Raw genomic sequence first — 57,032 nt, 5'->3', positions numbered from 1 at the left:
AAATCATAGCTGTTTAACGTGTACGATAAATACCCTATGATGAGTAAAATGATGAACAGGAAGGCTCCTCTAAATAGAAATTTTGATGGAGATAAGAATTTCCGGTTATGGATCAGATGCATAATGAAAATGAGTCCAACGATGATCCATAATACCTCGGATATGATGGTGAGTGGAGCATCTGAAAGCTTTTCCACTTCATTATAGCTTTCAATGACTTTATTGATTGTTGGCATGCTTACTTTCCTCCTGAATGTCAGAGCAACATTAATTGTTCCTTTTATTCAACTCTACTATCGTTTTAAGACGACTTGATCATTGTAACAGTAAATTAACTGTTTTATCCATGTGGAGTGAATGTTTAGTAAAATAGATAGGTGATTGCTTTAGGTTTTTATCAAACTTATATAATTGGATCAAATTATGAGAAACTAGGTGACGATACATGCTTCAATATACGATTTGTTTTATTAAAAGAAATCAAGATCTTCTCCTATTAAATCGACGCAAAGCCCCAACAATGGGTCTCTGGAACGGCGTTGGTGGGAAGCTAGAACAGAATGAAACGCCGTCTGAGTGTATAATAAGAGAAACTTTTGAAGAGACAGGGATTGAATTAGAGAGCGTTACCTATGCAGGGAATGCTCTTTTTTATAGTGAGCAGGGCAACTCAGGTATGTACATTTTTATCGCGGATTTACCAGAAGGAATGGTTCTTACTACTCCTATAAATATGGTAGAAGGAATACTAGACTGGAAACGAATAGATTGGATTCTAGATGAAGATAACCAGGGTGTAGTAAGCAATCTGCAGAAGTTTTTGCCCGAAGTACTTGGAGGAAACTATTTACAGGAGCACAGGTTTATCTATCACCATCATCAAATGCAATCTTATTCGGTCTCTCCAATAGTAGAGAGTGAAGTTAAAACAGTTCACAAATGAATCAGTGTCATTGGAAAACAAAAAAAGAGAGGCAAACTTAAATAGAAGTTTGCCTCTCTTTTTATTATGTGAATCAATGCGAAGTTTGTGGTTGTCTCTTCTCAACCTTTTTCGCTTCTCGGTTGTTACGAATAAACATATAGAACGAAGCCGAGAAAATAACGATATACCCAATAATACTCCAGGCATCAGGTATTTGACCGAATAGCACAATGCTGATTAAAGCAGAGTAAACGACGGTCGAGTAGAAGAAAATTGAGATTTCTCGAGCGGGTGCAAATTTATAGGCTACGGTGAGCCCAAATTGTCCAAGCGTTGCGAATACGCCCGCTAATAATAGATAGATCAGCTGTTTTGTTTCCATTGTTTCATAGAAGATAATCACGAATGGCAATAATACTACGGTTGAGAAGAATGAGAAATAGAAAACAACCGTATAGAACTTTTCACGCTGTCCAAGAACCCTGAGTACTGTATAGGCACCTGCAGCAAAAATAGCAGAAAGCAGTCCGGAAATATACGGAACTGTCTCGACTGAGAACTGTGGCTTTATAATTAATAGCGTTCCGATGAAAGCGATGATGATCGCAATGATCTGGAACCGTTTCGCTTTTTCTTTTAAGAAAAGAGCGGAAAAAATAATTAATAAGAAAGGACTAAGCTTATTGAGCATGTCGGCATCAGAGAGGACAAGGTTGTCAATCGCGTAGAAATAGAAAATGATTCCTAGTGTTCCAAGCGCTGATCGCAGGAGCAAGAATTTCTGGTTCTCCTTTTTACCGAATAGTCTTTCTTTGTAGTACATCACAAAGCCAAATGAAATGATGGCAGAGACGGCATTTCGAAACATCGTTTTTTGAATTGTAGGCACGTCACCTGATAGCTTTACAAAAGCAGCCATCATCGCAAATCCAAATGATGATATTAGCAATAGGATAATTCCTTTATTTCGATCACTCATCAAATTCCTCCAGTTTGTCAATCACTTCTATCACTTTACTGCAAAGGGATCCTCTTTTTCAACTACAGAGCTTAAAGTAGGAAATGTCACAAAATTGATTCATTCTTTCTTGAAGGGATTGTGGCATAGTAGAAGGGTGATCGAACCTTTCTTAAACCAGGTGATAAAAATGCTCGGTTAATAAGAGGGTATATATGGGTAATGTAGGTACTAGACATAAAGCAAAAGGAGAAACGTGATCATGTTTGTGTGGCGCAATATTTATCGAGGATTATTAATGGGCGTAAGTGATTTAATCCCTGGCGTAAGCGGTGGTACGATTGCCATGGTGCTTGGCATTTATAGAAGACTGATTAGCGGTATTAATGGATTGATGAGTAAGAATTGGAAAAAAGAACTTGGGTTTTTTATTCCCCTTTTAATAGGCGTAGGACTTGCTTTACTGCTCGTTAGTCAGCTTATGGAGAAACTGCTCGAGCATTATCCACAGCCTACGTTCTTTTTCTTTATTGGCTTAATTATTGGGGTTGTTCCTTTTTTATTAAAAAAAGTAGACTATAAGAAAACGTTCGAGCCTTTCCATTATGGATTGTTAATTGTAGCGGCGATTTTAATTGCTTCCACTTTGTTTCTAAAAGGGGATGGATCAGGAGAGGTGATGAAATCGTTAAGTATGGTTGATTACATCATTCTGTTTTTCTCTGGCTGGTTAGCTAGTACAGCGATGATTCTTCCTGGAGTAAGTGGCTCTTTTGTCTTATTACTGCTTGGGTCATATCAGACTGTTATCCACGGTCTTTCATCGTTTCAAATTCCCCTCTTACTAACGGTAGGAGCAGGCATTATTATTGGATTAAGCTTAACAGGTAAGGTCATTGCTCACTTACTTTCAAAATATACGGTTTCGACTTATGCCGTTATGATTGGTTTAGTGATCGGCTCAGTCGTTGTGTTGTATCCAGGCTTCGAGTCAGATGTTGGACTTGCGGTAGTTAGCCTCTTAACATTATTGGGTGGACTTGGCGCAGCTATGGTACTTGGAAAAATTGAACATAAGGAAGAATAACAAAAAACCGCAGGAAAGCCTGCGGTTTTTGTGTGTCTTATTGCTCTTCTTGCTTTGGTTTTGTATGAGGAAACACAAGATGTTTCATCATAAAGAAGCTTGAAGCAGAAGAGAGGAACATGGCGAGTCCCTTTGAAATATTACGCTCGATGTAGCGTGGCAGCGTGATCCATTCGAATATCAAGAGAGCGCCATAAAAGACAAGGTTGCTAATACCAAGTGCGATGATGGCCTGAACTAGAAATAACAGCACCTGTTTTTTGTCATGGATCGCTTTTGAAGGGAACGTGAGCTTGGCATTCCAGAAATAGCTGTTAATGATCGCCAGAACGTATGAAATTGTGTTGTACATAATAAGCTGGATTCGATCATCTGTTGGAAATAACAGCATGAGCAGGTTTAAAGCACCTATATCAACTAGTGCATTCATCACACCAATTACACTGAAACTCATCACCTGTTTAGAACCCTTGCCAATTCTCTGCTGCTTCATATACTCATCCTTCTATCTATTGAATCGCCTGCTGCTGTTCTTCTTGCTTTTGCTCAATGGCGGACTCATAGAAATCAAGTAGCTGTTGAGCTGGACCTCGCCAACCGTAATCTCTAGAATGCTCGTAAGCTTCTTTTGACATTTTTTCTAATAGCCCTTTTTCCTGAAGGCGATTAATGACTTCAGTGAGGTTACCGTTCGTTCCTGAACGATAGAGTAGACCTGCTGAACCATCCTCAACCTGTTCGTTCGTTGGACCAGATTCTGCGGCAATAACAGGAAGGCCACTTGCCATCGCTTCAAGTATGACAAGCCCGAGCGTTTCAGTCGTTGATGGAAACATAAACGCATCTGCAGAAGCATAAGCCCTTGCTAGCTCTTCTCCGTGTAGAAAACCAGTAAATGATACGTTATCAAGATGACCAAAGTTCTTTTCAAGTTCACCTCGATAAGGGCCATCCCCAACAATCGCCAGGTGAGCATCTGGCTTGTCTTCAAGCATCGGAACGAGCGAATCGATTTCTTTCTCGAATGCAAGTCTTCCGACAAAGAGGAGAAGGGTTTTATCTGGATTGTCGTTTGATAACCGTCGTCTCATGTCGCTGTCACGAAGTTCAGGATTAAACCGTTCAGTATCAACACCGCGTTTCCACAAATGCATGTTATAGAAGTTTTGTTCATTTAACTCTTCTAATATGGCTTGTGACGTACAGAGGTTAATATCCGCTTTGTTGTGCATTCTTCTGAAGTGCCACCAGAGAAGAGGTTCCGACCATGACATATTGTAGTGATCAGCGTATTTAGGAACGTGAGTATGATAAGAAGCAATAAGCGGAACGCCGAGTTTCTTACCATACTTGATACCAGAATAGCCCATAAAAGCCGGGTTAACGACATGAACAAGATCAGGATCAAACTCCTCTAAATAGGTTTTAATCACACGAGTTGGCATGCCGAATTTCCGATGTTTATATAGAAAGAATGTACGAGGCTGAACTCCATCAAAACGAATATTCCGATAGCTGCGCACTCCTAAATCTGGAGCAATGACCTGAATATCATGCCCTTGATCAATTAAATAATCGATCGATGCACGAAGTCTTGTCACCACGCCATCTGTTGAAGGAAGGAATGTCTCTGTTACGATGGATATTTTCATAAGAACACCTCAGTTAGTATTATGCATCGCTTTACTTCCGGGTCACGTTAGGAAGAACGTTTTCTTTCAGAACACGGTCTTTGTATTTGAGAGCTGTATCAAGCGTTCTCGAAATGTGTTCATCTGTTAAAAGAGAAGGCTCAAGACCAAGATCAATTAAGCTCGTGTTTACAGCGTGATAGTAGTGCTCTTCTTTCTCAACACGAGGATTCTCAAGGTGATCGATGTTAACTTTGAGTCCTTTAGCTTCAGCTACACGCTGAACTTTCTCAGCCAGTTCAAGTACAGAAAACTCTTCAGTAAACTGATTGAACACACGGAATTCTCCTTTGTCGGCCGGGTTTTCTGCTGCAATTTCTACACAGCGAATCGTGTCCTTAATGTTTAAGAAAGCGCGCGTTTGTTTACCAGATCCGTACACTGTTAAGTTATGGCCAATGGCTGCTTGAATGATGAAACGGTTAAGGGCTGTACCAAATACACCATCGTAATCAAGGCGATTGATTAAACCTTCATCAAGTTCATCTTCATCTGTATGAAGTCCATAAACAATTCCCTGATTTAAGTCTGTTGCACGAATGCCCCAAATTTTGCAGGCAAACTGAATGTTATGGCTATCATGTACTTTTGATAAATGATAGAACGATCCCGGCTGTTTCGGGAACGGAAGAACGTCTTCACGTCCTTTATGTTCTATTTTTATGTATCCTTCTTCGATATCTATGTTAGGCTGTCCATACTCACCCATTGTGCCCAATTTAATTAAGTGACAATCAGGTGTAACTTCTTTAATCGCATAGAGCACGTTCAAGTTACCAACAACGTTATTCGTTTGTGTAAATACCGCGTGCTCACGATCGATCATAGAATATGGTGCTGAGCGCTGTTCAGCAAAGTGAACAAATGCTTCGGGCTGTACTTGCTTGAAGATTTCTTTTAAGAAGTCATAGTGCATCAAATCACAATCATACGTTGTGATATGCTTACCTGATTTTTCTTCCCATAATTTCACACGTTCTTCAAGGGGTAAGATGGGGGTGAGTGAGTTCGATCGAAGCTCATCATCCCATTTACGGCGTACCATGTTATCAATGATCGTAACCTCATGGCCCTGTTTTGATAAGTAAAGTGCGGTTGGCCACCCACAGAAACCATCTCCGCCTGCTACAATAATTCTCATAGATTTTACCTCCATCACAATGGTCGATTTAGTTGTAGATATCCTTGCTTTATCAAATATTTACGATAGCATTCCTCAAGATGGCATTCAACTCGCAACAATCAATTTACGAAATCTTTAAACCAATCCGAAAATGTATCATTATTTCTTTCCCTAAAAAGAGTATCACTACACCTTTTAGTTTGCATGAAACGCTTCATAAAAACAATTAATTAATTTAGAAAATTCAAAACGGTCATTTTAGGAATATGGTAAAATAATAAAAAATGCTTTCAAACGAATTATCTCATCATAACGCCTACTGTTTTTTTCATTCATATTAGCAACTGTTATCTGGACATTTAAAGACATTGAAGAATAGGAGTGATTTTCCCTATGTAAACTGACTACCCTTTAGTTCATTTGTAAGACCAAAATAAAAAGGGGTAGTTATGATGAGACTACGTTCATTTCGTTTCTTGTGGATTGGCCAGGGGTTTGCCAACACGGGAGATGTTCTATATATTGTGGCGCTAATAGCTGTTCTTTATCAATCAACAGGTTCAGCACTTTATCTTTCCCTGCTACCATTTACTATTACGATCGCTCGATTTGTAAGTGGAATGTGTGCACCGCTAGTCTTGAACCGCTTTTCGTTAAAAGGATTACTAGTCGGATCACAAAGTATAAAGACAGTGTTGTTGGGGATGCTTGGCTTGTCTTTATGGCTTTTTGATCCTTCAATACTGATTATTTTAGTTCTTGTTTTTATCATCGCTTTTCTTGATGGGTGGGCCGCACCTGCTCGAAATGCCATGCTCCCTCAACTCGTTACGGAGGATGAGCTTGCGAAAGCGAATAGTTTTGTAGCGGTTGTTGATCAGTCCATTCAATTTGGCGGTTGGGCACTCGGTGGTATTCTTGTAGCAGCAACGTCAGGCTCCTTCGTTATATGGGTTACCTTTGTGATGTACGTGATTTCCACACTGATGATGGGGTTAATTGTTGTGAGGGATCACAGAGAAAGGAAGACGAAAATTCATATGATGAGCGGATGGAGGTTGATTTGGAAGCATCCTGTTCTGCGTATATTTCACATTATGATTTTTATTGAAGCGATAGCAAATGTCGTTTGGATTGCTGCTATCCTTTATATTTTTGTCGAAGAAGTTCTTATGAAATCAGAAGCGTGGTGGGGATATCTTAATGCGTGCTTTTTCATCGGCTTGATAGCAGGTGGAATGGCCGTATCCAAATACACGAATTGGTTTGAACGTTATATGAAAGAAACGCTTCTCGCCACGTGCTTCGCGATTAGTATTTTAACGTTTGTCTTTGGTTTAATAAGTGTTCCAGTGATTGCACTTATGTTAACTATGCTCTCAGGGATGGTGGAACAAATAAAATCAATTGCGATGGTGACATTCATCCAAAAGAAATGTCCGAAAGATTCACTTCCTGAAGTTTTTAGCGCTCAAAGCGCTCTGATATCCATTACGTTTGGTCTTGGCTCTTTGCTATACGGTTTTCTTGCCGAGACAATTAGTGTTCCATTTGTTTTTGCTTTATCAGGAGTTTTACTAGTAGCATCGGCTTTTTACTTATTGAAGAGCATGCACTACTTAACAGAATAATAAAGTAGAGCCCCTTTGCTAGCAAAGGGGCAGTTTAAGTTGGTTATTTATTTTTGTCCTTATTCCCCGTTACATTAATGGCGGGTGTATTGTTGCCAAGGTAACTTGTGGAATTGAGCTGGCTCTTCGCCGTAGAAGTCTTCATTGATCTTTTCATCAACATTGACAGGTGCTTGTCCTTTGTAAAATGAATCGTTTATCTTTTTGTTTGCTTGTGTTGTGTCACGCTTCATTTTTTACCTCCTGATTTCGTTAGGATCTTTCTAGCATGTGTAGTGAACGGAGGATTATGATTCATCTCGATGTAAAGTAAGCTTTACGTAAAGTGAGCTTTACCTTATAATGTAAATGAGAAGTGAGGAGGCTTTTTAGTTGAAAAATGTACTCCGTGAGAAAAGAACAGAACAAGGGTATTCCCAGGATCGCCTAGCCGATATACTTGGTGTATCAAGGCAAACGATTATTTCAATTGAGAAAGGAAAGTACAATCCATCTTTACCGCTCGCACTTGAAATGGCGAGGTTGTTTGGAACGATTGTGGAGGAGATTTTTTATTTGGATTCTGAGGGGGATTAGAAGTGGCAATGAATAAAACGTATATCGGATTTGGCGTCTTTTTTGCGTTGAATGCTTTATTACTGATTAGTGTTGGTCTTGGCACAGGAAATGAACCTATTCCTGCAAGTTATATGATGATGAGTATGTCTATTATGACCTTTTGCTTAAGCTATCTTCAGCCGCAGTTTAAGGCACGGGACGAGCGAAGTCGAATGATTCGAGAGAAAGGGATGTTTTATTCGTACTTTGCTGTACTAGGTTATATCATGGTGTTTCTTTTTCTTCTACAATTCAACATAGTGAATATTAGCTCAGTAACAGTGCTGAGTGCATTAGCCGCCATGCTGATTAGCACAGTCTTTGTTTCCATGGTGATCGTCGCTAAAAGACATTAATTTTTATCACGATGATTAAAGATGGCAAGAATCGGGAAACCCTTTTTGTGAGATCATAAAAAGGAGTTGGATTGACATGAGTAAATCATTACAAGCTTATTTTACAACAGAGAACGATGCAGAGAGTGCAAAAGCTGATTTGCAGGCTTATTCGGTAAGTCAATTGTCAGTTGAACATATTCCAGAAGATCAAAAGCTTAGTATCGATACACCAGTTCAGGGACAGGGAACTGCTACCCCGGCTGGAGCGAATAACGATTTGTTTTTCTCTAATGAAACGCCAACAGGCAAGCAAGAAGAAAATGCTGATCCATCTGAGGAAGCGGACAGAGAGTTTCGCTACGTGTTAGTTTTTAATACAGAAGAGCAAGACGACACGGATCTGCGTGAAGTTGTATCGAAGCATAATGGCGCAATGGAAAAATAGATAAATTGGAAAAAGCTGCGCAATGATGCGCAGCTTTTTTTGTGGGTGAAGCGGGGGGCACGCACTTGACCCCCGCTTCACTACCGGGTTATTCAACCACAGTATGAAACCTGAAAATGGTGGATAGGATGAAATAGAAGTGGAGGAAGAGAAAGACAGAACGCTTAATGTTCGCTATACTGTGATAGGAAGCGCATCGGAAGTGGCAAAATACATAAAGGTTTGCTTCAATAGGAGTGACACAAAACGTTACGAATTTATAGTCAGATTCCTTTGATTCAGGGGAGAAAAAAAGGTATACTGATACCTAGATGATAATGATTATAAAAAGATAGTTTGTTTAATTAATCACTGTATGAGAGGGGAACACATTCATGGCTAAAAAGACAATGGGATTACTTGTAATGGCGTATGGAACGCCTTATAAAGAAGAGGATATTGAACGTTATTACACACATATTAGAAGAGGTCGTAAGCCATCTGACGAGCAGTTAAAAGATCTTCAGGACCGTTACAAAGCAATCGGTGGAATATCACCACTTGCCAAAATTACGGAAGATCAGGCGAAAGGGCTTGAAGCTCACCTTAATGAAATTCAAGATGAAATTGAGTTTAAGCTTTATATCGGATTAAAACATATCGAGCCTTTTGTAGAAGATGCGGTACAGCAAATGCACAATGATGGTATTGAAGAAGCCGTTAGTATTGTTTTGGCGCCTCATTTCTCTACATTTAGTATCAAATCTTATAATGGACGAGCAAAAGAAGAAGCTGGAAAACTAGGTGGCCCAGTTATTCATTCTGTTGAGAGCTGGTATGACGAGCCTAAATTTATCTCTTATTGGGCGAAGCGTATTAAAGAGATATTTGAAGGAATGGCAGATCAAGAACGCGAGAAATCTGTCCTAATTGTTTCCGCGCACAGTTTACCTGAAAAAATCATTGCAAATGGAGACCCTTATCCAGACCAATTGAAAGAAACGGCAGATCTTATCGTAGCAGAGTCAGGTGTGAAGAACGTGGCGATTGGATGGCAAAGTGAAGGGAACACTCCAGATCCATGGATTGGCCCAGACGTACAGGATTTAACAAGAGATCTTTATGAAAAACAAGGTTTTACATCGTTTGTTTATGCTCCAGTAGGATTCGTAGCCGATCACTTGGAAGTATTATTTGATAATGACTATGAATGTAAAGTTGTAACAGATGAAATCGGTGCAAATTATTATCGACCAGAAATGCCAAACGCACAGGAAGAATTCATCGATATTCTTTCAACTGTCGTGTTAAAAGAATTAAATAAACAATAATGAAAAAAGCGCAGTCTTACAAGGCTGCGTTCTTTTTTGTGAGAAATTCCTAACTGCTCTTGAAGAAACAAATTGACAACTAGCGTAAAAGAAGATAAAGTAATGAGAAATTCATGCAACGTAAATAACAATAGGCTAGGAAGAGGAAGCAGTAGCGTGTTATGACGAGTAGTGTCAGAGAACCAGTGGTTGGTGTGAACTGGTACAGTCTAACCGTGAATTACCCCTCAGAGCCTTCTTGATGAACAGAGTGATCTAACTAGTCAGGAACGGGAAAACCGTTATCGTATTCGAGCCGGAAGAAGTTATTTCTTCAATCAGGGTGGTATCGCGTGTAAGCCACGTCCCTACTATATAGAGGGGACGTGGCTTTTCATATGAAATTTAATAATTAGGAGGTCGACAGGAATGAACTCAATCATGGATCAATTAACAGAAGAACAAAGAAAGGAAATGGAAAGGCAATATGCGGTTTATACACATGGAACGAGTCAAGTCATTCCTGGAGATGAACTTAAGCATAAAATAGCCACTTCGATTTTTAAGAATAAGCCACTTAAAGTGAAATTGGGTCTTGATCCTTCTGCGCCCGATGTCCATGTTGGTCACACCGTTGTGTTAAATAAGTTAAGGCAGTTTCAAGAAAATGGCCATATCATCCAACTCATTATTGGAGACTTTACAGGTAAAATTGGTGATCCTACTGGAAAATCAACAGCAAGAGTGCAGCTAACGGATGAAGAGGTGAAACGAAATGCTGGAACTTATCTTGAGCAGTTTGGTAAGGTTCTTGATCAAAGCAAAGTGGAGCTCCACTACAATGCGGCGTGGCTATCTGAACTAAAGTTTGAAGACGTTATTGAACTCGCTGGAAAAATAACGGTTGCTCGTTTACTTGAGCGCGATGATTTTGAAAATCGAATGAAGGCGAATAAGCCTGTCTCGCTTCATGAGTTCTTTTACCCTTTAATGCAGGGCTATGATTCTGTTCATCTTGAAAGTGATATTGAGCTCGGTGGAAATGATCAATATTTCAACGTTTTAATGGGGCGTCACCTTCAAGAGCAGTTCGGAAAAGAGAAGCAAGTCGTCTTAATGATGCCTCTTCTAGAAGGATTAGACGGGATTGAAAAAATGTCTAAATCCAAAGGGAATTACATTGGGATTACAGAGAAGCCATCAGAGATGTATGGAAAAGCGATGTCGATTCCTGATGAGCTGGTCGTCAAATATACCGAATTAATCACGGATCTATCTCTAGAGGAAAAGCTTACGGTTCGTAAAGAAATTGAACAAGAAGAAATCCATCCAAGAACAGCTAAAATGAATTTAGCTAAGACGATCGTTCGCATGTTTCATGGAGAAAATGCTTCTGAAAAAGCAGAAGTGGAGTTTCAACAAATCTTTCAGCAAAAGCAGCTTCCAACCGATATTGAGGAAGTCATATGGGATGGAGATCGGATGGTAACTGTGCCAACATTGATCGCTAAACTAGGCATGCTACCTTCAACAAGTGAAGCTAGACGAATGGTGAAGAATGGCGGTATTAAGCTAAATGAGGTAAAAGTAACAGAAGTGAATGAGGAAATTGAAGTAAAAAATGGATTGGTCATTCAAGTGGGCAAAAGGAAATTCAAGAAAATAAAACTAGCATAGTAAAAATTTTCCCCCTCGAATAGAGGGGGAGGATTTTATTATTCTGTAATGGTGACACTTTCTTCGGTATGTTCATGAAGACCTTCATCGTTCTCTACATGGATGGTAACGGTGTAGTCACCAGCTTCTTTAAAAGAAGTCGTTCCTTCATATTCGCCATCCTTCATTTCTTCAGCGTCAACCCACTCAGCTTTTTCTTCATCTACTTTCGAAATTTCAAAGCGAACGTCAGCACCAGTTAAGGCTTCTTCGTCTTTTTGAAGGTGTGCCATGAACGAAACATCTTCATTCGCTTTTATCTCTTCGGGCTTCATAAGATGGATGGATACGTCGCTTTCGTGTTCGTGCGCGTGTTCATCAGTTTCAGAAGCAGCTTCTTCTTCAGAACCGACCATCATTTCATTTTTCGGCATCGTATGTAGGTCACGAGCTGTCACGTGAGATTGAACGAAGTATTTACCAGCATCGTCGAGTTCCTTTTCAGCAGTATAAACGCCTTCGCCATCATGAGAAGCTTCGATCATTTCGCTATCTTCTTTGGAGCCTTCTTTCCATACTTCGAACATGACTTCGTCAGCATCGTCTACCTTTTCTTCTCCCTGAGTAACCGTTGCAGAAAAAGTAACCTTTTCACCTTTTTCTACTTTTTCAGGAGTATCTAGTGCAACATCAAGTGTTTCGACCTGAGTTTCCTCTGCCGTCGAGGCGTTAGACTCATTTGCATTATCCTGTCCGCACGCTGCTAGCACCATAGAAATGCTAAGGATAGATACCCACGATCCGATTTTTTTCATAACAATTTTTCCTTCCCTTCATTTCTTACGTCCATTTCTGAATAAACAGTATGGCCACTTCAGTAATCTTGTAAACCTTTATCCACACTTTAATAGTAAGAAAGTTATAACCTAATCTCAAGGCTAATTCATGAATAGTTGTGTCTAGCTGGCAACAAAAGAGATTGATAGAAGTTTTATACGATTGAATTTAAAAGAAACAATAAAAAACGCTCCTTATTGAAAGCAAGGATCGGAGAGATTAAACAAGAGCTTCTTTTGTTTCAAAATGAATCATCATCCATTTCTCGATATCTTGAAAGCCTATTCGCTTGTAAATGTTTCCTGCCTCTGGATTATCATAGAAAAGACATAGGACTTTTCCTTCCTTAAGGACGTCATAACAAAGTTTACTTGTACATTTTGAAGCATAGCCTTTTCGTTTATAATTTGCCAATGTACAAACACCAACGATCATCGCTGATTGAGAATTTTCTGCTGCGGTAGAAGCTGCTGACACAGGCTTCCCATCTTCCTCAATAAAGTATGTTCTTGATACTCCTTTTTCCTGATTTCGTCGCTTTTCTTCTACGGTCTCAGATGAGTCAAACTCACCAATTTGTTCATGAAGGGAATGGATGTGACTTAGGTCAAGCGATGAGGCGACTTGTACATTGGTGATGTTATCGAGGGCAAGTTCGTTAGTACTCTCACATTTCGCATAGAACAATTCACGACTTGAGCGAAAAGGATGGGAAACAAAGGGTTGTATTTGACTTGTGACCCGTTTAAGTCCTGACATCATAAAGAAATCGCTGTCTTCTGAAATCACTTTTGCAAAACCTTTTGCGTCAAAATCCTCAGGTGCAAACGGAATATAGTTTTTTTCATATTTTAATAAAACAGCTCGCAATGTACCATCCTCTAAGAAATCACCCCAAAGCTTCTGGAAAGGTTGATCATACCCATAAGCTTCAATATCTCCTAAAATGAACAAGTTCTCTGCAGCGTGTGGTGTTAATAAGGAGAGGCATTGAAGATGATCATTTTCAGTTAATCTTCTAATCAATTGATAGTTTCCCCCTTTCTAATTCTAACAACCAATTTTACATAAAATAACACAAAAGTAAATAGATTATGAAAATTTATGCTAATCTAAAAATATAGTGGGATTTAGAAAGGAAATGAGGCAATTGATAAAAGGGATTCTTTTTGATTTTGATGAGACGCTTTTGAATAGGAAAGACTCAGTGAATAGCTTTATTCATGACCAATATAAACGCTACCTCACATCTTTAGCAGACATAGAGGAAGAACAGTTTTGCTCACGTTTCATTACTTTAGATAACAATGGGTATACGTGGAAAGATCGCGTTTACGAACAGCTAGTAGATGAATATGAACTAACAATAACTTCAGAAGCGCTTCTAGAGGATTATATTTGTTCCTTTCACCTTCATTGTAAACCTTTCAATGGTTTGATCGATATGCTAGATCGCTTAAAAAGCAGTGGGTACTTACTTGGTTTAATCACCAATGGAAGAACAGCATTCCAGTATAGAAATATTAGTGCTCTGGGAATTGAAAACTATTTTGACGTTATTCTTATCTCTGAACAAGAGGGCGTGAAAAAACCAGAGAAAGTGATTTTCCAGCGTAGCCTTGAGCGGCTTGATTTAAAAGCTTCTCAAACCGTTTTTATAGGGGATCATAAGATAAATGATATAAAGGGTGCTAGTGACGCTGGAATGAAAACAATATGGAAGAAAGGGTTCAATACATCCGAAGAGTTAGGAGACGACTCGATCCAATCGTTATTAGAAATTCCACAAGTGTTGAATGAGTGGAAGCGATTAGGCATGTAGAAATTTAGCGTAATCTATCAACAAATTGATCTGTTGAGATCGGATCTGCAAACCATTGAAGTGTCTGGTTATGATGCTGGATGATTTTTTTAGCGTTTAGTAGAGACGTATCCCAAGTACTGTGAGCATCTTCAATTAAACTGATAGAAAATCCTTTACTATAGGCGCTCCTACATGTTGAATCTACACATACTTCTGTTTGAATACCAGTTATAAGAAGATGATTGATGTTTTTAGAATGGAGTTTTTCTTCCAGGCGAGTGAGATGAAAGGCATCTGGTGTTGTTTTGTAAATCACTTCATCTTCCTTTTCGATGGTGAAAAAGGGATGAAGCTCCCAATCAATCGTGTTCCGCTTTAGGTGATTTCCATTTGTTTCATGCTGGATATAGTAAACTGGTATGCGTTCTGATTTAGCGGAGGCTGTGATTTTTTTTAAGTTGTATAGTAGCCTGGCATCTTGGTAGACGGAAGACCCGCGATGAAACATTCCATTTTGGACATCAATGAGAAGCAGAGCAGTAGTGTTCAATCATATTCCCCCTTAAACAAACGAACAAATGTTCTTGTTCAATCATACCCCGTATTTGAACGAAAATCAACCGATATATGGAATGAAAGCATGCATTTGTAAAAGTAAGACGTTTAAAAGAGAGGAGAAACGGGGACATTTTAATTGTATGCAAATTAGAAGGAGCTGATATTCAATGAGTAATGTAATGTTTACTTCACAAGCAACTGCAGAAGGCGGACGTAATGGACAAGTTAAATCTTCGGACGGTTTAATTGACTTAAATCTTGTTATGCCAACAGAAAAATCAAGCGAAACTGGCTCAAACCCTGAGCAACTGTTTGCTGCTGCTTATGCGGCTTGTTATGATGGTGCATTAAATCTTGTGGCATCTAAGAAGAAGATGGATATTGATTCGAAAATCACAGCAGATGTTAGCTTATTGAAAGATGAAGCTGACAATGGCTTTAAAATCGGCGCAGCTTTAAATGTAGAAATTAAAGGTGTAAGCCAAGAAGATGCAGAAATGCTCGCAAAAGAAGCTCACAAAGTATGCCCTTACTCCAAGGCAACGCGAGGCAACATTGATGTAGAAATTAATGCAAAAGCTGTGTAACAGATGAAAGCCGTTCTCCAACAAAGGAGAACGGCTTTTTTTCTTGTCTAAAATCTGCTTTTTAACTATAAGAGACGTAAGTTATTTCTGGAATTCAATATCTTCTGGGAGTTCTGTTACATCAGCCCCGTTAAAGAACGTCTTTGATAGATCACGAATCGTTCCATCTTCAAGCATTTCTTCAATTACTTCATTCACTTCAGTAATAAGCTTTTCGTTTTCCTTATTCATCAAAAGACCGCCTTCACTTGGCATATATTGAATATCAGGGTGAATGGTAAGGTCAAGTTCAGGAAATGCCGCTAGAGCCAATCGCTGCAAGTAAACATCATTTAAAATGACATCGGTTCTTCCGTTGTCAACGTCGCGAAGGTATTGCTCATTTGTCGCATTATCATAGATTACTTCTTCAGCGCCTTTTTCCTTTGCGAGTTTCATGAAGTTCGTTGTAGCTGCACCGGCTGCTTTCTTTCCTTCTAAATCGTCGATTGAGTCTATACCAGATAGATCCTCCGCACGAACGATAGCCGTGCCGTAAGAATGTTTGTATGGCGTAGAAAGTGCAAATTTTTCTTTGCGCTCTTCTGTAATGCCGATATCATTAGCAGCCATACCGACTTTTCCTGTTTGAACAGCTGTCAGCATTCCGTCAAAACCCATTTCAACAAATTCCACTTCTAAATCCAAACGGTTGGCCAGTTCTTTCACAATTTCTACATCAAAGCCGGTTAAATCGTTTGTTTCTTGCTCATGATAAGAAGTTGGATAAAGTGTACCAGAAGTCGCTATTTTAATTGACTCAGCATCCTGGATCTCTTCCCAAGCAGTGTCTCTTTCTTCTTCAGAGCTATTATTGCTGCACGCTGCTAGAATTGATACAACTATCAAAACGAGCAACAGTAAAAAACGATTCGATCTCATGATCATGTCCCCCTTTTTTTAAATCAGAACATTACCATAGCAAAGCAGCTTCGGCTTAAGCAAGAGATTTGTCCTAAATATTTCTAATTATAAGACTGGTGAGAGGGACTACCGTATAGGTTTGGATGAGAAGAATGATTCGGGCGAGACGTAATACCCAGTTTAGTTTATAGAAGATGGGGTAACTGTACCGTAATTAATTTTTTATGGAAGTTATTTCATTAATTCACTAACGGAAGGGGATTAGCTGTGAAACATTCTGTGGGGACTTTTACGCATCGGTATTCCGTTGTGCATCATCAAACACAGGTCGCGATTCAACATTCGAGACGATTATCTAAGAAGAAGATAGATATTCGGAAGCTTTCTCAAATGACCGGCTTTTCTGAAGAACAAATTCTTGAATCGATGGAGTTCAGTGATCCAAGTGTAAAAGTTTCTCGTCCGACTCTTCCTAAGCAAACCCTTTATATGGATGTATAATAGAAGGTCACATAAGTGATGTTTGATTGAAATCGACTGCTAAAGTCGATTTTTTGTTTGTCTAAAATTTGGAGAAAAAAGGGTAAATCTGGTTAGTTTGAATTTTATAAGGGTAAATGATAATGTAGTCAGACTAGTGAAAAAATGATTGGGATATGTTGAATTTGATTTTGCTACCAATCTGAAAGGAGAGATCTATGAAAGAAAAGGAAAGTCAAAGAAAGAACCCGGTCTTTTGGGTATCGGGTATAGTCGTATTGTTACTTGTGATTTGGGGAGCTGTGGTACCTAAGTCATTTGCATCCGTAGCTAGCTCAGTTTACTCGTTTACAACGAATGCATTTGGCTGGTTTTACTTAATAGCGGTTATTTTCTTCGTGGTTTTTTGTTTCTATCTAGCTATTAGTAAATACGGTAAAATTCGCTTAGGTCCAGATGATGAGAAACCTCAATATCCATTCTTCACCTGGATTGGCATGCTGTTTAGTGCTGGTTTTGGGGTAGGTCTTGTTTTCTGGGGTGTCGCAGAGCCAATGACGCATTTCGCTAACCCACCAGCAGGTTTTGGTGTTGAAGGAGAGACAGAGCAGGCAGCAAAGCTTGCCATGCGCTATTCTTTTTTTCATTGGGGAATTCACCAGTGGTCGGTCTTTACGGTTGTCGGACTTGTGATGGCTTATTTCCAATATAGAAAAGGTCGCAAAAGCTTAATCAGTGAAACGATTTCAAGTAAGTCTAAATCAGGAAGTAAGGCATCGTGGAAGAAGATCATTAACATTCTTGCGGTCATTGCAACCGTGATGGGTGTAGCCACATCACTTGGATTTGGTATTCTGCAAATCAATGGTGGGCTGGATTATATGTACGGACTTCCGCAAAATGCGGTCGTTCAAATTAGCATTACTGCCATTCTTTTCGTCTTGTATATGGCATCTTCAACTACAGGATTAAACAAAGGCATCAAGTACTTAAGTAATTTAAATTTGGCTTTAGCTCTTATCTTAATGCTATTCGTTCTTTTTCTTGGACCAACTGTTTTTATACTTGAGAGCTTTACATTAGCATTAGGTGGGTATATTCAGAAGTTCATTGAAATGAGTTTCTTTATGACCCCTTATCAAGGTGGAACATGGGTGAAAGAATGGACCGTGTTTTATTGGGCATGGGTCATTGCGTGGTCGCCATTTATTGGAGCTTTCGTTGCTCGTGTCTCTAAAGGACGTTCCATTCGCGAAATGATTTTTGGGGTTCTGATTGTCCCACCGTTTATTGCTATGGTGTGGATAGCTGTATTCGGAGGAGCAGCTTTCCATCTCGATCTATTTCAAGGAACAGCGATTGCCGATGCTGTTAATGAGGATGTGACAAGTGCATTATTCGTAACGCTTGAACAATTTCCGTTAACTCAGGTGTTATCGACGCTATCTATCTTTTTGATTTGCGTCTTTCTTGTTACTTCTGCGGATTCGGCTACTTTTGTTCTCGGTATGATGACCTCTGACGGTGATTTGAATCCTTCTTTATTTTCAAAGCTTGTTTGGGGAACGCTTATTGCTGCTATTTCAGCAGTATTGATTATTAGTAGTGGTCTTCAGGGACTTCAAACAGCTTCGCTTGTTGCTGCGTTACCGTTTACAGTAATCTTGATTATCATGTGCGTTAATCTGTTTAAATCATTACGTAATGAAGCGAAAGAAGCAGAAGGAAAAAGAGAAAAAACGTTACTAAAAAAATTAGCCGAAGCTTCTAAAGAGAAGAAAGAAAATCGTCAAAAACAATCTTCTTAAACTCTGATTTCCTCAGAAATTAAAAAGTAACTATATCCCTATTGCCTATGTTTCTTGTAGACTAAAGGTGTATGTGCTTAGTTTCGAGGTAGACTTAGGCTCCTATGTCACGAACTTGTGAACGAAAGAGGATTGAGAATGTCGGATATTTTATGGATTTTGTATCTTGGAGTACTTGGAGCACCAGCGATAGGATTTTTGTTAAAAGGAAAGTATAAGACCGCTTCAATGAAGATAGACTTTCTCGTGTCAGCAACAACTTGGACAGGGTTATTTGGATATGTTACTGAAATCAGCATAGGCCCAGCGCTATTATGGAAATTTGTTTTTTTTCCTTGGTTTACTTTGGGATCTTCTATTTGTCCTCTACTTTGATCAAAGTGATGAAGCGATTGAGGGAATGAGTGAGAAAACAGTAAAGATGACAACCGTTATCTTTTCGATCATAATGCTTATTCCACTCTATTATGGACTATTTCGCTATGCATTTTAAAATGCTGTGCTAAAACCAGAAACAGTTACTAAAGGTATTAGAAAAGGCGCATCATCCTATTACGGATGATGCGCCTTTCTTTCTTAACCTAGTGCTACGTCAAGGACCATCATGACTGAAAAACCGATCATTAATGAGATGGATGCGATCTGCACATTCCCCTTTTCTTGTGAGCCAGGGATGATTTCTTTTGCTACTACGAAAATCATTGCTCCAGCAGCAAAGCTTAGTGCATACGGTAGTAAAGGTTGAATGTAGATAACCGCTAAGGCACCCACTACGGCAGAAATTGGCTCAACAATTCCTGATAGCTGCCCGTAGAAAAAGCTTTTGGCTCTGGACATACCGTCACCTCGAAGTGGAACAGCAACGGCGGTTCCTTCAGGGATATTTTGTATCCCGATACCGATTGCAAGCGCAATGGCACCAGCAAGTGTGGAGGTTGAAAATTCTGCAGCAACAGCTCCGAATGCTACACCAATAGCTAGACCTTCTGGAATATTGTGCATTGTAATGGAGAAAACAAGCATCGCTGTGCGGTGTTTTGCTTTTTTATCTTTAATTTCTTTAAAGTACAAATCCTCATTAATGTGAGGCAAGATGCGATCTACGAGAAGAAGGAAAAACCCTCCTAATAGAAAACCAACAACTGCAGGAATATAGCCTGGTACTCCTTGTTGTTCAGCCATTTCAATTCCGGGACTGAGCAGGGACCAAAAACTTGCAGCGATCATAACTCCGCCTGCGAATGCGAGCATACCATCAAAGACTTTCTGATTGACGGTTCTAGTAAAGAATACAAAAGATGCCCCAAGTGCTGTGGCGCCCCATGTAAACAACGTAAATAAGAATGCCTGTGTTACAGGGCTTAATCCAACAATCCAATCACCCATGAGTAAACTCTCCTTCTAAGAATCTATCTATTATTTCCTATCGTCATATTTTTTGCCTTCAGGAAAAATCTATACCCTCAAGTCTAATGCGACTGGTGTCGACTGTCAACATTAGTGAATTGCATAGAGCATTTTATAATGGCATGAAAAAAGCCCGGCATTTGCCAAGCTTTGGATTTATTATTTTGTGACTGTTACCGATTGACTCAGCATTGCGAGCATATCATCCTTTATATGCGTCCACATGTCATGATCAGTCGTAAAACGTTCAGTCGTTTCGCTTATAAAAGAAAGAAAGGCCTTTTTAAAGTTCGGATCTCCTTTTGGAGGAAGGGCCTGTTTGGCTTGGTCCACATATGCTTGAACTTCAGGAGCACGTGGTCCCCATCTTCCAACTTCATTACCCTCTGAATCAATTAAAACGATGATTGGAATAGATCTCGCTGTTCCATTCGTTAAATAGAGATCCATCAATTCAAGATAGTTATCGCGGATAAAATATTTGCATTCTATTAAGGCCTCATTAGCCATTCTCATGAAAATAGGAAGGTTTACCATCGCATCACCGCACCAGTCAGCCGTTATCACAAGGGCACTTAGTTTCTCAGATTGAAGAGAATGAAGAAATTCAAGATTGGATTTTTCGAGCTCGAAATGATTGTAGATGGTTAATAAATCATCTTTATGCTCGTCCATACTATGAATGTATTGTTGCATCGTCATACCCTGGTCAAACCAATTTGTTAGATTCATTGAGAGCCCTCCTTTATTCCTACACAGTTATTATACTACGAAAGAGACACGAATTCCTTTTTACAGAGGAGCATTCTTTCAAAGAAGCATATCAATAGTGACATAACCTATGCTGTGATACAATTGAGTCACATTAAAGGATGTGATAAGAGTGAATGCCGTCGAAGCTATTCAAAATACAAAACAGATCTATCATTTAAAAGAAGCGTTAATAAATCGATCAAAACGAGATTATTTGCTTTTTATTCTCAGTATTAATACCGGTATTCGTTTAACACCTCTTTTACATCTCACTCTTCATGATGTTATGAACAATGAGTCTTTCAAAGATTATCTTGAATCCTCTATCACAGAAACTACAGATATTTACCTCAATACAGAAGTAAAGCGCGCGCTTACACGCTACATGGATAATCGACCTCAAAAGACAAACTATTATCTTTTTCATACGAAAAAAGACCCGACACACCCCATTACAAGACAGCAGGTTCATCGAATCTTATCCCAAGCTGGGAAAGAGGCGGGATTAGATCAACCGATTAGCTTCCATAGTTTAAGGAAAACATTTGGTTATCATGCCTTTCAACAGGGAGTTGCTGTGTCATTAATTCAGAAGATATATGGTCATGCAACTAGAAGTGAAACATTAAAATATATTGGTATAAATTCTGCTCAGATTCCGAAACTGAAAATTGATGTTCATTTATAGAAGGGAGGGAAATCGATGGAGACGAATATAGTCATTTTATTTAGCGCCATCTTTTTAATTGGCGGAGTTTTCATGGCGAAGTTTTCTTCTCGCTTAGGCGTACCGGCACTCGTATTATTTATTATCGTTGGAATGATATTTGGTAGCGACGGACTGGGGTATATTTATTTTGATAACGCGTCACTCACGCAGTCACTTGGGATATTAGCACTCGTACTCATTCTATTTGATGGTGGTTTGCAAACCGAATGGCGTCGTACAAAGGCTGTTCTTCCTATTTCATTATCATTGGCAACAGTAGGGGTCCTTGTGACTTCAGGCTTATTTGGTGTAGCTGCCAAAATGATTTTGGATGTTAATTGGAATGAAGCGCTGCTTCTAGGTGCGATTGTAGGCTCAACAGATGCTGCCGCTGTTTTTGCCGTATTGAAGGGAAAAAACATTAAGCGGAAACTACAATCTACGCTCGAAGCTGAATCGGGTTCGAATGATCCGATGGCGATGTTTCTAACACTTGCTTTATTACAACTTGCCATCGGAGAGAAAACATTTGGTGCATCTGTGATTCTTTCATTCTTCTGGCAAATGGGAGCTGGACTCTTATTAGGCGTACTATTCGGGTATTTAGCATCCTGGGCAATGAAGAAAGTTGAGTTGGGATCGAACGGTTTATATCCTGTTCTTTCGATTGCCATTGCCTTAATTACATACAGCGCGACAGATTTGATTAACGCAAGCGGTCTGCTTGCCGTTTACGCTGCTGCCCTTGTCCTTGGTAATACGAAAAGTCTTCCGTATGGACAAGCGATTTTCCGGTTTCATGATGGAATTGCATGGATGATGCAAATATTGATGTTTATTATGCTAGGTCTCCTAGTAAATCCTTCTGAATTATTCTCAACTTGGATTGTATTAAAAGGATTAGCCCTTTCTCTCATCTTGATTTTTATTGCTCGTCCGATTGCAGTGTTTCTTTCGAGTCTTCCGTTTAAATTTACAATTAAAGAAAAAAGCTTCCTTGCTTGGGCGGGATTAAGAGGGGCTGTACCAATTGTGTTAGCAACCTTCCCGCTACTTGAAGGGTTAGAAAATAGCCAGCTTTTCTTTAATCTCATATTCTTTATTGTCCTTACATCAGCTCTTGTTCAAGGGGCAACCATACCATTTGTGGGGAAAAAGTTAGGTTTAACAGGTCCTGAGGTACATGTGCCTTCTCATTCTCTAGAGCTGGTTTCATCGACAACGGTAAATGCAGAAATGATTCCCTATACGATTACTTCTTCTTCTAAATTGATTGGAGAAGAACTATCCGATATATCCTTCCCGGATAAAGTGCTCGTTAGTGCGATTATTCGAAGAGATGAGCTGATTGCGCCATCTGGAGATACCAAAATCAAAGTCAACGATGTGCTTTATATTCTCGTGGAGAATCAAAAGAAATCAGAGTTAGAAAAAGTATTAGGGATCCGCAAGACCATTGGTGGATAAGAAAAAAACTAGTAGGTATCACTGAAGGGGTTCTCCATTGGAGAGCCCCTTCAGCCGTTTAGTTTATAGAAGGAAGGGGAAAATTTTATCATTGAAGGATTTTGTTCCTAAACCATCCCTCTTCAAATCAAATGAAAAAATCTACGAATCCAGAAAGAAGGTCATAGATTATGCCTGAAGGTCCAGAAATTAGAAGAGCTGCTGATCAGGTGGAAAAAGCATTACTGAAAGGACGCGTGATGGATGTTTTCTTTGCATTCGAACAGCTAAAGGGCTATGAATCCTTATTAAGTGGAGTGGAGGTAAAGAGGGTAGATACGAAAGGAAAGGCAATGCTCATTCGTTTCGATAACGGCTATACAATATATTCCCATAACCAGCTATATGGAAAATGGGTGATTCGTAATGCCTACAACTATCCAAAAACAAATCGGCAGCTTCGCTTAGCGCTACATAATGAGAAGAAGTCAGCTTTGCTTTATAGTGCATCGGATATTGAAGTTCTACGCGATGAAGAAGTGCCTCTTCATCCATTTATAGCGAAAGTTGGACCGGATTTGCTTAGTGAGGAAGTAAGCGCTGAACAATTGAAGGAACGATTTGAATCAAAGGAGTTTTGTAGAAAAAAGTGGACATCGTTACTATTAGATCAATCGTTTATAGTTGGAATTGGTAACTATTTAAGAAGTGAAATTCTCTTTCTGGCAGGAATTCATCCTGATTTACGTCCAATGGACTGCACAGATCAGCAATTAGACAAAGCTGCTGAGGCAACGATCACTCTTGTTGAACGGTCATATAGGCATAACGGGATTACAAACGATATTGATCTTGCTATGAAGTTAAAGGAAAAAGGACAGACGCGTTCGAAATACAGGCACTGGGTCTTTAATCGTGAAGGAGAGCCGTGCCGAAATGATGGAACAGAGATTCAAAAAATCAAAGCGGGCTCAAGAAGATTATACTTCTGTCCTACGTGTCAGTCGAAAATATAAGAAAAAAACTTGCAAGCGGATTCATGCTTGTGGTAAATTATCTGTAACCGGTTACACAATGTTGAAGGAGTGAAGCAAATGGCTACAATTCGAGATGTAGCAGAGCGAGCAGGCGTATCTGTTGCTACCGTCTCTCGTGTATTAAACGATAATGGTTACGTTGGTGCAGAAACGAGAAAACGCGTGATGGATGCGATCAAAAGCTTGAACTACAGTCCAAATGAAGTAGCGCGCTCACTCTATAAACGAGAATCACGTCTTATAGGATTGCTTCTACCAGATATTACGAACCCTTTTTTCCCTCAGTTAGCGCGGGGGATAGAGGATGAAGTCAATCGAGCAGGATTCAGGTTATTACTTGGAAATAGCGATGAAGAAGCAACGAAAGAGTTGGATTACATTCAAACCTTTTTACAAAATCAAGTTGTTGGCATGATTTCAGCAACAAACAATACAGACAATGAGAATTATACAAATCTTGATCTACCTGTCGTCTTTCTAGATCGTGTGTCAACACAACATCCATCTGTTTATGCAGATGGAATCGAAGGGGGGCGGCTCGCAGCGAGAGCACTAGTTGAGAGAGGCTCCAAAAGAATTACTCTCATTAAAGGGCCTGCACATGTAAAGCCTGCCATGGATCGCTTTCAAGGAGCACTTGCAGAATTAAGTGAAGCAGAAGTTGATTTCTCTGTTCTCTCGACAACGTCTTATGCATTTGATGATGCGGGCACATGGGCTGAAGAGCTTTTTGCAAAGTATCCAGATACGGACGGAGTGATTGCAAGTAATGATATTGTTGCCATTGCGATTTTGCATGAAGCCCTTCGTCTTGGAAGAAGCATACCTGACGACTTACAATTAATTGGTTACGATGATATTCCATTCAGTAGCCTGTCCTACCCGTCTTTATCAACGATCAGGCAGCCTGCATACGAAATGGGAAAAGAAGCAGCAAAGTTACTTTTGCGAATGATCCGCAAAGAAAAAGAAATTGATCAAACGATTCAATTACCAGTGACATTAATAGAACGAAATACGACAAGAAAGGTTGATCCAAATGCGTAAAGCTAAAATAGCGGTCATCGGAAGCTCTTCAATGGATCTAGTAGTTACTTCTAAGAAACGTCCAGGAGCAGGAGAAACGGTATTAGGAGAATCATTCAAAACTGTTCCAGGGGGTAAAGGGGCTAATCAGGCCGTTGCTGCAGCGCGTCTCGGTGCAGAAGTTTATATGATTGGCTGTGTAGGAGATGACCATTACGGTGAGGCAATCTTAAATAACTTTAAGAAGAATGGTGTTAAAACCGACTATGTGGAACCGGTTACAGGGGTGGAGAGTGGAACAGCTCATATTATTCTTGCAGAAGGTGATAACAGTATTGTTGTTGTCAAAGGAGCGAATGATCATATTACCCCTTCATATATCACTAAAGCAGCTAAGCTCATTGATAGCTGTGATCTAGTGATGATTCAGCAAGAAATACCTGAAGAAACGGTGGAATATGTAGCAGAGCTATGTGAGGAAAAGCAGGTTCCGTTGCTACTTAATCCAGCACCTGCAAGGGAAATCTCACAAAAGGTGATTGACGGTGCAACCTATATCACACCAAACGAACATGAAGCGGACGTTCTTTTTAATGGTCAGCCTCTTAGTGAATCGTTACGTACTTATCCTGAAAAAGTGTTCATTACGGAAGGGGCAGCTGGCGTACGCTACTTCAATGGGAAAGAAGAGGTGCTAGTTCCTTCCTTTAAAGTGAAAGCTGTTGATACGACAGGGGCAGGAGATACGTTCAACGCAGCGTTTGGTACAGCGATCGCCGAAGGCAAGGACCTGATAGAAAGCATTACGTTTGGCAATCGTGCCGCTTCTCTTTCAGTTACTAGTTTTGGAGCACAGGGCGGCATGCCTACCCGTGAAGAAGTTGAAAGGAAGCTATCAGAATGAAACGAAGAGGAATGTTAAATAGTCATATTTCGAAAGTACTTGCAGATCTTGGGCATACAGATCAGATTGTCATTGCAGATGCTGGTCTCCCGGTTCCTGACGGTATGAAGAAAATCGACCTTGCCTTAAAACCAGGTCAGCCTGCTTTTACTGACGTTGTGAACGAACTTCTTAATGAAATGGTTGTTGAACGCGTCACGCTTGCTAAAGAAATAGAAGGCAATCAGAAGGTATATGATTGGCTAAAAGGTAAGCTTCAAGATACAGAACAAGATTATGTGGATCATGAAGTATTTAAGGAGAAGACGAAGCAAGCAAAAGTTGTCATCCGTACAGGCGAGACAACGCCATATGCCAACTGTATTCTTCATTCAGGGGTAATCTTTTAAACGAGGTGAGCAGCATGCAAATTAGCATGAAGGAAATTCATAAAGCATTTGGCGCAAATAAAGTACTTGAAGGAGTGAACATTGACATCCAGGATGCCGAAGTTCATGCGCTTATGGGAGAGAATGGAGCAGGGAAATCGACGCTCATGAACATTCTCACAGGTCTTCATAAGAAAGACAGCGGAACAATCGTGATAGATGGACAAGAACGCGTTTTTGATAACCCAAAAAAAGCAGAAGAAAACGGTGTCGCTTTTATTCATCAAGAGCTGAACATCTGGCCAGAGTTAACGGTGTTGGAGAACTTATTCATCAATAAGGAACCGGTTACATCTTTGGGACTCATTCATACGAAAAAAATGAAAGCGATTGCGAATGAGCAATTTAAGAAGTTAGCTATCTCGATTCCTCTTCAGCAGGAAGCTGGGAAATGCTCGGTTGGGCAACAGCAAATGATTGAAATTGCCAAAGCGTTAATGACAGATGCAAAAGTAATTATCATGGATGAGCCAACTGCAGCGTTAACAGAACGCGAAATACAAACGTTGTTCCAGGTTATTCGGTCTCTAAAGAAAAGCGGTGTTTCCATCGTCTACATTTCTCACAGAATGGAAGAGATTTTCACCATTTGTGACAGCATTACGGTTATGCGAGATGGAAAAACAGTCGATACAAAGCCTATTCCAGAAACGAGCTTTGACGAGGTTGTTCGCAAAATGGTGGGGCGAGAATTAACGGATCGTTTCCCTGAACGGTCACCTAAGCTTGGAGAAACGATGTTGGAAGTAAAGGGTTTATCCAGAAAAGGTGTGTTTGAGAATGTTAGTTTCTCAGTAAGATCAGGGGAAATTGTTGGTGTATCCGGACTAATGGGTGCAGGAAGAACGGAAATCATGCGTACCATTTTTGGACTCGATGGGAAATACACTGGTGACATTCTACTGAATGGCAAACAAGTTGTTATTAAAAGTCCCCACCAGGCTGTTCAGTTGGGGCTAGGTTTTATTACGGAGGATCGGAAAGAAGAAGGTCTTGTGCTCGATTTCTCGCTAAAAGATAACATTGCTTTACCAAGTCTCTATAGCTTCGCACCAAAAGGGTTAATCAATGAGAAGAGTGAAGAAGATTTCGTGGAGCTGTTGATTAAACGACTAACGATTAAGACGGAGTCAGCTAAAACAAGTGCCAAAAACCTTTCTGGAGGTAACCAGCAAAAAGTAGTTATTGCGAAATGGATTGGTATCGGTCCAAAAGTCCTCATTCTTGATGAACCAACTCGAGGCGTTGACGTCGGCGCCAAACGCGAAATCTATCAGTTAATGAATGAGTTAACCGATCGAGGAGTGGCGATTATCATGGTTTCCTCAGAGTTACCTGAAGTGCTCGGAATGAGCGATCGCATTCTTGTTTTCCATGAAGGTCATATGACTGGTGAAGTATCAAAAGAAGAAGCAACGCAAGAGAAAATAATGACGCTGGCAACAGGAGGTCAAGAAGATGAATAATGCGCTAAAAACAAACCATGTTGGGAATATCATGCAGAAGCTTGGACCGCTATTAGGCTTACTCGTTTTAGTTGTAACCGTTTCCATCATGAACCCGAGTTTTTTAGAACCACTGAACCTATTGAATTTACTTAGACAAGTAGCGATCAATGCTTTAATTGCTTATGGTATGACATTTGTTATTTTAACAGGTGGGATTGATTTATCTGTTGGTTCGATTCTAGCGCTATCAAGTGCGCTTATGGCAGGGATGATGGTATCCGGAATTGATCCGATTCTAGCTATTCTCATTGGTTCATTGCTTGGTGCTTTAATGGGTATGGTTAACGGACTATTGATTACAAAGGGAAAGATGGCACCATTTATTGCAACGCTTGCAACGATGACGATGTTCAGAGGGTTAACGCTAGTGTACACGGATGGAAATCCGATTACAGGTCTTGGCGATAGCTATGCTTTCCAACTTTTTGGAAGAGGTTATTTCCTTGGTATTCCGGTTCCAGCGATTACGATGCTGCTTTCTTTCGCAGTGCTTTGGATTATCCTTCATAAAACACCATTCGGAAGAAAAACTTATGCCATTGGTGGTAATGAGAAAGCTGCCCTTATTTCAGGCATTAAAGTCGATAAAATTAAAGTGATGATCTATTCACTTGCAGGTCTACTGTCAGCTCTTGCGGGGGCAATTCTAACGTCTAGATTGAATTCAGCACAACCGACGGCAGGTACATCTTATGAGCTTGATGCCATTGCGGCCGTAGTATTAGTGGGAACAAGCCTTTCCGGAGGACGAGGATTAATTGTTGGTACGTTAATCGGTGCCTTAATTATCGGTACGTTAAACAATGGTTTAAATCTACTTGGAGTATCTTCATTCTTCCAGATGGTTGTTAAGGGTATTGTTATTATCATTGCTGTGCTAATTGATCGTAAAAAAGCAGCTTAGGAGGATTACTATGAAAAAGCTATTGCCACTTCTGCTTAGTTTGTCACTGCTTGTGCTTGGAGCGTGTTCGCTTCAGCCACCTGAATGGGCCAAACCGAGTCAGGAAACGGATATAGAAGATATTAAAATTGGTTTATCTGTTTCAACGTTAAATAATCCATTTTTTGTTTCGATGAAAGATGGCGTCGAAGCAGAAGCAAAGGAAAATGGAATGGATGTTGTTGTTGTCGATGCGCAAAATGATGCGGCAAAACAGATTAACGATGTAGAAGACCTTATTCAACAAGGAGTCGACGTTCTATTAATTAATCCAACTGACTCAGCTGCGATTTCAACAGCTGTACAATCAGCGAATAGCCTCGGTATTCCCGTCGTTACTCTTGATCGCTCAGCTGAAAAAGGTGATGTGGCGACTCTCGTATCCTCTGATAATGAAAAAGGAGGAGAAATGGCTGGAGAGTTTCTTGTTGAACAACTGGGTGAAGGCGCAAAAGTAGCTGAGCTTGAAGGTGTACCGGGTGCTTCCGCTACTCGTGAACGTGGTCAAGGATTCCATAATATTGCGGATGAAAAGCTTGATGTTGTGGCAAAACAAACAGCGAACTTCGATCGTACGGAAGGGTTAAATACGATGGAAAACTTGCTTCAGGGTAATCCGGATATTAAAGCCGTTTTTGCTCATAACGATGAGATGGCGCTAGGCGCTATTCAGGCAATCCAAAGTTCAGGTAAAGATGTTCTAGTTGTTGGATTTGATGGTAACGAAGATGCGATTAATAGCATTAAAGATGGTAAGCTATCTGCAACAGTGGCACAGCAACCTGAAGAGATCGGTTCTCTTGCTGTTCAGGCTGGCGTCGACGTACTAAAAGGAAACGAAGTAGACGAGACGATACCAGTGCCTTTGAAACTTGTTACAGAAGAGACAGAATAACAGTTAACGCTCCCACTATTGGGGGCGTTTTTCTGTTTAAAAGGAAATGTGAGACGAGAGTCGAAATTATTTATAGTAGAAAACAAGGAGGTTGTGGAGATGGAAGCGTGGATTGAAGCAATGTTCTCCCAAACGTTTGTCGATGAAGCGATTGATCGGTTTGGTATTCAGAAGATAGGTGTGAAAAAGCTAGGGGATTTCGAAAACTATGTCTTTGAAGTAGAAGAAAAAAACACCTCCTGGATCCTTCGCTTTACTCATAGCTCACATCGCACAATAGAAGAAGTGAAGTCGGAACTCGTATGGGTCAATCATTTATACGATGAAGGCGCTCATGTAGCGCGCGCTTATCCTTCAAAATACAATAAAATGATTGAGATCTTTTCGTCAGAAAATGGGCAGTTCTTTGCCTGTCTATTTAATAAAGTACCGGGAAGAGCGGTTAAAGTTGATGATCCTATATTTGGATCTCCCTTGTTCGAAGCATGGGGAAAGGAAATTGGGAAACTGCACGACATTTCGATGAGAAATCAGGTTTCAGTTAAGAGACAGAGGTGGGATGCAGGTGACCTGCTTCAATTCGATCGGTATCTTTCAAAAACAGAGGATGCCCGAATTATTATAGAAGGTAAAAGATTAATCGAAGAGATACAGACCTTTCATGAAACGGGAAAAACGTTTGGTCTCATTCACTCAGATGTCCATTATGGCAATTTTCATTTTGATGGTAAGAGTATTCATCTATTCGATTTCGACGATAGTATGTATCACTACTATATTAGTGATATTGCGATCCCCGTTTATTATGCTGTCTGGCAAAAATGTGGAACAGCTTCGCTTACGGAGCGTTCAACCTTTGCGACAGAATTTTTACGTTCATTTTTGAAAGGATATCGAGAAGAAATTCACGTCTCAGACGAGTGGCTCAAGACCATTCCTTACTTCCTGCGTTTAAGAGACTTTGAGCTTTATACTGTGTTTCATAAAAAGTTTGATGTTGAACGGATGAATGATAAGGAGAAAGGGATGTTGGATGGCATTCGTTCGCGTTTGATGCGATCCGAATTAATAGCGAAACCAGCTTTTGAAGAATTAAAAAATCGTATTGAAAACGCGTAGCGATGTTTTCCAATTAGTAAGAAGTGGTAATGTACTTTTGCGAAGCTTTTAATAGAAAGGATGAATGAAAGTGGCAAAAGTACAAATTGGAAAATCAGGTTTACAAGCAAATCCTATCGGATTAGGTACGAACGCAGTTGGTGGACATAACATTTATCCGGACTTAAATGAAGAAACTGGGAAAGATCTCGTAAGGGCAGCACTTGATAATGGCATTAACTTACTTGATACAGCCTATATATATGGACCAGAGCGTTCAGAAGAGCTCGTTGGTCAAGTCATTAAAGAGCGAGGCAGTCGCGACGATATCGTCCTCGCTACGAAAGGGGCTCATGAATTTAAGGGGGAAGAGGTTGTTTTAAATAATTCACCAGCTTTCTTGAAGCAATCAGTTGAGAATAGCTTGAATCGCCTCCAAACAGATTACATCGATTTATTTTACATTCATTTTCCTGACGAAGATACTCCGAAAGCCGAAGCAGTAGGAGCTCTAAAGGAATTGAAAGATCAAGGCAAGATTAAATCTATTGGTGTATCTAACTTCAACTTGGAGCAGTTGAAAGAAGCGAATAAAGACGGCTATGTTGACGTTCTTCAAAGTCACTATAACTTATTCCATCGCGAAGCTGAGGAGGATCTCCTTCCTTATACGGCAGAACAAGGCATTTCTTTTGTTCCATATTTCCCTCTTGCCTCAGGACTTCTAGCTGGTAAGTATGATGAGAATACAACCTTCGATGATATTCGTGCTAAGGATCCTTTATTCCAGGGGGAGGCATTTAAAGAGAATCTTAGGAAGGTTGACCAGGTTCGCGAAATGGCAAACGCAAAAGGCGTTGAAGTTCCTCATATGGTGCTGGCATGGTACTTAACTCGTGATAGCATTGATGTCCTAATACCAGGAGCCAAACGTCAAGAGCAGGTTGTTGATAACTTAAAAACGCTTGATGTGAAGTTAACGAGTGAAGAAGTACAGCGAATCGATCAAATTTTTAAGTAAGAGAGGGATTAACCAGAGGATGTAATGTCCTCTGGTTTTTCAGTGTCATTAAGGTGCTTTAAGTGGTAATGTGTATGTGAAAGTAGATTATTTCCGCGGTCATCTTACTTGCCTAAAAGGAGGACTTCGAATTGAAAAAAGGTGTGCTCTTTTCTCTTACTCTTTCTCTCGTTCTCATTGCTATTCTGCTTATTTTCCTGTTTGAAGATGATCGAGCGGCACGCCCTGGAATGATCATGTCTCTCGGTGCCCTTGCTGTAGTATTTCAGCGCGTCGTCTGGTTAGTGATGAAGAGGAAAAAGAAGAATCAAAATAGGAGGTAACTCGATGTGATTAAAGTGAAAGCGCTCGGCCTTCTATTTAGAGAAGATAAGATTCTTGTTGAAGCATTTTATGGTAAGCACTCAAATGGTTTAGGAGGTTATTATCGACCATTAGGTGGGAATATAGAGTTAGGAGAGCCCTCTAATGAAACGGTTGTGAGAGAATTTAAAGAAGAGCTAGGTATTGATATAAAAGTAGAGAAATACATAACGTGTCTCGAAAATAGGTTTCAAATCGATCAGAAATGGTCTCATGAATTGATTCAATTGTATACGGTTTCGTTTATTGATGAGGCTCATTATATGAAAGAAAGATTTTCCTTTATTGAAGGGGATGCTGTGGCAGAGTGGTTAGCGGTCGAAGACATACTTAATGATATAGAATACTGTTACCCTAATGGATTAGATCAAGTGTTGAATCAGTTCTAATAGGAATTTTCTTTCGTTCACAACACACTGTCATCTAATTGAAATATCAAAATCAATCCATATTCTTTCATTGATTAGGAAAGACTACTATAATGATTACTGGACGGGGAATAATATGTTTCTGTCTAAACAAAGGATGAACTTAATGGAACGGAAATCAAATGAAGCTGAAATTGCCAGCTATGTTGGCAAGCTGTTAAGAGATAATTTTGGAAAAGGGCCATCGTCTGTTTATGTGTCGATTCAAGAGCCTTACATGACAATCTATTTTCGTGACTTTCTAGCACCTATGGAACGCGTTCTAGTCGATCAGAAAGAAGATATGCGTGTAGAAGAAACAAGAGATCTTCTCATGCTTGGATTACTTCCTGAGATCAAAGCGTCTATCCGTGTGATGGCGGATATTGAGATTGAATCGTTCTACCATGATTGGTCGCTTCATAACCGATCAGGTATCATTGTTGGTGTGATGAAAGAAGTGAATTCATTTGAAGGACGCGAACTTGAAGGGTATAAAGAAAAAGAGCAAGTTCATGATCAGATCATTCGCGTTAGTAAGCTTGCAGAAAAAGCACCTGAAAACGTAGACTCTTGTAAGTTGAATGATCGTACGTTAGTTGTTCTTCGAGAAGGTATTCTCGTTCGGATTGAAAAAGAGTTAATTCGCGATGGTTTTGAAGAGGAACTCAAGTTAACGAAAAGACGACTTGAAAAAGGGTTGTTACACGATCATCAATTCGAATCGATTCTTTCCGCAAAAGTGGAGGATATCTTCGTAGACTGGGATTTTACTTTAGATAAAAGCTACATTACGATTATTATGAAACCAAATTAAGATTAGGTGGAAATAAACTGGGCGATAGAACCAGTGATAAGCCGAAAAGAACCAGGAACCTGGTTCTTTTCGGCTTTTTTTATTTTCTTCCTAGTTTGTTAAGTACCTATCATCCAAAAATGATTCAAGGAGGAAAATGATGAAATATTTAATTGATCACTCAAAACGAGTGATTCATCGCACGCCTTTCGCTGGAGATCAATGTGAATTCCATACTACTCCAGTTCAAGAAAGGGAGGGGACACATGACCCTTTGTATCTTCGAAAACTGGTTGAAAAAAAATCTTATGAAATATGCAGTTTTTGTAAGGGGAGTCTTCAATAATATAAAGAAAGAAGGAGGTTCCCCCTTGAGTTACGAATGTTGTAAGTATGTTAAAGCAGTCGGATTAAGGGGGAACATTAGTGTTAAGAAAAAGAGCGGGAGTTATTCTTATCGAGAATAATCAGATCGCGCTAATAGAGCGAAAGCGAAATGGGAAAGTATATTATGTGATTCCAGGTGGCGGGATTGAGACGAACGAAACGCCTGAACAAGCTGCAAGAAGAGAAGCTGTTGAAGAGCTCGGTGTGGAGGTACAGCTGTCAGAGCTATATTGTACCCTCCAGGATAGAGAAGATTATTACTATAAGGCTAGTATTATTCAGGGGGATTTTGGAAGCGGATCAGGCGATGAATTTATGACGGATGATTATCGTCGTGGAACGTATAAGGCTGTTTGGGTATCGTTAGCTAAATTAAAGACTTTGAATGTATATCCGGAAGAACTGGCCCAATCTCTTGCAATCCATAAGGGTGAAACGGAGCTCAGTGAGAATAACCGTAGTGAAGGAAACAGTATACGATGGGTAGGTAGTGAGAAAGCATATCTAGATGAGCCCTCGTGTTCTCAAGTTGGGAAAGTTCACGTGGGGCGATTTGGTGGAAATTCATCAGCTGGTCAAACGAAGAACGAAGATGGATGTCTTGTTTGGAATGGTGTTGATTGGGAATTAGCCATGGTTTTAGATGCGCATAAAACCGCCAGTAGTGCAGGGCTAATTCTAGATGAGTTTGAGCGGAACCGTTCGACGATCTCAAGCATTATAGCCAAAGAAACGAGAGAAGCGATGAGTGAATTGCAGCCAACAGTCTTAGCGCTTTTCCAAGATGAAGACTTTAAACAAAAATGCAGGGAAGTAGAAGGAGAAACGGCATGCTTGCTCGTTGTTAGGAAAGGCAAGTATTTATGGTGGTTCTCAGTTGGTGATTGTTTGTTGTTTCTATTGCACGCTGATTTAGAGGGGCTTGGGGAAGCGATTCAAAACCATCGCAGTTTCTATGAATGGATTGGTGAAGTGAACACCTTTGATACGATCGTTCCATGCTTTAGCACAGGAACAAAGGAGCTGAGAAAAGGTATAAATCGTATCTTTTTAACAACGGATGGACTTCTTGAATGTCCGAATTCGAATTTTCATCAATCAGAGGAAGTGTCCGATCGATTGAAGGGCGATTTTATTAAGGAGGATATCCATAGGTTATTAGAGGAAATAAAGAATAAGAATGTAAGAGACAGTACGACGATTTTAGCTTGGGACATTACCATATGTGAAGATGGTTTGATGCCAAGTGATCAATAAAGACTCACATGGAAGTAACAATGGTTAATGAAAGAAGACGTCGCTATTGCGACGTCTTCTTTCATTAACTTATAAGCTGAATCACATAACCACCGATGACTCCGATTAAAACGATCATCCATGCGGGGAGTTTCCAAATTGAAAGGAGAGCGAATAAAATCGCTGCAAGGGCAAAGTCTTCTCCTTTTATTATGGCACTTTTGATAACGGGATCATAAAAGGCAGCCAATAGTATTCCAACAACGCTCGCGTTCACGCCGATTAATATTTTTTGGAATGAAGCACGCTGTCGTAACTCGTTTAGAAAAGGGAGTGCTGCCGTGATCAAAAGGAAAGAAGGTAAGAAAATCGCCACTGTGACGACAATAGCACCTGTAAACCCTTCTAACATTGTACCTAGGTAGCTTGCGAACGTAAACAGTGGACCTGGAACAGCCTGGGCCATTCCATATCCAGCTAAAAATTGATCAGCTGAGAGAAGTCCCTGTGGAACAATTTCGCGTTCGATCATCGGAAGCACAACATGACCACCGCCGAATACAAGCGCTCCAACTCGAAAGAACATGTCAAATAAATGAAGCGGAGCGTTATCGGTAAACCGGTTGAGTATAGGTAATGCGATTAAAAGCGTTACTAAAAGGATAAGCGCACATACACCAACTTTTTTTGATAAAGAAACAGGAAACGGTTTTACGTTAGATTCTGTCTTATCATTGAAAAGACGTAACCCAAGCAGTCCAGCGCCTACGATAATAAGGAGTTGCATCCATGCTGAGGGATAGAGGAGCATAATGAGTGCTGCCGCTAATGCGATCGCGATTCTCGTTCGGTCAGGTGTGAGTTTCTTTCCTAGGCCAATGATGGCATGTAGAACGACAGCAGCCGCGACAATTTTTAAACTATGAATGAAAATCCCATCTCCGAGTGAGAAGGTTTGATAAAGCATGGCGAAGATGACAAGAATAAGAATGGATGGGATCGTGAAGCCAAACCAGGATAGGAAACCACCGAGCATCCCGCCGCGCATCATTCCGATTGCAATTCCTACCTGACTACTTGCAGGTCCAGGCAAAAATTGACAAAGAGCAATAATGTCAGCGTACATTTTATCATCAAGCCACTTTTTTCGATCGACATATTCATTTTTAAAATAGGCAAGATGAGCAACTGGCCCTCCGAATGAAGTAAGACCAAGTCGCGATGATACAAGAAGTATTTCAATAAATGTTTTGAAGCTATGTTTACCAGGCATGTTTGTCCTCCGTTAGTCTTTAATTTCTTTAAATAGCTCATAGGCTTTTGATTGAGCTTCTGCTAAGACTTGTTCACCTTTATCGGTCGTGCGATAGTATTTTCGAATTTTCCCATTTACGTTGCTTTCTGCTTTGGTCAGCAGTTCGTCTTTCTCCATACTGTGAAGGATCGGGTATAAGGTCCCCGAGCTCATTTCATAGCCATGTTCACGCAGTTCTTCAAGCATCCAGGTTCCATATATCGGTTCTTCCTTAGCATGATGGAGAATATGGATTTGAATGAAGCCTAGAAAAAGCTTTCGCAGAATTTTATTATCCAAAAGTAGCCACCTCTCTGATATTGCAAATCGATATCGAATTGCGATATTGGTATCGCTATTATTGTATAGTGGAGTAGGAAGTTAAACAAGGTCTTGCCAAGCTTATTTACAAACCTTTAATATTTCGTTCTGATAAGTATTGGAGTGAAGGAGCAGTAAGCTGATTTAATGAATCCTATTTTTAAAGGAAAGAATAAGCTAATTTCTTTTATTACTTCTTCAGGTATAGTAAGATATGGACTGTTGTTTAGAAGACATTTGAACGGTAAATCCTAATAGAAATACATCTTTTTGTACGCAACCGTCATAGAAAAAGGAGGGGAATAGATGGAGGAAAAACAAACATACGAATTCTTGGCTGACGATCCGAATTTCAACGTCAAACCAGTCATGATCTCTCTTATAATCGGAGCGTTTTTTGCCATCTTAAATGAAACACTTTTGAATATCGCGTTAACTACTTTAATGGAGAAATTTAGTGTAACGCCTGCCACAGTTCAATGGATGGCTACAGGATTCTTGCTTGTGATGGGGATATTAACTCCAATCTCGGCGCTTCTTCTTCAGTCGTTTACAACGAGACAGATGTTTATCGGCACAATGACCGTATTTACAATAGGAACGCTCATATGTGCAATTGCGCCAACTTTCGGCGTTCTCTTAAGCGGACGGCTTTTACAAGCAGTTGGTACTGGATTATTAATTCCAATTATTTTTAACACGTTTCTTCTTATATTCCCGCCAGAACGACGCGGTACTGTTATGGGGACAGTTGGGCTTGTTATTATGTTTGCTCCTGCAATTGGACCAACTCTTTCAGGCATTATCGTCGATCAGCTCGGCTGGCGTTATCTCTTTATTACGGTTATTCCATTCGCGTTATTTTCAATCGCATTTGGCTATAAATTCCTAAAAAATGTTGGAGAGGTAACAAAGCCAAAAGTAGATGTGCTTTCCATCCTTTTATCTACTATTGGATTTGGGGGAATTGTTCTAGCGTTTAGCTTTGCCGGAGAGGGAGAGGTTGGCTATTTAGCACCACAAGTCTTTTATCCTCTCGTTATTGGAGTTATCTCCCTCGTTATTTTTGTGATCAGGCAGCTGAAATTAGAAGAGCCGATGCTGGATGTGCGAGTGTTTAAATATCCGATGTTCACTGTAGCCGTATTGTTGTTTATCATCATCATTATGGCCATGTTCTCATCAGAAATTATCCTTCCGATGTACATGCAAGGACCGCTAGCATTAACTCCTCAAACGGCAGGGTTAATTCTCCTTCCGGGAGCGCTGTTAAATGGACTGATGTCACCGGTGATGGGGAAATTATTTGATAAGTTTGGTCCAAGAAAACTAATTATCCCAGCAACGTTTGTCCTTGTAGGTGTGATGTTTACATTTAGTAAGCTAGGGATAAATACATCGATTACATTAATCGTTGTAACTTACATCTTACTCATGCTATCGATTTCAGCGATCATGATGCCAGCTCAAACGAATGGATTAAATGGTCTTCCGAAAAAACTTTATCCGCATGGCACGGCCATTATGAACACGCTACAACCTGTTTCAGGAGCGATCGGTGTCTCTGTTTTCATTAGCATCATGACAACGCGACAACAGACTTATCTCGATAATGCTTCAAACCCAGCAAACCCACAAACCATTAGCGAGTCACTCGTATCAGGAGTTGAACTTGTCTATCTTGTAGCATTTGGATTTGCTATAGTTGGTTTCTTAGTGGCTCTCTTTATTCGAAAAGCATTACCTGAAGATCAAACAGGGCAACCTGAAGCACAAGCTGTAAATGAATAAGAAAAGCGTCTCTCTTGAGGCGCTTTTTTAGTTGTCACAACTCTGTAACCAAATATGCGACTTTATGCTTTTTTGTAGAAAGTGAAAATGTAATATAATTGAAAAGATGTAGATGGTTTAAATGAGTTTAAGAAAGAGAAAGAAATTAATGGAGGTATTTTACATTTACATCCCAAATAATGTATGCTCCTTTCCTTATTTTCTCTATTCTTTAACAGTAGGGTTACGATTTGCGAGGTAACTTTACTAATGTGTTAAAAGAACGTTTTCATAGAAGGACAATGATTTATGCTCTCCTAGAGTGGAAGTTGACATTAAATTTTCTAGGGAGTATTATACTCAAGTATTAGGATTTAAAAAGAATTTACAAATTTACAATTAAAATATATTAAAAAGATATTTGTATCACATACAAGGAGGTCTTCAACTGACATGCGAAATAAATTAAGCAGTCAGATTAATAAGCCATGGACACTGTTCATTGGCGTGATTCTATTATTCTGGTTAAAAATGTACGCTGTCTATCAGACTGAATTTGATCTTGGAATTCAAAATGGTATGCAATCGTTCCTATTAGTCTTAAACCCAATTAGTTCATTACTTCTATTCTTTGGATTTGCGCTGTTCTTTAAAGGACGTAAACGAGCATGGGCAATCCTCATTATTGATTTTGTACTTTCATTTATTCTCTATGCAAACGTTGTGTACTACCGATTCTTTAATGACTTTATTACACTACCGACTGTGATGCATACGAATGATGCAGGAGAATTAAAAGATAGTGCTTTTGCTTTAATGCAGTTCTCGGATGCTTTCTATTTCATTGATACACTGCTTATCCTTAGCTTGATTTTGTTTAAAGTTATCAAGCCACAAGTAGCGATGAAAAAGAAGAAAATCGCGCTTGTTTTCGCATCAGCAGCAGTATTCTTTACAGTGAACCTGGGGCTTGCTGAAGCTGATCGTCCTGAATTACTAACGCGTGCTTTTGATCGTACGTATATTGTGAAGTATCTTGGACAGTTCAATTACCAAATCTTTGATGCCGTGACGACAGTTAAGTCAAGCTCTCAGAGTGCATTCGCAAGTAGCGATGACTTAACGGACGTAAGAAACTTCGTAGAAGCAAACCGTACAGAACCAAACCCAGAGTATTTCGGTAAGGCTGAAGGGATGAATGTGATTTACATTTCATTAGAATCACTTCAAAGTTTCGTGATCGGAAGAGAAGTAGATGGTCAGGAAGTAACACCATTCTTAAATAGTCTTATTGAAGATCAGAATACGTTCTATTTTGATAATTTCTTCCACCAGGTTGGTCAGGGGAAAACGTCTGACGCAGAATTTATGATGGCGAATTCTCTCTATCCATTACCAAGTGGATCAGTAGCAATGGAAAAAGCGCGTAACACTTACCAGGCACAGCCTGCGATTCTTGAACAAAAAGGTTATTCCACAGCTTCCCTACACGGTAATGGGAAAACATTCTGGAACCGTGATGAAATGTATAAGTCATTTGGTATTCAGAAATTCTTTGATTCAAGTTATTACGATATGAATGAAGAAGATGTTCATAACTATGGTCTTAAAGATAAGCCGTTCTTTGAACAATCCATTCCATATCTTGAAAGTCTAGAACAACCGTTTGAAGCGAAAATGCTTACTTTATCAAACCACTTTCCGTTTACTATGGACGAAGGTGATGTTGATTTCCCAACACTTGAAACAAATGACTCAGTCGTAAATGGCTATTTCCAAACAGCTAAATATATGGATGAGTCGATTGAACAATTCTTTAATGATCTGAAAGAATCAGGTCTTTACGATAATACAATGATTGTCATGTATGGTGACCATTATGGTATTTCTAATAACCATAATACGGCGATGTCAGAGGTAATGGGAGAAGAGGTCGGCGCATATGAAAATGCTCAATTACAGCGTGTCCCTCTTTTCATCACGGCCCCTGGCGTAGAAGGAAAGCAAGTACATGAATATGGTGGTCATATGGACGTTCGTGATACCGTTCTTCACCTACTAGGTGTTGAAACAGATGATTTTATCTCATTCGGATCCGATCTTCTTTCAGAAGATCACCGTGAGATTGTACCTTTCCGAAATGGCGATTTTGTAACACCAGAAGTAACATCTGTCAACGAGAAATGCTATGCGAATCCTACAGGAGAAAAAGTAGACGCAGAGGCATGTGAGCAGGCAGGACAGTTTGTCGAAGAGTCACTGGAACTATCAGACAAAGTCGTCTATGGTGACCTACTTCGTTTCTATGAACCTGAAGGCTTCACTCCTGTTGATCGTAACGATTACAACTATACTGTGGATCAAATGGAACCAGTACAAGAAGATCCAGCTCAAGAAAAAGAACAGAAATAATGACAAAGCAACCTGCCTTATGTGGCAGGTTGCTTTTTTATGTGCAAGATTAGTGCATGCTGGTGATTCACCATTTTTGGCTTATTCAAGTTAAACATAGCCTATCTCCATCTAAAGTTGTAGATGAAAATAAGTAAATAGCTAGAGTTTTTGTTTCTTTAAGTAGGTTATCATTTCCATATAGATATCAATCTTTGGAAAGAGGGAGATAGGAATGAAGCGACCGATCTGTATCACTTGTGGGACGCAATATGAGATGATGGAAAAGAATCCGGATACATGCCCTATTTGTAAAGAAGAAAGGCAATACGTTAACCCTGAAGGACAAGAGTGGACAACAATGGAGGAAATGCAAGCAGCTCAATTTCAAAACCAGATCATTGAGGAAGAAAAAGGACTACATAGTGTGACGACAGCCCCCACCTTTGGGATTGGACAAACAGCTTACCACATTCAGAGTAAAGGTTTTAATCTGCTTTGGGATTGCATTTCTTATATTGATGCGGATACTATCCAAAAGATCAATGATCTTGGTGGCTTAGATGCAATTGCTCTTTCGCATCCCCATTATTACTCTGCACAAGTCGAATGGGCAGAAGCCTTTAACGTTCCCATTTACATTCATGAAGATGACTCTGAGTGGGTGATGAGAGAGTCTGAAATGATTCGTTTTTGGAGTGGGGAGGAATTAAAGCTAACGTCTGATTTAACAATTTATCGCCTTGGCGGCCATTTCCAAGGAGGAGCAGTTCTTCATGTACCAGAAGGCAATGAAGGAAGGGGCTTGCTCTTAACTGGAGACATTATTCAAGTAGTAGCTGATCAGGAGTGGGTAAGCTTTATGTATAGCTATCCAAACCTCATCCCTTTGCCAGCATTAAAGGTGGAAGAGATGGCCCAAAAGGTGAAGTCGTTAAAATATGATCGGCTTTACAATGCGTTTCATCGTAGTGTGAAATTCAATGCTGATCAATCTGTTCAGCTATCCGCGACTCGATATATAAAAGCGCTTGAAGGTAAGTTGTTTCATACGTGAAGAGAAAGCCTCCTTATAAAGGAGGTTTTCTTTTGTAAAAGCTTTGGTAGTTTATACTGTTGATTCTCGATTATTGGCTCAATCGAGTGTAAATGGTCATAAAATCAATAATGTTTATAGCCTTGGTAAAGTACAAATTAGCAGGGAAATTCCATTATTAATCGAATACGGTTAGAAGAATGACCGAATGAGGAGGGGAATGAGTAATGTAAGGAGGTTTCAAAATAGGAATAAGTGGAAATAAAACATTACTATGGTAATATAGAACGGTCCTTCAAAGCTACTGTAGAAAAGATGAAGGTGCTAGGTCTATATGAGGAGGTAGCACATATGAAGATTTATCATTTTGGTGAATCGGCAGGAAAAGAAATAACGAAGTTCGGATCAAACTTCATCATGTCCCGAATTTCACAAACAGAGGGAAGCGTACATATTGGAGTTATGTATTTAGACAAAGAAGGGATAATTGGGTTCCATCAAGCTGTGACGCCTCAATTATTGTTAATCATCAAAGGTGAAGGTATTGTGAGAGGAGAAGAGGATGAGTTAATAAAAGTACGAGAAGGAGATGCTGTTTTTTGGAATATAGACGAATGGCATGAGACCACATCAGAGAATGGATTGACTGCCATTGCGATCGAAGGGGAAATGGATCCAGAGTTATTTATGAAGGAGAAGGAGTAACCGGAAGTGTAAGAACGAACAGTTAAAAAGATAATAAAAAAGCTCTTCCACCGGGGAAGAGCTTTTTCTATATGATTTACGCTTTAACTACGTTAGTAGCTTGTGGTCCGCGGTTACCTTGCTCAGTGTCAAAAGTAACTGTTTGACCTTCTTCAAGAGTTTTGAAACCTTCGCCTTGAATAGCTGGGAAATGTACGAATACGTCGTCTCCGCCTTCAACTTCGATGAAGCCAAAACCTTTTTCTGCGTTAAACCATTTTACTGTACCTTTGTTCATGTGTGTATCCTCCAAGTGCATTTTGCACAAATATTACTATTACTGCTCTACATAATCATTTGAGATGTAAGTACTTCCTAAAGTAGCCTGCTCTTTAATAATCAGTACCGAACAACAATAATTAACCTTAGTATAACACGTCTCCCAAAAAAAGCAAACCTCTTCTGAAAAATCGTTCTTTTTTACTTCCAAACAAAGTACTGTATGGGTATGTTCGAATACTGTTAGTTAGTGAAAAACATTGATCAAACAGACTCTTAGTGTCGTTCTACCAATGAAGATATGGTAAAAATTCTAATCAAATATTATTTGTGTGAAGCAATTGGTCGTCATAGGTTGTAAAAGAACCTCAAAACAACTGTGACTATCGACCGTACCTACAAATATTAATGAAGATGGAATGAAATTTTTAATGTAAAATGAAATAGGTTCATCTATTATAGAGAAGAGATTCGATTTATCATCGGAGGTTGAAGATATGCCAGTTCAAGAATCGATCATTGAACAGGAAGTTCAAATGATTGGGAAGCAGCTAGAAGCAAGAAAGTTAGATATTGCCAAAGGCTTACTTAAGCCAGGCGCTGATAACGCAGAAGCATTGCAATTACATACTGAGCTTGTTCAGCTTTGCGCAGATGCGATTCTAAGTGGTTTAGAAACAACAATGCCGCGATTAACAAAGTGGGGAAGAGACACGGGGAAGGTTGCCGTTCAATACGGCTCTGAGTTAGATCAGTCACTAAAAAATACTTCAGAAGTTCGACAGGCTATTTGGTCGGTGGTTGAACTTGTGACGATCGAAGCGAATCATACTGTCCAAAGTGTTTTTAGAGTAGGGAAAATCATTGATAACTTGCTTGATCATGCTGTTTATGCCTATAGCACAGCATACGTGGAATCATTTAAGAATACCCTTAGCCATGCACAGGAAGTTTTTCTTGAGCTATCTGTACCGGTTGTTCCGATTCTTGATGGTGTTGCAGTATTACCAATTGTTGGCGATATTGATACGCATCGTGCGAGTCTTCTGATGGAAACAGCTCTAAGAGAATCAACTGAAAAACGATTAACGCATTTATTTATTGATCTTTCTGGCGTAACCATCGTGGATACGATGGTCGCAAATAACATCTTTAACATTATTTATTCACTTGAACTTCTAGGAGTGAAAGGGATTTTGGCAGGTATAAGACCAGAAGTTGCTCAAACAATGATTCATCTCGGAATCGATTTTTCTTCCATCCAAACACATAGTACGTTAAAACAGGCTCTTGCTAAGCATATTTTTTAAGAATAGATGAGCAAGATTATACTAAATAATCCATAATGTAATGCTGTCCAATACGGGCAGTATTTTTTTGTACTAACGAAAAAATTGGAATGTTTTTTTAAAGTAAAATCGATTGACGTTGAAGTCAATCGCTAATAAAATGGTCTCGAAAAATCTTAGTAAGATCCTCTCTTCCAAAAGTATGAACATGTCGTCTCAAAGGACAGGCGGTATGCAACGCCTGATTGGCTTAGCCAGTCAGAAGAGGGAATTAAGATGCTTTCTCTAAGCGTCATGCTATCAGATTTTCTTTATTTTTAGTGGAAGGGAGGAGGTCGTAATGTTTTATCGAATTACGGTTTATCTTCTAGGTATGTTTATTAACTTCTTTGGTGTTGCACTAGTTATTCATGCAACGCTTGGCGCAGGATTTTGGACTTCGTTCTTTATAGGTCTTTCCGATTTAGCTGGGTTAACAGTTGGTTTCTGGTATGGTTTATTTCAAATACTGGTTATATTCCTAAATGGGAATTTAATGAAACAAAAGCCAGAGTATGGAGCCATCTTACCAATTATATTAGAAAGTTTTATTTTGGACTTCTGGTTAGAGATTGTATTTTCATCCGTTCAGTTAGCATCAGCACCGCTGATGGCAAAAATAGCGATTCTTATTGCAGGGATGGGAGCGATTGGGCTAGGAGTGGCCATCTATATATTGCCACAGTTTCCACGTGCACCGTTTGATCAGCTATTTCTCGTTATTAGCTCTAGATTTAATCTTAGCTTACAAATGGGACAGACAATTGTCGCCGTTGTTATGGCTTCGCTTGCTCTAATGATCGGAGGTCCTGTCGGCGTTGGGACCATTGCACTTGTATTTTTACTAGGCCCAATTATTCAGTTCTGGTATGAAAGAGCTTATCCGCTGTATTACGTGCTATACCCAGCGCAAGCACCACATGAAGAATATTTATAAAATCATATGTTAAAGGCGCTTTTGTGAAAAACAGAAGCGTCTTTTTTATAGATAGAGGCCTTTCCTTTTATTTCGACTTTTGCGAAATCTAAAACACGGGTATAACCATTCTGGGAGGGATAAACTGATGAAGAAAATAATTAATCAACCAGATGACGTTGTAAGCCAAATGCTAGACGGAATGGTGAAAGCACATCCCGAATCTTATCAAAGACTGGAAGGTACAACGGTCCTCGTCAGAAAAAATCTTTCGGATAACAAAGTAGGTATTGTTAGCGGTGGAGGAAGTGGACATGAACCTGCACATGCGGGATTCGTTGGAGAAGGTATGCTTGATGCAGCTGTTAGTGGAGAAGTGTTTACGTCCCCTACACCAGATCAGATGTTAGAAGCGATTAAGGCGGTTGATCAGGGGGCTGGAGTTCTCCTTATTACAAAGAATTACACTGGTGATGTTATGAACTTTGAAATGGCAGCCGAGATGGCGGAGGACGAAGGCATAAATGTCGAACAGGTGATTGTTAATGATGACGTTGCGGTAGAGGATAGTACTCATACGACAGGTCGAAGAGGCGTAGCAGGAACTATTTTCGTTCATAAGATTGCAGGGGCAGCTGCACAAAAAGGTAAAACATTGGAAGAAGTGAAAGCGCTTGCTGAGGAAGTGGTTCAAAATGTCAGATCAATGGGCGCAGCGCTTCATCCGGCCCAGGTTCCTGGCTCAGGAAATCCAGGATTTGATATTAAAGAAAATGAAATGGAGCTTGGGATTGGTATTCATGGTGAGCCTGGGATGGAAACGATCGGACTGGTTTCGGCCGATGAATTGGCAGAGCGTCTTGTAGAAGAAGTACTACCCGAACTACAACTAAAACAAGGCGATGAAATAGCGGTCATTGTGAACGGAATGGGAGCAACTCCTTTAATGGAGCTGTACATTCTAAATAATCGTATTCATGATCTCTTAAAGGAAAAAGGCATTAAATCGGAATTGACGTTAGTTGGCAACTATATGACTGCCCTTGAAATGGCAGGTGCTTCTTTAACAGTTCTAAAATTAACGAATGAACTAAAGAAATACGTGACAAACCCATGTCAGACGATTGCATGGACGATAAACGACTAAGGAGGGTCATGTATGTTTACAGCAGAGATGGCTAGACAATGGATCAAAGAGTCTGCTAAAAAGATAGAATCGAATAAAGAACAGCTAACTGATCTTGACCAGGTACTGGGTGATGGAGATCATGGGCTTAACATGACAAGAGGCTTTAAGGCGGCTGTCGAACAGCTGAATGAAGAGACGGATGAACCAGGGAAAGTACTGAAGGCTGTTGGAACGAGTCTGTTGTCTAAGATAGGCGGTGCTTCAGGACCGCTTTACGGCACTCTTTTCATGAAAGCTGGAAATCAGTTAGAAGGAACAGAAGTGCAGATTAGCGACCTTTCTTCAAGTCTTCGAGTTGGCGTGGATGGAATGAAGAAACGAGGTAAGGCTGAGCGTGAAGAGAAGACGATGATCGACTTACTTGAACCTGTAATTGAGTTAATGGAAGAGAAGGGAAATGAGCTTACACCTGCTCATTTGATCGACAAGGCGAAGGAAGCGCTTGAGCATGTAAAAGAGTATGAAGCCAAGAAAGGCAGAGCGGCTTACTACAAAGAAAAATCAAAAGGTAAACAGGATGCGGGGGCGCAGTCTTCTTATTATCTAATAGAATCCCTTGCGACAGTTCTCGATAAGGACGGTGAAGCTTAATGGTCAGTCTTGTCCTAGTATCACATAGTCCTGATATTTCAAAGGGATTGAAAAAGATGCTAGATGAAGCACAGCCTGAAGTTACTGTGCTCGATGCTGGAGGAACAGATGATGGTGAAATGGGAACGAGTGCTATTAAGATTCAAACTTCTATTGAAAAGGCGGACCATGGCGATGGCGTCGTTATTCTCGTGGATTTCGGAAGCTCAGTCATGAATGCAGAGATGGCGATCGATTTAATAGAGGATGCTCATTCCGTCAAGATTGCAGATGCGCCATTGATTGAGGGCGCCTATAGTGCGGTAATGGAAGCTGGATTTGGCAAGTCACTAGATGAAGTGGTGAAATCAGCAGTTCATGCAAAAGATATGAAGAAAGTGCAGTGAAAAGAAGAATTGAAAAAAACAGCGCATCCGCCTGGATGCGCTGTTTTTCTAAATTTTAAGCGCCAGCCCATACGTCTTTCGCATATCGGCCGTCTCGCTCAAGTTCTTCTAGCCATTGAATCGCTTCTTGCTCAGTTGTTTCATACATTGATTGATAGCTTGTGATCATCGTTTGCTCAACTTCAGGAGCCATGTGGCTACCGTCGCCGCAAACGTACAAGCGTCCACCTTCTTTTAGAAGTGGGATAACATCTGTAGCGTTATCGGATACAAGATGTTGAACATACGTTTTTTCTTTTCCAGGGCAACGAGAGAAAGCAGTGTGAAGGGTAACAAGTCCATCTTTTTCAGCTTGCTCTAGCTCTTCCTGGTATAAGTAATCATGTTCAGGATTACGACAGCCGAAGTAGAGGTGAGCAGCACCAAGCTCGACTCCCTGCTTGCTTAATTCACGACGTGCTTGAATGAACCCTCTAAATGGCGCAATGCCAGTTCCAGGTCCAATTAAGACCATTGGTGTTTCTGGATCTTCTGGAAGCTGGAAGTTGGACTGTGGCGTGTTAATGAAGCAGGCCACTTTGTCACCAAATTCACGCGTTGCCAGGTAGTTAGAGGCAACACCTTTGTACTCTCCTTTACCATTCCATGCAGTGTCTCGAACGACACTAACAGTCATGCTCGCTTCTCGCTCTTTGTAAAGCGGAGAACTAGAAATGGAGTAGTAGCGAGCTTTCAATGGTGGAAGCAGTGCAATGAATCGCTCAAATGGAATCTCACAAGCCATGTACTCCTCAACGAGTTCAAGCATCGTAACGCGTTTCTCAAGAACTTCTTTTTTATATGTGTCATCTTCAAGTAATTGCTCGAGTTCCACAACATGCGGTGGGCAAACTGTATGTGCAGCTAGCGCACGTATTTGAGACCGAGTTGCTGGTTCTTGAAGCTCTACATAAGAAGAAAGAAGCTCTTGGAGTTTCACTGGTTTGTCAGTAGGAAGATGCGCTGCTTTACCAGAATCTCCAGTCAGTAGCACGTGATCATGACCATTTAAAGAGAAGCGTTCGAGAACGCGGTTAACCATGTTATCACTGTTTTGTGGAAGGATACCAACATGATCACCTTCCTGGTATGAAGCGCCATCTGGAAGCATAAGTTCAATGTGACGCGTGCTTCTGCCGCTCTCTGTATGCTGTAATTCTACATTTCGATTAATAATAGCAGTGAAAGCATGATGTGTTCTAGCGAGAGGCGTATCACTTACGCCACTCACGAAGCTCATAGAGATCGCGCTGTTTTCTGCGTTATTTTCATTTAGTTCTATATTCATCGCTTCTGCGAGATTAGGCCAAAGCGTTGCTTCCCATTTCTCATAATCGCCTTCAAAGTCATCACTTGCGTCGCCAAATCCAGTTTCAGCCATTCGCTTTGCACCTTTTTGAGATAATTGCTCGTCGATGAAAGAAGGAATACGTTGATAAGTGTTTGCCCAGTTACGGTCACCGCAACCAAATACAGCATATTGCACACCATTTACTGCTCCATCTTCCATCTCATCGAGCCACTGTACAAATTCATCCGCATTGTCTGGAGGATTTCCGTTATAGGAAGCAGACACAATCAGAACAGCCCCGTCCTGTGGAAGTTCATTCACAAAATCATTCAGTGGCCCAACTTGAGAGCTAAAGCCTTGTTGTCGACCAGTCTCAGCAAGGTCACGTGCAATTCCTTCAGCGGTGCCAAGGTTTGAACCATATAAGACAAAAAGAGGAGTGCCGTGCGCATTTTCAACGGGTGTTGGCGCAGTTTTCTTATCTTTTTGAACAGGCTCAGAAGCTTGAGTTACAAAAGAAATCGAATCTTTTCTTGGTTTCACCTTCATTTTCATGCCGTCAGGTTTTAGTGTTAATGTTTCTTTTACTTCTAGCTGATAATTCGCATGGTCAATCAGGTCGAAATTCTGGATGATCATACCAAGCAATAGCGTAGATTCATGAAGAGAAAACTGTTGTCCGATACAAGCACGCTGTCCATTACCAAATGGTTTAAAAGCATGCTGAGGGATAGATGATGGATCTTCAAATCGCTCTGGAATAAATGATTCGACATCTTCACCCCAGATGGATTTATCACGATGAAGTTCTGGTAAAAGAAGTGTGAAATCATCACCTTTTTTCACATCATATTCACCGTTTAACGTGGTGTCTTCTTTCGCATAAAGAGTAAACGCAGGAGCCGTTGGCCATAACCGAAGCGTTTCATTTAAAATCATTCGGACATATTTAAGCTGTTTCACTTGCTTATAGTCAGGAATGCCATCTCCAACAACGCGATCGACTTCTTCTTGGGCTTTTGCTAGTTTGTCAGGGTTGTTCATTAAGTAGTAAAGGGTAAATGAAAGCAAACCGCTGGTAGTTTCATGGCCAGCTATTAAAAAGGTGATGATTTGGAAACGAATGTTTTTATCATCAAGAGGTTCACCTGTCTCTGGGTCTTTTCCTTTTAACATATGAGAGAGAAGATCATCTTCACCCTGATCCCCGTTTTTCTTACGATCGGCGATTAAGTCATCGACAAGATTGAACATATAGTCAATGTCTTCTCGAAACTGCTTTTTAGATCTTACCATTAGCTTATCTTGAACACCGAGACGTTGTGATTGATTCATTGCTTCATCTAGCGCACGAACCATAGCATCGACAAATTCATGATTATTCTCTCTGTAGAAGCTATTAAAACGAAAGTCGAATCCACAAAGACCAATGGTATCAAGCGTTAAGCGAGTCATGTCTTCAGATACATCGACCTCTTCATCAGGATTCAATCGTGCCCATTTTTGAATAAGCTGTGTGGCAATATCAACCATTTTATTATGATAGCCCTTCATGGCCTGTTGGCTAAAGCTTGGTAGAAGAATATTATGGGCTTTTTTTCCAATTTGGTTCTTCCGTTTCGCTTGTAAATAGACCATCTCCACCGAAAGCACGAACTTTTTGGAGGGCAGGGCCTATTTTTTTGTCAAACCGCTTCTCGTCGGTAATTTCAGCGACAAGATCTGCGCTGGAAACGAATGTACTTGTGCGGCCAGGGAATTGAAATTGGTAGATTGGCCCGAATTCTTTTGCTAGCTTCATAAACGATTGAATAGGTTTTTCTTTATCAATAAGAGGAATGCTTCCTAAAGGTCCATATGTTCGGGGCTGTGGGAACGATTTCTTAGTAGTCATGTTTAAATCACCTCATCTATAAATTAGCGGAATGAACGTTCATTCATTTCGCTTTATGAAGAGCAAATGCTCTTCACGAATGTGATCTTACGGAATCCCATAAGCTATTCTCAATACCTGAAAGAAGCTCTGGATCGGGATGAAGTTCACCTGCTCTTACAAGATTCTGAAGTTCTAGAAAAGCTCCATAAAGGATCGCGATTAAGGCTTCAGAAGGTAGGTTTCGTATGACTGATTGTTGTTTACCAATATCAAAGAAGCTTCTTAATAGGTTAAGCAGCTGTGTGAAATCTTCCTGACTTTGACGATCTAGGAAGTGTGCGGCACTATGCTTTTTAATAAAATAGAGCGCATGTTCATTTTGATTTGTAAACAAAATCATGGCTTTAAATATATGGTGAAACTGATCACGAACGGACTGATGATAAGGAAATTGATCCTCAATCGTCTTTGTAAATGTTCGAACATAATCTTGAAAAAGGGTGTTAACGAGCACCTCTTTATTCTCAAAATAACGGTAGATCGTGCCAGCACCCACATTAGCTGAGGTGGCAATCATTGGCACGGTAGTCGCATCAAAACCTCGCTCAGCAAATAAAGCAAGAGCGCTTGTCATAATGTTTTCCCGCTTATTTTGGGTCGTCACAAGCATCCCCCTTTCTTACACAACATACGGAATGAACATTCATTCCCTTTCTATTTTAAACCTATTGGAAAAGCTTAACAATAAAGCAGAGGACCTAAAAAGATTGAAGATCTTGTTAACTAAAGGGTCTTAAAACCTATGAATATGCAAATGATTGGAAAAATAATCTTCTGAAACCATGATGTGGTATTTAAAGGGGATTATTTTTCCTTTAATGTCCCTCATCATAGAAGGGAGATTCTCAAGTCAAAGAAAGAGCCACTCTTCGGACGAAAAGTGGCTCTTTCTTTGAAAGTTATGTCATCGATCAATCGATTGGATCTTGAGCTTTTCCGTAACGCAGTACATCAATAATAGCCATGCCATCGCTTGGTTTACCAGAATCATTTCGATAAGGCATGAGAGAGAAGAAGATAAAGTAGATGGAGAAGTAAGTGAATTGATAGAAAAATAGGTCTACTGGAAGGACTTCCGCATAAATCAATGCGTTCATAATAAGGACGACAATGATGTTAAATAAACTACCTGCCGCATAGATGGCAACGTGTGCCCATGTCTTGTTATAAGTGAGATCCTCGTACTGACACCATCCTTCCATAAAGTACTTCTTTTTAACTTCTAGAGGTCCGATATTAAAAATGGTCTTGCCAGTGCCGATACAGAACTTAATTTTTCCTCCAAAAACCCTTGCAACAAGAACGTGACCAGCTTCATGTAGTAGAGTAATGATCGGTAATATAATGAAAAAGTTCACGAAGAACATTGGGATATCGCTTAAGGTAAACATGTAAAACCTCCAAAGTGGTATTGTGGTAAATATAAAGTGCTGTAAGAAAAGCGTTCCCGTATCTGATGTGTTTGTAACACGATTAGAAGATGTTCTATTTATCAAAAAGTTTAGCTTACGTAAATGATGGAGGTTAGAAAACAGTCATGTAGACGATCAAAACTAAACATTAGAAGGAATTCACCATATAAAAAGGAACGCCCTATGAAAGGCGTTCCATCGGAGCTTATTCAATAATTTGAAGTTCTTTCGGATACTTTGTTAATGTTTCATACCCTGTTTTCGTAACAAGAACATCATCTTCAATTCGAACTCCGCCTACTTCAGGTACATAGATGCCTGGTTCGATCGTATATGTCATTCCTTCAACTAGAAGAGAGTCGTTGTTTTCACTCATAGATGGATATTCATGAACTTCAATTCCAATTCCATGACCGATGCGATGAGGGAACTGTTCTCCATATCCAGCGTCTGCAATGATTTGTCTCGCCGTTTTATCAAGATCCCCAAGTCTTGTTCCAGGTTGAGAGATATTGAGCGTTTCAAGCTGAGCGTTCAATACGACATTATAAATTTCTTTTTGCTTTTCATTCACTTCTTTGTAAGCAACTGTTCGGGTAATGTCTGAACAATAGCCATCTAACACCACACCAAGATCGAATAAAACGAGGTCGCCTCTTTTTAACTTACGATCGCCTGGGTTACCGTGTGGCTGTCCAGCTTTTTCACCGAAAAGCACCATTGTTGAAAAGGACATTTCACGAATTCCTTTTTTCTTAAGTTCGTACTCAATCGTTGCAAGAACTTCCATCTCAGTACAACCTTCTTGGAGCGCTTTAACTCCCGTCTCAACTCCGAAGTCTGCTAGTTCAGCAGCTCTTCTTAGAATCTCTAATTCTTGTTCATCTTTAATCAAACGTAGTTCGTGAAGTTTCTCTTCAGCACTTGTGAATGAAACAGATGGATAACGTTTCATGATTTGTTCAGCGCGTCCATAAGAGAGGGTTTCTTTCTCTATAGCTACCTGATTCGCTTCTTTAATACCGCGACTCTTCAAGGCATTATGGATAAATTCCCATGGATCATCGGCATCTCCATGTCCGATAATCTCATGTTTCCATCCAGCATCTCTTGCTTGAGATACTTCCATACCCGGACAAACTAGAAATGGTTCTGCATCCGGGAAAATAAATAAACCTAATAGTCGTTCATGTGGTTCACATTCAAAGTTGGAAAGATAGAATACATTGGAAGAAGAGTGAACAAACGCAAAAGTTTGTTCAGTTTCTTCTAGCCAATTCGAAAAGTTCTCTAAACGATGATTCATTTTTTCACAACCTGTTCTCTAAAATTTGTATGACTACTGATTTATACAGACTTTGTTTTATTTGTCGTTAATAATGTTACGACAATTAATACGATAACTGCTACTGGAACAGCGAAAAGAACACTATTTAGTTCAAATGGTTTTGCAAGTGGGATTTCCCAAACAAGCGTTGTCACAACTCCGGCGATCATAGACGATACACCGCCATAAAGGTTGACACGCTTCCAGAAGAAGACAGCTAATACGGCAGGAGTAATACCAGCTCCGTAAACGGTATAAGCATACATTTGAACAGATAATACGGTAGGGAAGAAGCTAATAATGACATAAGCAAGAACCCCGAGGATGACGATGAACCATTTGGTCATGACTAACAGCTGCTTATCAGTCGCATCCTTTTTTAAATATTTTCCGTACAGATCATACGTGACGTTTGTAGCGGCGGAAAGAAGGTAAGAGTTACCTGTAGTGATAATAAAGGCTGTTGCTGCCGTTAATAAAATACCGCCGACAAACGTTGGCATCACGACAGTTGTTGCCATCAGTGCCATCCCTGGATCAATATCAGGGAAGATTGAACGTGCTGCAAAAGCGATTAAACTAATTGTTGGAGAAATCAGAAGCATCGCCACGAGCCAACCAATTTGGGCTTTTTTCGATGAACGATCTCCACTTGATGAAGCCAACCGCTGATACATGTTCTGGTCAGCCAATAATAGAAAGAGGGAAGGTAATAAATAACCTAATAATTGAATGTTCGATAACTGGCCGCTAAATGTTAAGTGTTCTTTTGGTACATTCGCCAGGATGCTGTCCCAACCACCAGCAATAACAAATATGGTTGGTAATGTGATACCTAGCCCGACAACCATTAAAATGGCACTTACAGCGTCAGTAGGAGCTACCGAGCGTAATCCACCAATCGTTGCTAGGAAGATGATCAGAGCAGCACCGATAATAGTACCTGTTTCAACTGAAATACCTGTTGTCAGATTCAGAATGAAGCCAAACCCTTTCATCTGATAGGAAACAATTCCTACATAGGCGAGAATAATGATAATGCCTGCCAGCGTCCTCGCGAATGAACCGTATTTCTCTTCAAGTATTGAAGATACTGTATATTTCCCAAATGCTCGGATTCTTGGAGCAATGATATAAAGAATCAAGATACCTACTATCGTTGGAATGGCCATTAGAAACGCCGGAATAATTCCATAGCTATACGCCATAGACGTTTCGCCACCTGAAATGCTTCCACTACCTGTCCAGGTTGCTAGCAGTGTACCCGTTAATACTAGAGCACCAAGTCCTTTACCAGCGAGAATAAAATCCTCACTATTCGACACTTTTTTAGAGAAATAAATTCCAAGTCCCACCATGAGAATGCCATAAGCAATAACAAACCATAGAAGGTTAGGATTGTGTGTAATTTCCATTACGTAAACGTCACTTCCTTGTCTTAGTTGTGTTTTTTCTTAGGTGCGCACCGTTAAATATGCTATCACAACAATTTGGGTATTAAAAAAAGTGGGAAATAATCTCTATGGAATACTTTGGGAATAAACCTGATGACAATCTAAATACATACTTCTTTCTTCACCTATTATTGGTTATTATTTGTATTTAATAGAAAACAATTCAAATAAAGTGGTTATATAGTACTGAATCGAAAAACTTTATAGATTAAATAAAAGCGCTATTATTTGGATTTTTACTATAATTTAAACAATTTAAGGATCGATAAACATGCGAATTGAAGTAAACACTAGAAAATGACGTTCTGTTAAGAGCTATTTATTGTGTTCAAGATTGAGAATAATGCAGAGCACTCTTTTTTTTCTTTAGAAGGGGAAAATGATGTTTTGGTGAACTAGTTATTCAGGGTATAAAGCAAGAAGGTTGATGAAAAGTTTAAAAAAGTTTATGATGAAATCAAATACCCTGCGGGGTAATTAACAATACGTTTTCGGGAGGATTAAATCATGTATTTACGTACTTTCTTTGATGAGAAATTGGCACAGTATTCTTATATGATCGGTTGTCAACGAACTGGTGAAGCGCTTGTGATTGACCCGGCGCGTGACGTGACACCGTATTTAGAAACAGCGAAAAAAGAAGGCTTTCATCTTGCGGCCGCAGCTGAAACGCATATACACGCCGATTTTGTATCAGGCGCTAGACAATTAGCTGAAAATCATGACGTGAAATTATATTTATCAGATGAAGGAGATCAAGACTGGAAATACGGTTATCTAGAAGGATTAAATGTCGAACTAGTAACGGACGGTTCGATTATTCGCGTTGGTCATGTAGAACTTCGCGTAATGCATACCCCAGGCCATACCCCTGAAAGCATTTCGTTCGAACTCACTGATCGTGGTGGTGGCTCGGAAGTACCAATGGGTATTTTCACAGGAGACTTTGTCTTTGTTGGTGATATTGGTCGACCAGATTTGCTTGAAAAAGCCGCAGGCGCTGTTGGCACAGCGGAAACTGGAGCGAAGGCGATGTTCCAATCACTTCAAAAATTTAAAGAGCTACCAGAATTTCTAACGGTTTGGCCAGGACACGGTGCAGGCAGTGCTTGTGGGAAATCTCTTGGTGCTGTGCCGCAATCAACAGTGGGCTATGAGCTCCGAAATAATTGGGCTTTGAAAGAAGAGAACGAAGGGGAATTCGTTAAAGAACTATTAAACGAACAGCCAGAAGCCCCAACATACTTTGCCGTTATGAAAAAGGTGAATAAAGAAGGACCTAACGTGTTATCAGGGGAAGAACTAGAAAAGATTATGAATGTTGATGAGTTCCGTGCGCTTGCATCGAAGGACAACACAACAATCGTTGATACACGTCCTGCACAGGATTTTGCAGATGGGCATATTGATGGAGCGATTAATCTTCCATTTAATAAAGCCTTTACGAATTGGTCAGGCTGGGTTCTAGATTATGATCACGATCTTCTCCTCATTGCAGACGATGAGCAGGAAGATGAGATTGTGAAGGCCTTACATTCGATTGGCATCGACCATATACGTGGCTATGCAAGTCCAGAACTTCTTTCCCAGTGGGACGATCTAGAGGGATATTCCTTTATCTCAACGGAACAATTGAATGATGTTTATGATAAAGACGATGTTTATGTTGTAGATATTCGAAAAGAAAATGAATGGAACGCAGGCCATATTCCTGGAGCTAATCATCACATGCTTGGCTATTTAGAAGATCAGGCGAATGACATTCCAGAAGATAAAACAATCGTCGTTCACTGTCAGTCTGGTACTCGTTCAGCAATCGGAACAAGTTTACTACAATCACTCGGTTTCAAGGACATTTTAAACTATAGCGGTGGCTTTGCTGCATGGGAAAAAGATGGAGATAAAATCGAAAAATAATCAAAAAAAGCGTAAAGCAGACACTGCTTTACGCTTTTTTCTTATGCACTCATTTCAGTTTCTAACGTAGCCGGCTTAGGCTTCATTAGCATTAATCCGATTCCTCCAGCACTAAGGACTGCTGCAACGAGGAACGGTGCGTGAGCTGATACTCCTTGACCAATCAAACCGGAAAGAACAGGAGCAATGGCAGCACCGAGCCAGCGGAGGAAGTTGTATCCTCCTGACGTAATGCTTCTTTCATATGGAGATACTTCCATAACGTAGCTTGTAAATAACGCGTTATTTAGTCCAGAAGCAAGACCTGAGACGATCACGACAGTAATCAGAAGAGGTGTTGATGGAACAACAAATAATAGTGCTAGTAAGATAGCAAAAATCAATAAGCTA

At 40.0% G+C, this 57,032-nt stretch carries 59 protein-coding genes, 1 pseudogene and 1 other annotated feature (2 of these 61 cut by a window edge); of the genes and pseudogenes, 39 read left to right on the top strand and 21 right to left on the bottom strand.

The genetic code is table 11. From position 1 onward, the window contains the following. Positions 1–236 carry the 5' portion of a hypothetical protein gene (locus tag ACIFPW_RS09715; RefSeq protein ID WP_430243818.1) on the bottom strand. The gene continues 214 nt to the left of window position 1, outside the view, so the window shows 236 of its 450 coding nt (coding positions 1–236); it begins with the start codon at positions 234–236; its stop codon lies beyond the left edge, outside the window. Between the two features lie 209 nt (positions 237–445). Here ACIFPW_RS09715 and ACIFPW_RS09710 point away from each other — a divergent pair, with 209 nt between their 5' ends. Beyond that, positions 446–943 carry an NUDIX hydrolase gene (locus tag ACIFPW_RS09710; protein WP_430243816.1) on the top strand — a complete coding sequence of 166 codons (498 nt, stop codon included), beginning with the start codon at positions 446–448 and terminating at the stop codon, positions 941–943. Between the two features lie 73 nt (positions 944–1,016). Here the strand turns inward: ACIFPW_RS09710 and ACIFPW_RS09705 are convergent, their stop codons facing one another. Beyond that, complete coding sequence (locus ACIFPW_RS09705; RefSeq protein ID WP_430243814.1) at positions 1,017–1,904, bottom strand: DMT family transporter; 888 nt, start codon at positions 1,902–1,904, stop codon at positions 1,017–1,019. A 241-nt stretch (positions 1,905–2,145) separates the two neighbouring features. Here ACIFPW_RS09705 and ACIFPW_RS09700 point away from each other — a divergent pair, with 241 nt between their 5' ends. Continuing rightward, on the top strand, positions 2,146–2,970 hold the full coding sequence (locus ACIFPW_RS09700) for a DUF368 domain-containing protein (RefSeq protein WP_430243813.1): 825 nt from the start codon (positions 2,146–2,148) through the stop codon (positions 2,968–2,970). A gap of 37 nt (positions 2,971–3,007) precedes the next feature. Here the strand turns inward: ACIFPW_RS09700 and ACIFPW_RS09695 are convergent, their stop codons facing one another. The 3 genes from ACIFPW_RS09695 to ACIFPW_RS09685 are packed head-to-tail and all read right to left on the bottom strand — an operon-like array spanning position 3,008 to position 5,802. Continuing rightward, on the bottom strand, positions 3,008–3,463 hold the full coding sequence (locus ACIFPW_RS09695; RefSeq protein WP_194220370.1) for a GtrA family protein: 456 nt from the start codon (positions 3,461–3,463) through the stop codon (positions 3,008–3,010). Between the two features lie 16 nt (positions 3,464–3,479). Beyond that, positions 3,480–4,622 carry a glycosyltransferase family 4 protein gene (locus ACIFPW_RS09690; protein ID WP_430243811.1) on the bottom strand — a complete coding sequence of 381 codons (1,143 nt, stop codon included), beginning with the start codon at positions 4,620–4,622 and terminating at the stop codon, positions 3,480–3,482. Positions 4,623–4,653: 31 nt separating this feature from the next. Then, complete coding sequence (locus tag ACIFPW_RS09685; protein ID WP_430243809.1) at positions 4,654–5,802, bottom strand: NAD-dependent epimerase/dehydratase family protein; 1,149 nt, start codon at positions 5,800–5,802, stop codon at positions 4,654–4,656. 434 nt (positions 5,803–6,236) lie between these two features. On the opposite strand from ACIFPW_RS09685, the gene ACIFPW_RS09680 reads away from it, so the two are divergent. After that, positions 6,237–7,415 (top strand): MFS transporter, encoded by a 1,179-nt coding sequence (locus ACIFPW_RS09680; RefSeq protein ID WP_430243807.1) that lies wholly within the window; start codon positions 6,237–6,239, stop codon positions 7,413–7,415. A 74-nt stretch (positions 7,416–7,489) separates the two neighbouring features. Here the strand turns inward: ACIFPW_RS09680 and ACIFPW_RS09675 are convergent, their stop codons facing one another. Then, positions 7,490–7,648 carry a hypothetical protein gene (locus ACIFPW_RS09675; protein ID WP_430243806.1) on the bottom strand — a complete coding sequence of 53 codons (159 nt, stop codon included), beginning with the start codon at positions 7,646–7,648 and terminating at the stop codon, positions 7,490–7,492. A 139-nt stretch (positions 7,649–7,787) separates the two neighbouring features. Here ACIFPW_RS09675 and ACIFPW_RS09670 point away from each other — a divergent pair, with 139 nt between their 5' ends. From ACIFPW_RS09670 to tyrS, 5 genes are all read left to right on the top strand, one after another. Continuing rightward, positions 7,788–7,991: a helix-turn-helix transcriptional regulator gene (locus ACIFPW_RS09670; RefSeq protein WP_430243804.1), complete on the top strand. Its 204-nt coding sequence runs from the start codon at positions 7,788–7,790 to the stop codon at positions 7,989–7,991. A gap of 8 nt (positions 7,992–7,999) precedes the next feature. Beyond that, positions 8,000–8,368 carry a permease gene (locus ACIFPW_RS09665; RefSeq protein WP_430243895.1) on the top strand — a complete coding sequence of 123 codons (369 nt, stop codon included), beginning with the start codon at positions 8,000–8,002 and terminating at the stop codon, positions 8,366–8,368. Between the two features lie 76 nt (positions 8,369–8,444). Next, positions 8,445–8,795: a hypothetical protein gene (locus tag ACIFPW_RS09660; protein ID WP_430243802.1), complete on the top strand. Its 351-nt coding sequence runs from the start codon at positions 8,445–8,447 to the stop codon at positions 8,793–8,795. 374 nt (positions 8,796–9,169) lie between these two features. After that, positions 9,170–10,105 (top strand): ferrochelatase, encoded by a 936-nt coding sequence (gene hemH, locus ACIFPW_RS09655; RefSeq protein WP_194220378.1) that lies wholly within the window; start codon positions 9,170–9,172, stop codon positions 10,103–10,105. Positions 10,106–10,233: 128 nt separating this feature from the next. After that, positions 10,234–10,457, top strand: a binding site (T-box leader). Positions 10,458–10,513: 56 nt separating this feature from the next. Then, a complete protein-coding gene (tyrS, locus tag ACIFPW_RS09650; RefSeq protein WP_430243800.1) occupies positions 10,514–11,761 on the top strand; it encodes a tyrosine--tRNA ligase in 1,248 nt (415 codons plus the stop codon). Between the two features lie 38 nt (positions 11,762–11,799). On the opposite strand, the gene ACIFPW_RS09645 is transcribed toward tyrS, so the two are convergent. Both ACIFPW_RS09645 and ACIFPW_RS09640 read right to left on the bottom strand, forming a co-directional pair. Continuing rightward, the gene (locus ACIFPW_RS09645) at positions 11,800–12,555 is read right to left on the bottom strand and encodes a FixH family protein (protein WP_430243798.1); all 756 of its coding nucleotides are present in this window, start codon (positions 12,553–12,555) and stop codon (positions 11,800–11,802) included. 241 nt (positions 12,556–12,796) lie between these two features. Further along, the gene (locus ACIFPW_RS09640; RefSeq protein WP_430243796.1) at positions 12,797–13,603 is read right to left on the bottom strand and encodes a GNAT family N-acetyltransferase; all 807 of its coding nucleotides are present in this window, start codon (positions 13,601–13,603) and stop codon (positions 12,797–12,799) included. Positions 13,604–13,718: 115 nt separating this feature from the next. Between ACIFPW_RS09640 and ACIFPW_RS09635 the strand changes: the two genes are divergently transcribed. After that, on the top strand, positions 13,719–14,399 hold the full coding sequence (locus ACIFPW_RS09635; protein ID WP_430243794.1) for an HAD family hydrolase: 681 nt from the start codon (positions 13,719–13,721) through the stop codon (positions 14,397–14,399). A 4-nt stretch (positions 14,400–14,403) separates the two neighbouring features. Here ACIFPW_RS09635 and ACIFPW_RS09630 read toward each other — a convergent pair whose 3' ends face one another. Further along, on the bottom strand, positions 14,404–14,931 hold the full coding sequence (locus tag ACIFPW_RS09630; protein ID WP_430243792.1) for an isochorismatase family protein: 528 nt from the start codon (positions 14,929–14,931) through the stop codon (positions 14,404–14,406). A gap of 175 nt (positions 14,932–15,106) precedes the next feature. On the opposite strand from ACIFPW_RS09630, the gene ACIFPW_RS09625 reads away from it, so the two are divergent. After that, entirely contained in the window at positions 15,107–15,526 is a 420-nt protein-coding gene (locus ACIFPW_RS09625; protein ID WP_194220382.1) for an organic hydroperoxide resistance protein, read from the top strand. Positions 15,527–15,607: 81 nt separating this feature from the next. Here the strand turns inward: ACIFPW_RS09625 and ACIFPW_RS09620 are convergent, their stop codons facing one another. Next, the gene (locus ACIFPW_RS09620; protein ID WP_430243791.1) at positions 15,608–16,447 is read right to left on the bottom strand and encodes a transporter substrate-binding domain-containing protein; all 840 of its coding nucleotides are present in this window, start codon (positions 16,445–16,447) and stop codon (positions 15,608–15,610) included. A 249-nt stretch (positions 16,448–16,696) separates the two neighbouring features. On the opposite strand from ACIFPW_RS09620, the gene ACIFPW_RS09615 reads away from it, so the two are divergent. The 3 genes from ACIFPW_RS09615 (at position 16,697) to ACIFPW_RS09605 (ending at position 19,092) form a co-directional block, all read left to right on the top strand. Further along, positions 16,697–16,930 carry a hypothetical protein gene (locus ACIFPW_RS09615; RefSeq protein WP_430243789.1) on the top strand — a complete coding sequence of 78 codons (234 nt, stop codon included), beginning with the start codon at positions 16,697–16,699 and terminating at the stop codon, positions 16,928–16,930. 197 nt (positions 16,931–17,127) lie between these two features. Next, positions 17,128–18,717 carry a BCCT family transporter gene (locus ACIFPW_RS09610; RefSeq protein WP_430243787.1) on the top strand — a complete coding sequence of 530 codons (1,590 nt, stop codon included), beginning with the start codon at positions 17,128–17,130 and terminating at the stop codon, positions 18,715–18,717. A 138-nt stretch (positions 18,718–18,855) separates the two neighbouring features. Then, entirely contained in the window at positions 18,856–19,092 is a 237-nt protein-coding gene (locus ACIFPW_RS09605) for a hypothetical protein (RefSeq protein WP_430243785.1), read from the top strand. Between the two features lie 201 nt (positions 19,093–19,293). Here ACIFPW_RS09605 and ACIFPW_RS09600 read toward each other — a convergent pair whose 3' ends face one another. After that, a complete protein-coding gene (locus ACIFPW_RS09600) occupies positions 19,294–20,103 on the bottom strand; it encodes a ZIP family metal transporter (protein WP_430243784.1) in 810 nt (269 codons plus the stop codon). A gap of 180 nt (positions 20,104–20,283) precedes the next feature. Then, on the bottom strand, positions 20,284–20,856 hold the full coding sequence (locus ACIFPW_RS09595) for a thioredoxin family protein (RefSeq protein ID WP_430243782.1): 573 nt from the start codon (positions 20,854–20,856) through the stop codon (positions 20,284–20,286). A gap of 151 nt (positions 20,857–21,007) precedes the next feature. Here ACIFPW_RS09595 and ACIFPW_RS09590 point away from each other — a divergent pair, with 151 nt between their 5' ends. The 16 genes from ACIFPW_RS09590 (at position 21,008) to ACIFPW_RS09515 (ending at position 35,102) form a co-directional block, all read left to right on the top strand. Further along, the gene (locus ACIFPW_RS09590) at positions 21,008–21,565 is read left to right on the top strand and encodes a tyrosine-type recombinase/integrase (RefSeq protein WP_430243780.1); all 558 of its coding nucleotides are present in this window, start codon (positions 21,008–21,010) and stop codon (positions 21,563–21,565) included. Positions 21,566–21,580: 15 nt separating this feature from the next. Beyond that, positions 21,581–23,053 carry a potassium/proton antiporter gene (locus ACIFPW_RS09585; protein ID WP_303530342.1) on the top strand — a complete coding sequence of 491 codons (1,473 nt, stop codon included), beginning with the start codon at positions 21,581–21,583 and terminating at the stop codon, positions 23,051–23,053. Between the two features lie 170 nt (positions 23,054–23,223). Continuing rightward, complete coding sequence (gene nei, locus ACIFPW_RS09580) at positions 23,224–24,048, top strand: endonuclease VIII (protein WP_430243779.1); 825 nt, start codon at positions 23,224–23,226, stop codon at positions 24,046–24,048. 78 nt (positions 24,049–24,126) lie between these two features. After that, positions 24,127–25,116, top strand: coding sequence for a LacI family DNA-binding transcriptional regulator (locus tag ACIFPW_RS09575; RefSeq protein WP_430243778.1), 990 nt, complete (start codon positions 24,127–24,129; stop codon positions 25,114–25,116). Next, the gene (gene rbsK, locus ACIFPW_RS09570; protein ID WP_430243777.1) at positions 25,109–25,999 is read left to right on the top strand and encodes a ribokinase; all 891 of its coding nucleotides are present in this window, start codon (positions 25,109–25,111) and stop codon (positions 25,997–25,999) included. The genes ACIFPW_RS09575 and rbsK overlap by 8 nt, the downstream gene beginning before the upstream one ends. Next, positions 25,996–26,388 (top strand): D-ribose pyranase, encoded by a 393-nt coding sequence (gene rbsD, locus ACIFPW_RS09565; protein ID WP_430243776.1) that lies wholly within the window; start codon positions 25,996–25,998, stop codon positions 26,386–26,388. The genes rbsK and rbsD overlap by 4 nt, the downstream gene beginning before the upstream one ends. A gap of 14 nt (positions 26,389–26,402) precedes the next feature. Further along, positions 26,403–27,893, top strand: a complete 1,491-nt coding sequence (locus tag ACIFPW_RS09560; RefSeq protein ID WP_430243775.1) for a sugar ABC transporter ATP-binding protein — start codon at positions 26,403–26,405, stop codon at positions 27,891–27,893. Then, complete coding sequence (gene rbsC / locus ACIFPW_RS09555) at positions 27,886–28,839, top strand: ribose ABC transporter permease RbsC (RefSeq protein WP_430243774.1); 954 nt, start codon at positions 27,886–27,888, stop codon at positions 28,837–28,839. The genes ACIFPW_RS09560 and rbsC overlap by 8 nt, the downstream gene beginning before the upstream one ends. Before the next feature lie 10 nt (positions 28,840–28,849). After that, on the top strand, positions 28,850–29,773 hold the full coding sequence (rbsB, locus tag ACIFPW_RS09550; RefSeq protein WP_194220397.1) for a ribose ABC transporter substrate-binding protein RbsB: 924 nt from the start codon (positions 28,850–28,852) through the stop codon (positions 29,771–29,773). A 99-nt stretch (positions 29,774–29,872) separates the two neighbouring features. Next, on the top strand, positions 29,873–30,892 hold the full coding sequence (locus ACIFPW_RS09545; RefSeq protein WP_430243773.1) for a phosphotransferase enzyme family protein: 1,020 nt from the start codon (positions 29,873–29,875) through the stop codon (positions 30,890–30,892). A gap of 64 nt (positions 30,893–30,956) precedes the next feature. Continuing rightward, on the top strand, positions 30,957–31,892 hold the full coding sequence (locus ACIFPW_RS09540) for an aldo/keto reductase (RefSeq protein ID WP_430243772.1): 936 nt from the start codon (positions 30,957–30,959) through the stop codon (positions 31,890–31,892). A gap of 131 nt (positions 31,893–32,023) precedes the next feature. Beyond that, the gene (locus ACIFPW_RS09535; RefSeq protein ID WP_430243771.1) at positions 32,024–32,215 is read left to right on the top strand and encodes a hypothetical protein; all 192 of its coding nucleotides are present in this window, start codon (positions 32,024–32,026) and stop codon (positions 32,213–32,215) included. A 6-nt stretch (positions 32,216–32,221) separates the two neighbouring features. Then, positions 32,222–32,644: an NUDIX hydrolase gene (locus ACIFPW_RS09530; RefSeq protein WP_430243769.1), complete on the top strand. Its 423-nt coding sequence runs from the start codon at positions 32,222–32,224 to the stop codon at positions 32,642–32,644. A 145-nt stretch (positions 32,645–32,789) separates the two neighbouring features. After that, complete coding sequence (locus tag ACIFPW_RS09525; RefSeq protein ID WP_430243768.1) at positions 32,790–33,479, top strand: Na-translocating system protein MpsC family protein; 690 nt, start codon at positions 32,790–32,792, stop codon at positions 33,477–33,479. Positions 33,480–33,618: 139 nt separating this feature from the next. Next, positions 33,619–33,804, top strand: a complete 186-nt coding sequence (locus ACIFPW_RS09520) for a hypothetical protein (protein WP_194220403.1) — start codon at positions 33,619–33,621, stop codon at positions 33,802–33,804. 80 nt (positions 33,805–33,884) lie between these two features. Beyond that, positions 33,885–35,102 carry a protein phosphatase 2C domain-containing protein gene (locus tag ACIFPW_RS09515; protein WP_430243767.1) on the top strand — a complete coding sequence of 406 codons (1,218 nt, stop codon included), beginning with the start codon at positions 33,885–33,887 and terminating at the stop codon, positions 35,100–35,102. Positions 35,103–35,166: 64 nt separating this feature from the next. Here the strand turns inward: ACIFPW_RS09515 and chrA are convergent, their stop codons facing one another. Both chrA and ACIFPW_RS09505 read right to left on the bottom strand, forming a co-directional pair. Beyond that, positions 35,167–36,354, bottom strand: a complete 1,188-nt coding sequence (gene chrA, locus ACIFPW_RS09510; RefSeq protein WP_430243766.1) for a chromate efflux transporter — start codon at positions 36,352–36,354, stop codon at positions 35,167–35,169. A 12-nt stretch (positions 36,355–36,366) separates the two neighbouring features. Further along, positions 36,367–36,675, bottom strand: coding sequence for a PadR family transcriptional regulator (locus ACIFPW_RS09505; protein ID WP_430243765.1), 309 nt, complete (start codon positions 36,673–36,675; stop codon positions 36,367–36,369). Positions 36,676–37,002: 327 nt separating this feature from the next. On the opposite strand from ACIFPW_RS09505, the gene ACIFPW_RS09500 reads away from it, so the two are divergent. From ACIFPW_RS09500 to ACIFPW_RS09485, 4 genes are all read left to right on the top strand, one after another. Beyond that, entirely contained in the window at positions 37,003–38,487 is a 1,485-nt protein-coding gene (locus ACIFPW_RS09500; protein WP_430243763.1) for an MDR family MFS transporter, read from the top strand. Between the two features lie 432 nt (positions 38,488–38,919). Then, on the top strand, positions 38,920–40,878 hold the full coding sequence (locus ACIFPW_RS09495; protein ID WP_430243762.1) for an LTA synthase family protein: 1,959 nt from the start codon (positions 38,920–38,922) through the stop codon (positions 40,876–40,878). A gap of 214 nt (positions 40,879–41,092) precedes the next feature. Continuing rightward, complete coding sequence (locus tag ACIFPW_RS09490; protein WP_430243761.1) at positions 41,093–41,914, top strand: hypothetical protein; 822 nt, start codon at positions 41,093–41,095, stop codon at positions 41,912–41,914. 330 nt (positions 41,915–42,244) lie between these two features. Beyond that, positions 42,245–42,598, top strand: a complete 354-nt coding sequence (locus tag ACIFPW_RS09485; protein ID WP_430243759.1) for a cupin — start codon at positions 42,245–42,247, stop codon at positions 42,596–42,598. A gap of 76 nt (positions 42,599–42,674) precedes the next feature. Here ACIFPW_RS09485 and ACIFPW_RS09480 read toward each other — a convergent pair whose 3' ends face one another. After that, positions 42,675–42,875, bottom strand: coding sequence for a cold-shock protein (locus tag ACIFPW_RS09480; RefSeq protein ID WP_430243758.1), 201 nt, complete (start codon positions 42,873–42,875; stop codon positions 42,675–42,677). A 478-nt stretch (positions 42,876–43,353) separates the two neighbouring features. Here ACIFPW_RS09480 and ACIFPW_RS09475 point away from each other — a divergent pair, with 478 nt between their 5' ends. From ACIFPW_RS09475 to dhaM, 5 genes are all read left to right on the top strand, one after another. Next, complete coding sequence (locus ACIFPW_RS09475) at positions 43,354–44,166, top strand: STAS domain-containing protein (protein ID WP_430243757.1); 813 nt, start codon at positions 43,354–43,356, stop codon at positions 44,164–44,166. Positions 44,167–44,485: 319 nt separating this feature from the next. Continuing rightward, positions 44,486–45,121, top strand: a complete 636-nt coding sequence (locus ACIFPW_RS09470) for a YczE/YyaS/YitT family protein (RefSeq protein ID WP_430243755.1) — start codon at positions 44,486–44,488, stop codon at positions 45,119–45,121. Positions 45,122–45,248: 127 nt separating this feature from the next. After that, positions 45,249–46,247, top strand: coding sequence for a dihydroxyacetone kinase subunit DhaK (dhaK, locus tag ACIFPW_RS09465; RefSeq protein ID WP_430243754.1), 999 nt, complete (start codon positions 45,249–45,251; stop codon positions 46,245–46,247). A 12-nt stretch (positions 46,248–46,259) separates the two neighbouring features. After that, positions 46,260–46,880 (top strand): dihydroxyacetone kinase subunit DhaL, encoded by a 621-nt coding sequence (dhaL, locus tag ACIFPW_RS09460; protein ID WP_430243752.1) that lies wholly within the window; start codon positions 46,260–46,262, stop codon positions 46,878–46,880. After that, positions 46,880–47,266 (top strand): dihydroxyacetone kinase phosphoryl donor subunit DhaM, encoded by a 387-nt coding sequence (gene dhaM / locus ACIFPW_RS09455; RefSeq protein WP_404682952.1) that lies wholly within the window; start codon positions 46,880–46,882, stop codon positions 47,264–47,266. The genes dhaL and dhaM overlap by 1 nt, the downstream gene beginning before the upstream one ends. A 55-nt stretch (positions 47,267–47,321) precedes the next feature. On the opposite strand, the pseudogene ACIFPW_RS09450 reads toward dhaM, so the two are convergent. The 5 genes and pseudogenes from ACIFPW_RS09450 to ACIFPW_RS09430 form a co-directional block, all read right to left on the bottom strand. Further along, positions 47,322–50,490, bottom strand: a pseudogene (locus ACIFPW_RS09450) (bifunctional cytochrome P450/NADPH--P450 reductase). 73 nt (positions 50,491–50,563) lie between these two features. After that, positions 50,564–51,136 carry a TetR/AcrR family transcriptional regulator gene (locus tag ACIFPW_RS09445; RefSeq protein WP_430243751.1) on the bottom strand — a complete coding sequence of 191 codons (573 nt, stop codon included), beginning with the start codon at positions 51,134–51,136 and terminating at the stop codon, positions 50,564–50,566. Positions 51,137–51,443: 307 nt separating this feature from the next. Beyond that, entirely contained in the window at positions 51,444–51,923 is a 480-nt protein-coding gene (locus ACIFPW_RS09440; RefSeq protein ID WP_430243749.1) for a site-2 protease family protein, read from the bottom strand. A 226-nt stretch (positions 51,924–52,149) separates the two neighbouring features. After that, complete coding sequence (locus ACIFPW_RS09435; protein WP_430243747.1) at positions 52,150–53,250, bottom strand: M24 family metallopeptidase; 1,101 nt, start codon at positions 53,248–53,250, stop codon at positions 52,150–52,152. A 41-nt stretch (positions 53,251–53,291) separates the two neighbouring features. Beyond that, a complete protein-coding gene (locus ACIFPW_RS09430) occupies positions 53,292–54,686 on the bottom strand; it encodes a sodium:solute symporter family protein (protein WP_430243746.1) in 1,395 nt (464 codons plus the stop codon). Positions 54,687–55,232: 546 nt separating this feature from the next. Between ACIFPW_RS09430 and ACIFPW_RS09425 the strand changes: the two genes are divergently transcribed. Beyond that, positions 55,233–56,642 (top strand): MBL fold metallo-hydrolase, encoded by a 1,410-nt coding sequence (locus tag ACIFPW_RS09425; protein ID WP_430243744.1) that lies wholly within the window; start codon positions 55,233–55,235, stop codon positions 56,640–56,642. Between the two features lie 41 nt (positions 56,643–56,683). Here the strand turns inward: ACIFPW_RS09425 and ACIFPW_RS09420 are convergent, their stop codons facing one another. After that, a protein-coding gene (locus ACIFPW_RS09420; protein ID WP_430243742.1) for an MFS transporter crosses the window boundary here: on the bottom strand, positions 56,684–57,032 show its end. It continues 815 nt past the right edge of the window; 349 of the gene's 1,164 nt are visible here — the last part of the coding sequence; its start codon lies beyond the right edge, outside the window — the gene reads right to left on this strand; it ends in the stop codon at positions 56,684–56,686.

Source organism: Pseudalkalibacillus sp. NRS-1564, assembly GCF_050467905.1.
Lineage (GTDB): Bacteria > Bacillota > Bacilli > Bacillales > Guptibacillaceae > Guptibacillus > Guptibacillus hwajinpoensis_B.
Note: the sequence above shows the minus strand (reverse complement) of the source record. Positions and strands in the feature narration are given on the sequence as shown.

What these genes read in the sequence shown, in the direction of transcription:
- hemH (WP_194220378.1), top strand. Translation starts at nt 9,170, where the DNA reads ATGGCTAAAAAGACAATGGGATTACTTGTAATGGCGTATGGAACGCCT.
- ACIFPW_RS09425 (WP_430243744.1), top strand. Translation starts at nt 55,233, where the DNA reads ATGTATTTACGTACTTTCTTTGATGAGAAATTGGCACAGTATTCTTAT.
- ACIFPW_RS09600 (WP_430243784.1), bottom strand. Translation starts at nt 20,103, where the DNA reads ATGGGTGATTGGATTGTTGGATTAAGCCCTGTAACACAGGCATTCTTA.
- ACIFPW_RS09680 (WP_430243807.1), top strand. Translation starts at nt 6,237, where the DNA reads ATGAGACTACGTTCATTTCGTTTCTTGTGGATTGGCCAGGGGTTTGCC.
- dhaM (WP_404682952.1), top strand. Translation starts at nt 46,880, where the DNA reads ATGGTCAGTCTTGTCCTAGTATCACATAGTCCTGATATTTCAAAGGGA.
- ACIFPW_RS09690 (WP_430243811.1), bottom strand. Translation starts at nt 4,622, where the DNA reads ATGAAAATATCCATCGTAACAGAGACATTCCTTCCTTCAACAGATGGC.
- ACIFPW_RS09440 (WP_430243749.1), bottom strand. Translation starts at nt 51,923, where the DNA reads ATGTTTACCTTAAGCGATATCCCAATGTTCTTCGTGAACTTTTTCATT.
- ACIFPW_RS09480 (WP_430243758.1), bottom strand. Translation starts at nt 42,875, where the DNA reads ATGAACAAAGGTACAGTAAAATGGTTTAACGCAGAAAAAGGTTTTGGC.
- ACIFPW_RS09525 (WP_430243768.1), top strand. Translation starts at nt 32,790, where the DNA reads ATGGAACGGAAATCAAATGAAGCTGAAATTGCCAGCTATGTTGGCAAG.
- dhaK (WP_430243754.1), top strand. Translation starts at nt 45,249, where the DNA reads ATGAAGAAAATAATTAATCAACCAGATGACGTTGTAAGCCAAATGCTA.
- ACIFPW_RS09560 (WP_430243775.1), top strand. Translation starts at nt 26,403, where the DNA reads ATGCAAATTAGCATGAAGGAAATTCATAAAGCATTTGGCGCAAATAAA.
- ACIFPW_RS09695 (WP_194220370.1), bottom strand. Translation starts at nt 3,463, where the DNA reads ATGAAGCAGCAGAGAATTGGCAAGGGTTCTAAACAGGTGATGAGTTTC.
- dhaL (WP_430243752.1), top strand. Translation starts at nt 46,260, where the DNA reads ATGTTTACAGCAGAGATGGCTAGACAATGGATCAAAGAGTCTGCTAAA.
- ACIFPW_RS09610 (WP_430243787.1), top strand. Translation starts at nt 17,128, where the DNA reads ATGAAAGAAAAGGAAAGTCAAAGAAAGAACCCGGTCTTTTGGGTATCG.
- ACIFPW_RS09520 (WP_194220403.1), top strand. Translation starts at nt 33,619, where the DNA reads ATGAAATATTTAATTGATCACTCAAAACGAGTGATTCATCGCACGCCT.
- ACIFPW_RS09665 (WP_430243895.1), top strand. Translation starts at nt 8,000, where the DNA reads ATGAATAAAACGTATATCGGATTTGGCGTCTTTTTTGCGTTGAATGCT.
- ACIFPW_RS09475 (WP_430243757.1), top strand. Translation starts at nt 43,354, where the DNA reads ATGCCAGTTCAAGAATCGATCATTGAACAGGAAGTTCAAATGATTGGG.
- ACIFPW_RS09645 (WP_430243798.1), bottom strand. Translation starts at nt 12,555, where the DNA reads ATGAAAAAAATCGGATCGTGGGTATCTATCCTTAGCATTTCTATGGTG.
- rbsB (WP_194220397.1), top strand. Translation starts at nt 28,850, where the DNA reads ATGAAAAAGCTATTGCCACTTCTGCTTAGTTTGTCACTGCTTGTGCTT.
- nei (WP_430243779.1), top strand. Translation starts at nt 23,224, where the DNA reads ATGCCTGAAGGTCCAGAAATTAGAAGAGCTGCTGATCAGGTGGAAAAA.
- ACIFPW_RS09490 (WP_430243761.1), top strand. Translation starts at nt 41,093, where the DNA reads ATGAAGCGACCGATCTGTATCACTTGTGGGACGCAATATGAGATGATG.
- ACIFPW_RS09605 (WP_430243785.1), top strand. Translation starts at nt 18,856, where the DNA reads ATGTCGGATATTTTATGGATTTTGTATCTTGGAGTACTTGGAGCACCA.
- ACIFPW_RS09540 (WP_430243772.1), top strand. Translation starts at nt 30,957, where the DNA reads ATGAAAGTGGCAAAAGTACAAATTGGAAAATCAGGTTTACAAGCAAAT.
- ACIFPW_RS09705 (WP_430243814.1), bottom strand. Translation starts at nt 1,904, where the DNA reads ATGAGTGATCGAAATAAAGGAATTATCCTATTGCTAATATCATCATTT.
- ACIFPW_RS09585 (WP_303530342.1), top strand. Translation starts at nt 21,581, where the DNA reads ATGGAGACGAATATAGTCATTTTATTTAGCGCCATCTTTTTAATTGGC.
- ACIFPW_RS09595 (WP_430243782.1), bottom strand. Translation starts at nt 20,856, where the DNA reads ATGAATCTAACAAATTGGTTTGACCAGGGTATGACGATGCAACAATAC.
- ACIFPW_RS09675 (WP_430243806.1), bottom strand. Translation starts at nt 7,648, where the DNA reads ATGAAGCGTGACACAACACAAGCAAACAAAAAGATAAACGATTCATTT.
- ACIFPW_RS09470 (WP_430243755.1), top strand. Translation starts at nt 44,486, where the DNA reads ATGTTTTATCGAATTACGGTTTATCTTCTAGGTATGTTTATTAACTTC.
- ACIFPW_RS09700 (WP_430243813.1), top strand. Translation starts at nt 2,146, where the DNA reads ATGTTTGTGTGGCGCAATATTTATCGAGGATTATTAATGGGCGTAAGT.
- chrA (WP_430243766.1), bottom strand. Translation starts at nt 36,354, where the DNA reads ATGCCTGGTAAACATAGCTTCAAAACATTTATTGAAATACTTCTTGTA.
- ACIFPW_RS09495 (WP_430243762.1), top strand. Translation starts at nt 38,920, where the DNA reads ATGCGAAATAAATTAAGCAGTCAGATTAATAAGCCATGGACACTGTTC.
- ACIFPW_RS09485 (WP_430243759.1), top strand. Translation starts at nt 42,245, where the DNA reads ATGAAGATTTATCATTTTGGTGAATCGGCAGGAAAAGAAATAACGAAG.
- rbsC (WP_430243774.1), top strand. Translation starts at nt 27,886, where the DNA reads ATGAATAATGCGCTAAAAACAAACCATGTTGGGAATATCATGCAGAAG.
- ACIFPW_RS09575 (WP_430243778.1), top strand. Translation starts at nt 24,127, where the DNA reads ATGGCTACAATTCGAGATGTAGCAGAGCGAGCAGGCGTATCTGTTGCT.
- ACIFPW_RS09685 (WP_430243809.1), bottom strand. Translation starts at nt 5,802, where the DNA reads ATGAGAATTATTGTAGCAGGCGGAGATGGTTTCTGTGGGTGGCCAACC.
- ACIFPW_RS09625 (WP_194220382.1), top strand. Translation starts at nt 15,107, where the DNA reads ATGAGTAATGTAATGTTTACTTCACAAGCAACTGCAGAAGGCGGACGT.
- ACIFPW_RS09635 (WP_430243794.1), top strand. Translation starts at nt 13,719, where the DNA reads ATGAGGCAATTGATAAAAGGGATTCTTTTTGATTTTGATGAGACGCTT.
- rbsK (WP_430243777.1), top strand. Translation starts at nt 25,109, where the DNA reads ATGCGTAAAGCTAAAATAGCGGTCATCGGAAGCTCTTCAATGGATCTA.
- ACIFPW_RS09545 (WP_430243773.1), top strand. Translation starts at nt 29,873, where the DNA reads ATGGAAGCGTGGATTGAAGCAATGTTCTCCCAAACGTTTGTCGATGAA.
- tyrS (WP_430243800.1), top strand. Translation starts at nt 10,514, where the DNA reads ATGAACTCAATCATGGATCAATTAACAGAAGAACAAAGAAAGGAAATG.
- ACIFPW_RS09620 (WP_430243791.1), bottom strand. Translation starts at nt 16,447, where the DNA reads ATGAGATCGAATCGTTTTTTACTGTTGCTCGTTTTGATAGTTGTATCA.
- ACIFPW_RS09430 (WP_430243746.1), bottom strand. Translation starts at nt 54,686, where the DNA reads ATGGAAATTACACACAATCCTAACCTTCTATGGTTTGTTATTGCTTAT.
- ACIFPW_RS09500 (WP_430243763.1), top strand. Translation starts at nt 37,003, where the DNA reads ATGGAGGAAAAACAAACATACGAATTCTTGGCTGACGATCCGAATTTC.
- rbsD (WP_430243776.1), top strand. Translation starts at nt 25,996, where the DNA reads ATGAAACGAAGAGGAATGTTAAATAGTCATATTTCGAAAGTACTTGCA.
- ACIFPW_RS09435 (WP_430243747.1), bottom strand. Translation starts at nt 53,250, where the DNA reads ATGAATCATCGTTTAGAGAACTTTTCGAATTGGCTAGAAGAAACTGAA.
- ACIFPW_RS09660 (WP_430243802.1), top strand. Translation starts at nt 8,445, where the DNA reads ATGAGTAAATCATTACAAGCTTATTTTACAACAGAGAACGATGCAGAG.
- ACIFPW_RS09710 (WP_430243816.1), top strand. Translation starts at nt 446, where the DNA reads ATGCTTCAATATACGATTTGTTTTATTAAAAGAAATCAAGATCTTCTC.